Origin of the sequence: Algoriphagus sp. oki45 (genome assembly GCF_036245605.1) — a bacterium.
Lineage (GTDB): Bacteria > Bacteroidota > Bacteroidia > Cytophagales > Cyclobacteriaceae > Algoriphagus.
Genome location: NZ_BTPC01000001.1, coordinates 691,328 through 748,998 on the forward strand (window position 1 = coordinate 691,328; position 57,671 = coordinate 748,998).

52 protein-coding genes and 2 pseudogenes (2 of these 54 running past the window's edge) are annotated in these 57,671 nt (G+C 42.3%); 22 read left to right on the forward strand and 32 right to left on the reverse strand.

What is annotated here, in order from left to right:
• Positions 1 to 240 carry the 3' portion of a 4-hydroxyphenylpyruvate dioxygenase gene (gene hppD, locus AAA942_RS03055; RefSeq protein ID WP_338218762.1) on the forward strand. It extends 855 nt beyond the left edge of the window, so only the last 240 of its 1,095 coding nucleotides appear in the window; its start codon lies off the left edge, out of view; it ends in the stop codon at positions 238 to 240.
• An 84-nt stretch (positions 241 to 324) separates the two neighbouring features.
• On the opposite strand, the gene AAA942_RS03060 is transcribed toward hppD, so the two are convergent.
• Together AAA942_RS03060 and AAA942_RS03065 are read right to left on the reverse strand one after the other, a co-directional pair.
• Positions 325 to 2,139 carry a glycoside hydrolase family 2 protein gene (locus AAA942_RS03060; protein WP_338218763.1) on the reverse strand — a complete coding sequence of 605 codons (1,815 nt, stop codon included), beginning with the start codon at positions 2,137 to 2,139 and terminating at the stop codon, positions 325 to 327.
• 282 nt (positions 2,140 to 2,421) lie between these two features.
• Entirely contained in the window at positions 2,422 to 3,135 is a 714-nt protein-coding gene (locus AAA942_RS03065; RefSeq protein ID WP_338218764.1) for a hypothetical protein, read from the reverse strand.
• 256 nt (positions 3,136 to 3,391) lie between these two features.
• Here AAA942_RS03065 and AAA942_RS03070 point away from each other — a divergent pair, with 256 nt between their 5' ends.
• Positions 3,392 to 5,122 (forward strand): phospho-sugar mutase, encoded by a 1,731-nt coding sequence (locus AAA942_RS03070; RefSeq protein WP_338218765.1) that lies wholly within the window; start codon positions 3,392 to 3,394, stop codon positions 5,120 to 5,122.
• 54 nt (positions 5,123 to 5,176) lie between these two features.
• Here AAA942_RS03070 and AAA942_RS03075 read toward each other — a convergent pair whose 3' ends face one another.
• Positions 5,177 to 6,121: a succinylglutamate desuccinylase/aspartoacylase family protein gene (locus AAA942_RS03075; protein WP_338218766.1), complete on the reverse strand. Its 945-nt coding sequence runs from the start codon at positions 6,119 to 6,121 to the stop codon at positions 5,177 to 5,179.
• 44 nt (positions 6,122 to 6,165) lie between these two features.
• Between AAA942_RS03075 and murB the strand changes: the two genes are divergently transcribed.
• The gene (gene murB, locus AAA942_RS03080) at positions 6,166 to 7,212 is read left to right on the forward strand and encodes a UDP-N-acetylmuramate dehydrogenase (protein ID WP_338220021.1); all 1,047 of its coding nucleotides are present in this window, start codon (positions 6,166 to 6,168) and stop codon (positions 7,210 to 7,212) included.
• Here murB and AAA942_RS03085 read toward each other — a convergent pair.
• Positions 7,209 to 7,691, reverse strand: a complete 483-nt coding sequence (locus tag AAA942_RS03085; protein WP_338218767.1) for a deoxycytidylate deaminase — start codon at positions 7,689 to 7,691, stop codon at positions 7,209 to 7,211. The genes murB and AAA942_RS03085 overlap by 4 nt on opposite strands.
• Before the next feature lie 128 nt (positions 7,692 to 7,819).
• On the opposite strand from AAA942_RS03085, the gene AAA942_RS03090 reads away from it, so the two are divergent.
• The 7 genes from AAA942_RS03090 to AAA942_RS03120 all read left to right on the forward strand — a co-directional run bounded on the left by AAA942_RS03090 (position 7,820) and on the right by AAA942_RS03120 (position 10,726).
• The gene (locus tag AAA942_RS03090; RefSeq protein WP_338218768.1) at positions 7,820 to 8,401 is read left to right on the forward strand and encodes a DUF4136 domain-containing protein; all 582 of its coding nucleotides are present in this window, start codon (positions 7,820 to 7,822) and stop codon (positions 8,399 to 8,401) included.
• Positions 8,402 to 8,403: 2 nt separating this feature from the next.
• Positions 8,404 to 8,730 (forward strand): DUF962 domain-containing protein, encoded by a 327-nt coding sequence (locus AAA942_RS03095; protein WP_338218769.1) that lies wholly within the window; start codon positions 8,404 to 8,406, stop codon positions 8,728 to 8,730.
• 100 nt (positions 8,731 to 8,830) lie between these two features.
• The gene (locus AAA942_RS03100) at positions 8,831 to 9,187 is read left to right on the forward strand and encodes a response regulator (RefSeq protein ID WP_338218770.1); all 357 of its coding nucleotides are present in this window, start codon (positions 8,831 to 8,833) and stop codon (positions 9,185 to 9,187) included.
• Positions 9,188 to 9,268: 81 nt separating this feature from the next.
• Complete coding sequence (locus tag AAA942_RS03105) at positions 9,269 to 9,754, forward strand: hypothetical protein (protein WP_338218771.1); 486 nt, start codon at positions 9,269 to 9,271, stop codon at positions 9,752 to 9,754.
• A 57-nt stretch (positions 9,755 to 9,811) separates the two neighbouring features.
• Entirely contained in the window at positions 9,812 to 10,006 is a 195-nt protein-coding gene (locus tag AAA942_RS03110; RefSeq protein WP_338218772.1) for a hypothetical protein, read from the forward strand.
• 86 nt (positions 10,007 to 10,092) lie between these two features.
• Positions 10,093 to 10,242, forward strand: a complete 150-nt coding sequence (locus tag AAA942_RS03115; protein ID WP_338220040.1) for a hypothetical protein — start codon at positions 10,093 to 10,095, stop codon at positions 10,240 to 10,242.
• Positions 10,243 to 10,288: 46 nt separating this feature from the next.
• Entirely contained in the window at positions 10,289 to 10,726 is a 438-nt protein-coding gene (locus AAA942_RS03120; protein WP_338218773.1) for a DUF6526 family protein, read from the forward strand.
• On the opposite strand, the gene AAA942_RS03125 is transcribed toward AAA942_RS03120, so the two are convergent.
• The 3 genes from AAA942_RS03125 to AAA942_RS03135 all read right to left on the reverse strand — a co-directional run bounded on the left by AAA942_RS03125 (position 10,727) and on the right by AAA942_RS03135 (position 14,906).
• A complete protein-coding gene (locus AAA942_RS03125) occupies positions 10,727 to 11,836 on the reverse strand; it encodes a glycerate kinase (protein WP_338218774.1) in 1,110 nt (369 codons plus the stop codon).
• Positions 11,833 to 13,185, reverse strand: a complete 1,353-nt coding sequence (locus AAA942_RS03130) for an alanine/glycine:cation symporter family protein (protein ID WP_338218775.1) — start codon at positions 13,183 to 13,185, stop codon at positions 11,833 to 11,835. Before AAA942_RS03130 ends, AAA942_RS03125 begins: the two co-directional genes overlap by 4 nt.
• A 119-nt stretch (positions 13,186 to 13,304) precedes the next feature.
• On the reverse strand, positions 13,305 to 14,906 hold the full coding sequence (locus AAA942_RS03135) for a beta-N-acetylhexosaminidase (RefSeq protein WP_338218776.1): 1,602 nt from the start codon (positions 14,904 to 14,906) through the stop codon (positions 13,305 to 13,307).
• A gap of 219 nt (positions 14,907 to 15,125) precedes the next feature.
• Here AAA942_RS03135 and AAA942_RS03140 point away from each other — a divergent pair, with 219 nt between their 5' ends.
• Positions 15,126 to 16,586, forward strand: a complete 1,461-nt coding sequence (locus AAA942_RS03140) for a Gfo/Idh/MocA family protein (RefSeq protein ID WP_338218777.1) — start codon at positions 15,126 to 15,128, stop codon at positions 16,584 to 16,586.
• Between the two features lie 37 nt (positions 16,587 to 16,623).
• On the opposite strand, the gene AAA942_RS03145 is transcribed toward AAA942_RS03140, so the two are convergent.
• From AAA942_RS03145 to AAA942_RS03165, 5 genes are all read right to left on the reverse strand, one after another.
• The gene (locus AAA942_RS03145) at positions 16,624 to 18,261 is read right to left on the reverse strand and encodes an OmpA family protein (protein ID WP_338218778.1); all 1,638 of its coding nucleotides are present in this window, start codon (positions 18,259 to 18,261) and stop codon (positions 16,624 to 16,626) included.
• 2 nt (positions 18,262 to 18,263) lie between these two features.
• On the reverse strand, positions 18,264 to 19,235 hold the full coding sequence (locus tag AAA942_RS03150; RefSeq protein WP_338218779.1) for a deoxyhypusine synthase family protein: 972 nt from the start codon (positions 19,233 to 19,235) through the stop codon (positions 18,264 to 18,266).
• Positions 19,236 to 19,419: 184 nt separating this feature from the next.
• A complete protein-coding gene (locus tag AAA942_RS03155; RefSeq protein ID WP_338218780.1) occupies positions 19,420 to 20,046 on the reverse strand; it encodes an OmpH family outer membrane protein in 627 nt (208 codons plus the stop codon).
• Between the two features lie 95 nt (positions 20,047 to 20,141).
• Complete coding sequence (locus tag AAA942_RS03160) at positions 20,142 to 21,044, reverse strand: histone deacetylase family protein (protein ID WP_338218781.1); 903 nt, start codon at positions 21,042 to 21,044, stop codon at positions 20,142 to 20,144.
• 58 nt (positions 21,045 to 21,102) lie between these two features.
• A complete protein-coding gene (locus tag AAA942_RS03165) occupies positions 21,103 to 21,660 on the reverse strand; it encodes a hypothetical protein (protein WP_338218782.1) in 558 nt (185 codons plus the stop codon).
• A gap of 88 nt (positions 21,661 to 21,748) precedes the next feature.
• On the opposite strand from AAA942_RS03165, the gene AAA942_RS03170 reads away from it, so the two are divergent.
• Positions 21,749 to 22,189, forward strand: coding sequence for an AlbA family DNA-binding domain-containing protein (locus tag AAA942_RS03170; protein ID WP_338218783.1), 441 nt, complete (start codon positions 21,749 to 21,751; stop codon positions 22,187 to 22,189).
• Here the strand turns inward: AAA942_RS03170 and AAA942_RS03175 are convergent.
• Entirely contained in the window at positions 22,179 to 22,538 is a 360-nt protein-coding gene (locus AAA942_RS03175) for a phage holin family protein (RefSeq protein ID WP_338218784.1), read from the reverse strand. The two genes, AAA942_RS03170 and AAA942_RS03175, sit on opposite strands and share 11 nt — an antisense overlap.
• Before the next feature lie 139 nt (positions 22,539 to 22,677).
• Here AAA942_RS03175 and AAA942_RS03180 point away from each other — a divergent pair, with 139 nt between their 5' ends.
• Positions 22,678 to 23,427, forward strand: coding sequence for an acyl-CoA desaturase (locus tag AAA942_RS03180; RefSeq protein WP_338218785.1), 750 nt, complete (start codon positions 22,678 to 22,680; stop codon positions 23,425 to 23,427).
• A 171-nt stretch (positions 23,428 to 23,598) separates the two neighbouring features.
• Positions 23,599 to 23,928, forward strand: a complete 330-nt coding sequence (locus AAA942_RS03185) for a BlaI/MecI/CopY family transcriptional regulator (protein ID WP_338218786.1) — start codon at positions 23,599 to 23,601, stop codon at positions 23,926 to 23,928.
• Positions 23,929 to 23,996: 68 nt separating this feature from the next.
• Here the strand turns inward: AAA942_RS03185 and AAA942_RS03190 are convergent.
• Together AAA942_RS03190 and AAA942_RS03195 are read right to left on the reverse strand one after the other, a co-directional pair.
• Positions 23,997 to 25,360, reverse strand: a pseudogene (locus tag AAA942_RS03190) (IS3 family transposase).
• A gap of 66 nt (positions 25,361 to 25,426) precedes the next feature.
• Positions 25,427 to 28,657: pseudogene (locus AAA942_RS03195) on the reverse strand (S41 family peptidase).
• A 175-nt stretch (positions 28,658 to 28,832) separates the two neighbouring features.
• On the opposite strand from AAA942_RS03195, the gene tyrS reads away from it, so the two are divergent.
• Complete coding sequence (gene tyrS / locus AAA942_RS03200) at positions 28,833 to 30,125, forward strand: tyrosine--tRNA ligase (protein WP_338218787.1); 1,293 nt, start codon at positions 28,833 to 28,835, stop codon at positions 30,123 to 30,125.
• Positions 30,126 to 30,262: 137 nt separating this feature from the next.
• Positions 30,263 to 30,958 carry a TetR/AcrR family transcriptional regulator gene (locus tag AAA942_RS03205; RefSeq protein WP_338218788.1) on the forward strand — a complete coding sequence of 232 codons (696 nt, stop codon included), beginning with the start codon at positions 30,263 to 30,265 and terminating at the stop codon, positions 30,956 to 30,958.
• Between the two features lie 56 nt (positions 30,959 to 31,014).
• Here the strand turns inward: AAA942_RS03205 and AAA942_RS03210 are convergent, their stop codons facing one another.
• Positions 31,015 to 31,437, reverse strand: a complete 423-nt coding sequence (locus tag AAA942_RS03210; RefSeq protein ID WP_338218789.1) for a hypothetical protein — start codon at positions 31,435 to 31,437, stop codon at positions 31,015 to 31,017.
• 81 nt (positions 31,438 to 31,518) lie between these two features.
• Positions 31,519 to 32,490 carry a zinc-dependent alcohol dehydrogenase family protein gene (locus tag AAA942_RS03215; protein WP_338218790.1) on the reverse strand — a complete coding sequence of 324 codons (972 nt, stop codon included), beginning with the start codon at positions 32,488 to 32,490 and terminating at the stop codon, positions 31,519 to 31,521.
• 107 nt (positions 32,491 to 32,597) lie between these two features.
• On the opposite strand from AAA942_RS03215, the gene AAA942_RS03220 reads away from it, so the two are divergent.
• Genes AAA942_RS03220 through AAA942_RS03235 form a run of 4 tightly spaced genes read left to right on the forward strand, consistent with a single transcriptional unit; the run spans position 32,598 to position 36,500 of the window.
• The gene (locus AAA942_RS03220) at positions 32,598 to 33,365 is read left to right on the forward strand and encodes an SDR family NAD(P)-dependent oxidoreductase (RefSeq protein ID WP_338218791.1); all 768 of its coding nucleotides are present in this window, start codon (positions 32,598 to 32,600) and stop codon (positions 33,363 to 33,365) included.
• 3 nt (positions 33,366 to 33,368) lie between these two features.
• Positions 33,369 to 34,592 carry an acyl-CoA dehydrogenase family protein gene (locus AAA942_RS03225; protein WP_338218792.1) on the forward strand — a complete coding sequence of 408 codons (1,224 nt, stop codon included), beginning with the start codon at positions 33,369 to 33,371 and terminating at the stop codon, positions 34,590 to 34,592.
• Positions 34,585 to 35,613: a phosphotransferase family protein gene (locus tag AAA942_RS03230; RefSeq protein ID WP_338218793.1), complete on the forward strand. Its 1,029-nt coding sequence runs from the start codon at positions 34,585 to 34,587 to the stop codon at positions 35,611 to 35,613. Before AAA942_RS03225 ends, AAA942_RS03230 begins: the two co-directional genes overlap by 8 nt.
• 5 nt (positions 35,614 to 35,618) lie before the next feature.
• A complete protein-coding gene (locus AAA942_RS03235) occupies positions 35,619 to 36,500 on the forward strand; it encodes a 3-hydroxyacyl-CoA dehydrogenase (protein ID WP_338218794.1) in 882 nt (293 codons plus the stop codon).
• Here AAA942_RS03235 and trmB read toward each other — a convergent pair.
• The 9 genes from trmB to holA form a co-directional block, all read right to left on the reverse strand.
• Positions 36,490 to 37,152, reverse strand: coding sequence for a tRNA (guanosine(46)-N7)-methyltransferase TrmB (gene trmB / locus AAA942_RS03240; RefSeq protein ID WP_338218795.1), 663 nt, complete (start codon positions 37,150 to 37,152; stop codon positions 36,490 to 36,492). The two genes, AAA942_RS03235 and trmB, sit on opposite strands and share 11 nt — an antisense overlap.
• Positions 37,153 to 38,442: a bifunctional folylpolyglutamate synthase/dihydrofolate synthase gene (locus AAA942_RS03245; RefSeq protein ID WP_338218796.1), complete on the reverse strand. Its 1,290-nt coding sequence runs from the start codon at positions 38,440 to 38,442 to the stop codon at positions 37,153 to 37,155.
• 3 nt (positions 38,443 to 38,445) lie between these two features.
• Positions 38,446 to 39,405, reverse strand: a complete 960-nt coding sequence (locus AAA942_RS03250) for an energy transducer TonB (protein ID WP_338218797.1) — start codon at positions 39,403 to 39,405, stop codon at positions 38,446 to 38,448.
• Position 39,406: 1 nt separating this feature from the next.
• Positions 39,407 to 39,799 (reverse strand): ExbD/TolR family protein, encoded by a 393-nt coding sequence (locus AAA942_RS03255; RefSeq protein WP_338218798.1) that lies wholly within the window; start codon positions 39,797 to 39,799, stop codon positions 39,407 to 39,409.
• A gap of 1 nt (position 39,800) precedes the next feature.
• On the reverse strand, positions 39,801 to 40,490 hold the full coding sequence (locus AAA942_RS03260; RefSeq protein WP_338218799.1) for a MotA/TolQ/ExbB proton channel family protein: 690 nt from the start codon (positions 40,488 to 40,490) through the stop codon (positions 39,801 to 39,803).
• A gap of 1 nt (position 40,491) precedes the next feature.
• Positions 40,492 to 41,316 (reverse strand): SPOR domain-containing protein, encoded by an 825-nt coding sequence (locus AAA942_RS03265; RefSeq protein WP_338218800.1) that lies wholly within the window; start codon positions 41,314 to 41,316, stop codon positions 40,492 to 40,494.
• Between the two features lie 67 nt (positions 41,317 to 41,383).
• Positions 41,384 to 43,093: a TonB-dependent receptor gene (locus AAA942_RS03270; RefSeq protein WP_338218801.1), complete on the reverse strand. Its 1,710-nt coding sequence runs from the start codon at positions 43,091 to 43,093 to the stop codon at positions 41,384 to 41,386.
• Positions 43,090 to 46,086, reverse strand: coding sequence for a tetratricopeptide repeat protein (locus tag AAA942_RS03275; RefSeq protein WP_338218803.1), 2,997 nt, complete (start codon positions 46,084 to 46,086; stop codon positions 43,090 to 43,092). Before AAA942_RS03275 ends, AAA942_RS03270 begins: the two co-directional genes overlap by 4 nt.
• A gap of 140 nt (positions 46,087 to 46,226) precedes the next feature.
• Positions 46,227 to 47,249, reverse strand: coding sequence for a DNA polymerase III subunit delta (holA, locus tag AAA942_RS03280; RefSeq protein WP_338218804.1), 1,023 nt, complete (start codon positions 47,247 to 47,249; stop codon positions 46,227 to 46,229).
• A gap of 121 nt (positions 47,250 to 47,370) precedes the next feature.
• Between holA and AAA942_RS03285 the strand changes: the two genes are divergently transcribed.
• On the forward strand, positions 47,371 to 48,093 hold the full coding sequence (locus AAA942_RS03285; protein ID WP_338218805.1) for a tetratricopeptide repeat protein: 723 nt from the start codon (positions 47,371 to 47,373) through the stop codon (positions 48,091 to 48,093).
• Here AAA942_RS03285 and AAA942_RS03290 read toward each other — a convergent pair.
• Together AAA942_RS03290 and AAA942_RS03295 are read right to left on the reverse strand one after the other, a co-directional pair.
• Positions 48,080 to 48,922, reverse strand: coding sequence for a universal stress protein (locus AAA942_RS03290; protein ID WP_338218806.1), 843 nt, complete (start codon positions 48,920 to 48,922; stop codon positions 48,080 to 48,082). The two genes, AAA942_RS03285 and AAA942_RS03290, sit on opposite strands and share 14 nt — an antisense overlap.
• A gap of 7 nt (positions 48,923 to 48,929) precedes the next feature.
• Positions 48,930 to 49,850 carry a 2-hydroxyacid dehydrogenase gene (locus tag AAA942_RS03295; protein WP_338218807.1) on the reverse strand — a complete coding sequence of 307 codons (921 nt, stop codon included), beginning with the start codon at positions 49,848 to 49,850 and terminating at the stop codon, positions 48,930 to 48,932.
• A 173-nt stretch (positions 49,851 to 50,023) separates the two neighbouring features.
• Here AAA942_RS03295 and AAA942_RS03300 point away from each other — a divergent pair, with 173 nt between their 5' ends.
• The gene (locus AAA942_RS03300) at positions 50,024 to 50,872 is read left to right on the forward strand and encodes a DUF2911 domain-containing protein (RefSeq protein WP_338218808.1); all 849 of its coding nucleotides are present in this window, start codon (positions 50,024 to 50,026) and stop codon (positions 50,870 to 50,872) included.
• Positions 50,873 to 50,930: 58 nt separating this feature from the next.
• Here AAA942_RS03300 and AAA942_RS03305 read toward each other — a convergent pair whose 3' ends face one another.
• The 4 genes from AAA942_RS03305 to AAA942_RS03320 all read right to left on the reverse strand — a co-directional run.
• The gene (locus AAA942_RS03305) at positions 50,931 to 52,634 is read right to left on the reverse strand and encodes a sodium:solute symporter (RefSeq protein WP_338218809.1); all 1,704 of its coding nucleotides are present in this window, start codon (positions 52,632 to 52,634) and stop codon (positions 50,931 to 50,933) included.
• Positions 52,635 to 52,736: 102 nt separating this feature from the next.
• The gene (locus AAA942_RS03310) at positions 52,737 to 55,193 is read right to left on the reverse strand and encodes a PIG-L family deacetylase (protein ID WP_338218810.1); all 2,457 of its coding nucleotides are present in this window, start codon (positions 55,191 to 55,193) and stop codon (positions 52,737 to 52,739) included.
• A gap of 92 nt (positions 55,194 to 55,285) precedes the next feature.
• Positions 55,286 to 56,392 carry an acyloxyacyl hydrolase gene (locus AAA942_RS03315; protein WP_338218811.1) on the reverse strand — a complete coding sequence of 369 codons (1,107 nt, stop codon included), beginning with the start codon at positions 56,390 to 56,392 and terminating at the stop codon, positions 55,286 to 55,288.
• Positions 56,393 to 56,559: 167 nt separating this feature from the next.
• Positions 56,560 to 57,671, reverse strand: the 3' portion of a protein-coding gene (locus AAA942_RS03320; protein ID WP_338218812.1) for a tetratricopeptide repeat protein. Its footprint extends 97 nt past the window's final position; 1,112 of the gene's 1,209 nt are visible here — the last part of the coding sequence; its start codon lies off the right edge, out of view; its stop codon occupies positions 56,560 to 56,562.

A 57,671-nucleotide genomic window follows, 5' to 3' on the forward strand; every position in this document is an offset into this window, starting at 1 on the left:
CTTTTGGATCGGGTGGGAAAAATCGATGAAGACCTTCAGCCACTCAAAGACCTAAATATTCTGGTAGACCGTGATGAAGAAGGCTATTTGCTTCAGATTTTCACCAAACCGGTACAGGACCGCCCTACCCTTTTCTTTGAGATCATTCAGAGAAAAGGAGCTACTTCCTTTGGAAAAGGAAATTTCAAAGCTCTGTTTGAAGCGATTGAAAGAGAACAGGAATTGAGAGGGAATTTGTAGTGTAAGAGTTAGACCCTAGATGTAAGGCCATAGACATAAGATGCGAAAAGTTGTTTCTTGCATCTTATGTCTTGTGTCTAATATCTATTTATACAGCTTCTCATGCATCTTTTTCAGCTCTTCGACGGCAATTTTGATAATTTGCCGATTATAAGTCATCAGCCCATTCGTCTCGATTTCCACATCAGTGGTTTGGGTATAGATTGCTGCTGCCAAGCCACGGGGAATATATTCTGCCAAATCTTCAATCAGACCGGAGTACCTTGCTTTTAACTCATCCGCCGAGGAAAAACTCTGATATCCCCAGTTGTCTTTTTCCTGCCAAGTATGGCCCTCCAGCGGAAGTCCAAGTCCTCCAAACTCTCCCAATACCATAATGGAATTTTCTCCGAATATCTCAGGATTGGGCATCACAGGATCGGGATAATTATGAAGATCCAAAATATCACCCACTATAGTGGATCCTTCCATTTCAAAATTTCCTCCGGATGCCGAGTTGATCAGGCGGCTTGGATCTAATTCCCGGGTCATTTGGGCGATTTCTGTGGTTTTGAACTGACCCCAGGCCTCATTAAAAGGCACCCAAACCACGATGGACGGAAAAAACTTGAATTCGTTGATGATTTCTTTCCACTCGGTTTTGAAAATGGCTTCAGATTCGGGAGTCCTCACCTTCTCCACACTTTCCCGAATCACTCCCGGACGAACTTCCCAGCGATTTCCCATGTCTCCACTCGGCATATCCTGCCAAACCAGCATCCCCAATCTATCCGCATGATAATACCATCGGGCAGGCTCTAATTTGACATGTTTTCGGATCATATTGAAGCCCATCTCCTTGGTCTTTTCTATGTCAAAAAGCAAGGCTTCATCTGTTGGAGCCGTATAAAGACCATCGGGCCACCAACCTTGATCCAAAGGACCATATTGAAATAGTGGCTTACCATTCATAAACAGACGTTGGAATCCATCCGAAGTCTTTGCCATGCGAATATCTCTGTAAGCGGCGTAGGATTTGACCTCTTCAATCAGCTTTTTACCTTCATATAATTTTACAGACACCTTATAAAGAAAAGGAGAATCAGGGGACCAAGCTTTAGGTGAATTCAGCTTTACAGGAATCGGAGAACCAGCTTTCCCTTTAAAAGTACCTATCACGGAATCACCTTCCTTTACCAAGACTTCCACTTCTAGATCTGATTTAGAGGTATTTACCTCAGGGTAAAATACCTGAATTCCAATCTCCCAGTCCGTATTGGAATAAACTCCCGAAATGTAGCTTTCGGGGACTGTTTCAAGCCAAACGGTCTGCCAAATGCCTGTCACCGGAGTGTACCAGATTCCTTTTGGCTCTTTGACTTGCTTGCCTCTTGGCTGGGGGCCCGAATCGCTTGGGTCCCACACCCTCACTCGAATTACTTGAGTTTTTCCGGCATTCAAATGAGGGGTAATGTCAAAAGAAAAGGAATCATATCCTCCTTGATGTTTTCCGGCACCTTTCCCATTTACCCAAACCTCTGTTTCCCAATCAGAGGCTCCAAAATGGAGCAAAATACGTTTTCCTTTGGTAGGAAGTGCCAAATCAAACGACTTTTCATACCAAAGCTCATTTTCCGGGCCGACTTCCTTTTGCACGCCTGACAGATAGGATTCAACAGGAAATGGAACGGTGATTTTTCCTGCAAAACCAGTCTCAGGCAGGCTTCCTTTGGGTAAAATGGCATAGTCCCAAGGTCCGTTTAGGTTTTGCCATTCGGCTCGAACCAACTGTGGCCTCGGATACTCCTGCAATGGTGCCTCAGGATCCACTTTATCAGTCCAAGGAGTCTTGAGTCGGGCTGATTGCGAATAAGCAGAAAAGGAAAAAAGAATAAAAAAACTCACAAACAAGTTTCTCATATCAGACAAGTTAAGGTGAAGAACAATTTGATTTTTTTAGCCAAAAATGGCAAGAATTCTTAGAAACAAATAAATTGACTCAAACAGCGATAGGAATAGATATAGGGTAAATAATTTCATTTTACCGCTGTAATTGAGATCCAAAAATATACTTCCAAAAAAGAAAATATCCATACTTTAGATATAGAATGGATGTGTAAACCTACTCCAAAGATTCAAATCACAAATAAAATTCAGGTCTTTTTCCCAAGTATGTATATCCCAATAAGTGAAATATAAAAATCATTGAAAATCAAACCATAAGGAAATGCTTTTTGAAGTATTGGTTTTACTATGATTTAGATCTTGTGCGGTTTGTGAATTCGGTGTATCGGATGATTTTAAGACGGTAGAAAATTCTCCCTCCTGCGGATTCAAAATAAATCGGATATCTGCTCTTTGATTGATTTCAGCAACAGATTTCCACAGCATCCCTACACCTCTTCCATCAGATCTTACCTTTACTCCCACTTGGTCAAATACCAAATCCACATAATCTAAAGAAGCAAAAAATGAGGGCGGAGTTTGATTTGGAGACTCCAGGCTCCACTCTCCCGATGATCCCGAATGATCTTTCCAAAAGACTTTCTTCAATTCCATTTCTGGAAAATCAAAATCCAATCCCAGATGCTGATCAGCCGAATTAGTGTTTAAGATCTCCCCAGTTGCTTCCATTTTCAGTTTGCCATCAGGAAAGATGGACCAAACTAAACCTGTTGGCCAGGAATCAAATGAAGAAATAATCTGGACAGTGCCGTTTTTTAGTCTTTTCCAACCAATCTGTCTTAGTTTTATATCAGGATTACTCTCCTGAAGTAGTTGAGAAAAGGGCAATAAATCCATCCCAACTTTTACCATATCGAGAGTACCGCTTTTCTTACCAAATACGAAAAGCTTTTCTCCTATGGACACCTGAAGATCTACTATCGATTCCCTGATTTTGATATTTTCATTCAAGCAAATTAAGCTATCCTTTTCCCTTGGCATAAATGAGCTTGGGAGAATGAGGAACCAAACAAAAAGGAAAATAGAGGAAAAAAACAGGTGATTTTTCATAGAAGGACTTGGCACAAAAGCCGATCCAAAATAAAGAATCTCTTTTCGGGATTGAGAATCAGGCAGAAAAATATTCTTACCAAAAGACATTTATTGGGAATGGTGGCAAAATTTGACTTTTTATATAACTTAGAAACGTACAGAAATTTTTAAACCCATGAGTTCAATAGATCCTGCTATAGCTAGCAAAGTTCAAAAGTGGTTAGATGGCAATATAGATGCCGAAACCAAAGAAGCCATCAAGAAATTAATGGTAGTAAACCCTATAGAGTTGGCAGATTCCTTTTATCAAGACCTTGAGTTTGGAACAGGGGGATTACGGGGATTAATGGGGGTTGGCACCAACAGAATGAATGTCTACACCGTCGGCATGGCTACCCAAGGATTGGCTAATTACCTGCTTCAATGCTTCCCAAAAGAGGAAATCAAAGTCGCTATCACCCATGACAGTCGAATAAACCATACGCTATTTGCCCGTACCACGGCAGATGTACTGACGGCAAACGGGATCAGTGTTCTGTATTTCAGAGAGATGCGTCCTACTCCCATGCTTTCCTTTGCCGTTCGGCACTTTGGCTGCAAGTCAGGGGTAATGATCACTGCCTCACACAATCCTAAAGAATACAATGGGTACAAGGCCTATTGGGACGATGGAGCTCAGGTAGTCGCTCCACATGACACGAACATCATCAATGAGGTAAAAAAAATCACCTCATTTGACCAAGTCAACTGGAAAAAGAATGACGAGCTCCTACATTACATAGAAGAGGGTTTCGATCAAATTTATCTTGACCGGGTGAAAGGATTGAGTCTTTCACCCAAAGCGATCCAAGCTTATCAATCTATGCCAATTGTCTTCTCTCCTATCCATGGAGCTTCTGGCAAAATGGTTCCTGATGCACTTCGAGCTTTTGGATTTAACAATATCCATGTAGTGCAGGAGCAAATCAAGCCGGACGGAACGTTCCCTACTGTAATTTATCCCAATCCCGAGGAGGCTGAAGCATTGACACTTTCAGTTGAATTGGGTAAAAAGGTCAATGCAGACCTAGTTTTAGCCTGTGATCCGGATGGGGACCGATATGCCGCCGTTGTCCCCAATGAATTTGGTGAATACGAATTGCTCAATGGAAATCAAACAGGGACTCTTTTGACCTATTACCTGCTTTCCAAGTGGAAAGAGGCCGGAAAACTTGACGGAAACCAATTCATGGTCAATACCATTGTGACTACCGAACTGATCAACAAGCTCGCAGAGGGATTTGGAGTGAAATGCTTCAATGTGTTGACTGGTTTTAAAAATATCGCAGCAATTATCCGGGAATTGGAGGGAAAAGAGACCTTTATCGGTGGCGGAGAAGAGTCTTATGGCTATTTGGTTGGAGATTTTGTCAGAGACAAGGACGGTGTCAGTGCTTGTGCCATGGTCGCAGAGGCTATCGCTTACTACAAAACCAAAGGCAAAAATGTCTTCCAAGTGCTTGCTGAGGTTTATCAAAAGTTCGGTTTCTACAAAGAATCTCTCATTTCAGTAACTAAAAAAGGTAAAGACGGAGCAGAACAGATTCAAAAACTCATGGCTGACTTCCGTACAAATCCGCCCTCTGAAATGAACGGAAGTCCTGTGGAGCGAATAGTGGACGTAAAGAACTCTACGGTCACTGAGGTGAAATCAGGAAAGGTAGAAAAGCTGGATATGGACAAATCCAATGTGATGCAGTTTTATCTAGAAGATGGAAGTAAGATTTCTGCCAGACCATCGGGGACTGAGCCAAAAATCAAATACTACTTCTCAGTAAATACTCCATTATCCAATGAAGGTGATTACCGAAAAGTGGAGAAAGAGCTAACCGAAAAGTTGGAAGGCTTACGTGCCTATTTCAGTTAATTTGGAATTCCTCTTGGTCAAGAATAGGCTGGCTCTGAAAGGGGTCAGCCTTTTTTATGTATCACCAACATGGATTAGGGCATCACCTACATTGATTACGGGGTTGTTATTGACTCCAATAACATAGCCGTTGGATGGGGATTTGACAGGGACTACCACCTGACCATAGGGATCAGATATTCTTGCTAGAATTTGTCCTTTTTTTACACTTTCTCCCAAGTTTACCGAGGAGTAAAAAATTCCGGAAGCCTTAGCCCTGACCCAGTCACTGTTTTTTAAAACCAGGGTTTCCAGCGGTTCAGGGGCATCTTCGATCATACCCAGATGTCTGAGCATTCTTTTTGTTCCGGAAATTCCTTCATCAATGGACAGCGGATCCAATCTCATAGATTCTCCACCTTCAAAAACCAAAATATGCTTATCCGCTTTGAAGGCAGTTTTTCTAAAGGACTTTTCGATGTGTTTGGAATTTACCATAAATCGAGTCCCAAAAGCATTGGCAAGTTCTACTCCCATTTTATCAGAAAAATCCACTCTTATCTGAGGATAATTGGAAAGCATCCTTCCTCCTGTATGGAAATCAATTCCAAAATCAATCTGGGGAATGATCTCTTCACTGATGATAAAGGCAATTCGGGAGGCTAGAGAGCCTTTTTTGCTGCCCGGAAAGCTACGGTTAAGATCCCTTCCATCCGGAAAGGTTCTACTATTGGACAAAAATCCATAAATATTCACCAATGGAATAATGACCAAAGCTCCTTTTTTCAAATCCAATCCTTGGTCCACTTCCTCAAGAAACTTTTTTGCGGTGACCACACCATTGATCTCGTCTCCATGAATTCCTCCGCTGATCAATACGACAGGTCCTTCCTTAGTAGATGTGCGAATAAAAATAGGCAAATCAATTAAAGTATGTGTGGGAAGTTTGGCAATGGGAATTTCTAAATTTACTTGTTGTCCCCACCTCACGCGGGTTCCATTGATTTGTATTTCTCGCATAAACTGTCTTCAGTTACCTGCCTACTTTCTAGATTTGAGGCAAAATTCTTGCTTATTTCGCAGAACAAGCCCAAACCATGAAGATAATAGAAAACCACTCCCTCAAAGCTTTCAACACTTTTGGAATAGATAAAAAAAGCAGATTTTTTACCCAAGTTGGAGATTTGGATTCTCTTAAAGACACCTTGCTTTGGGCAAAAGAAAAGGAGTTGCCGGTCTTTATTTTGGGAGGAGGAAGCAATGTACTATTGACACAGGATTTCCCTGGATTGGTGATCAAAATCGAGCTCAAAGGAATCGAAGTGGTCAAAGAAACTCAAGATGAAATATGGGTGGAAGTAGGAGCAGGAGAAAACTGGCACGAATGGGTCCTATTTGCCATAAAGCAAAATTGGGCTGGGATAGAAAATTTATCCCTGATTCCCGGTACGGTCGGAGCTTCGCCCATGCAGAATATTGGGGCCTATGGAGTGGAAATCAAAGAAGTATTCGAAAGCTTAAATGCTTTGGACAGAGACACGCTAGACTTAGTCACATTTGATGCTGCATCCTGCCAGTTTGGGTACAGAGAGAGTATATTCAAGCATGAGGTGAAGGATCAATACGTGATTACCTCTGTGGTTTTCAGGTTGCAAAAAAAGCCCAAATTCAATATTGAGTATGGAGCCATACAGGAAACCTTAGAAAATAAAGGAATCAAAGAGCTGAGTATTCAGGCGATTAGTGATGCAGTGATTGAAATCCGTCAATCCAAACTCCCTGATCCAAAAGAAATTGGGAATGCAGGATCATTTTTCAAAAACCCCACTATTTCCACTAAGGAATTTGACAATTTAAAAACTCAATTTCCGTCAATTCCGGGCTATCCTGTTGAAAATGGAGTTAAAATCCCTGCCGGATGGCTAATTGAGCAGGCTGGATGGAAAGGAAAGAGGATTGGAGAAGTGGGAGTGCATGCCAGACAAGCTCTTGTTTTAGTCAATTATGGCAATGGGGATGGAAAGGCAATAGAGAAATTAGCCCAAGAAATCCAGGATTCCGTAAATGAAAAATTTGGAATCCAGCTTAGCCCAGAAGTGAATTTCCTTTAAATCAAAGGATCATGCACTTCCAGTTGCTTGGCGTATCGGTCTACTTCCACACCAAACTTTCTTAAAAAATCCACTCCCTCGTCACTTCCTATTCCTTTATACTCTGCATAGGAAAAGAGGTAGATGACCTTGGATATTCCCATAGAGAAGATAATTCTTGCGCAGGCTAGACAAGGTGCTAGGGTAACATAGAGTGTGGATCCTTCTACAGAGGTATTGTTTTTCACTGCATATAGGATGGCATTTTGCTCAGCATGAAGAGCCAAGGAGCAACTTCCCTTACTATCTCTTGCACAGCCATGCTCAGGGAATTCAATATCACAGTTGTGCGTCCCGGCAGGCGGACCATTGTACCCGATAGAAATAATCCGGGTATCCTTGGTCAGGACAGCTCCCACATGCTTTTTGATACAATGTGATCTTTTGGCCAAATTAATAGCCAATTCCATGAAAATATCATCAAAATCAGGTCTACTCATAAAATTTCTTTGCCAAAAGTAATAATCCTTATCGCTTTGAAAGGAATGAAATGAATAAACAGTTTGTTTTTTCCGTTATCAAAGAAAATTTAACTTTCCTGAGAAGTCACTTCATTACGATATTACCCATGCTTTCTCCCAAGTCAATCCTTCTTATAGCTTTCCTTTCTCTTCTTTATCTCAGTTCATGTAGCTCTATTGAAGTATTCAAGGAAAACACCGAAATACCACTTTCCAAACCTTATCAAAGTTTTGTGATTGTAAATAAAGAGCTCAACATCAAAGGATTCGAGGAGAATTTCATAGATGAAATGGTAAGAATTGAACTACAAAATCAACTTGAAGCGGCAGGAATGGTCTATGATGCAAAAAGACCCGATGTGGTCATACGATACAATTCAAACGAAGACCCCCGAAAAAAAGAGACGGTAAACTATGCAAATCCTTACCCATTTTGGGGATATCGAGTTTATGACCCTTGGTTTTTTAATCCTTATTCAATGCAAAACATGAATAGAATAAGTGTTTCCAACTATGAGCTGCTACAGGTAATAGTAGATTTCATTGACCCTATTCAGGATAAATACCTAATGACCCTAACAGCCGTTACCGAAGTGAGCAATCCCAAATCAAAACAGAAAAAAGTCATAAAATCGTTAAATTCAGCAACTCAAGTTTTCTTGAATTCAAACCCAATCAACCCAAAATAACCATGGAAAAACAGTATAAAACTTTAGAGGAATTTTATCCTTACTATCTTCAGGAACACCAAAATGCAACATGCAGGATTCTTCATTTCGTAGGGACTGCCTTATTGTTTGTCATTTTGATTGCCTCTTTCATTTCAGGAAATTATATCTGGCTCGTTTCCATTCCATTTGTTGGATATGGCTTTGCTTGGGTGGGACATTTTTTCTTCGAAAAAAATAAGCCGGCTACATTCAAATATCCTTTTTTTAGCTTGGCTTCAGATTTTAAACTTTTCTTTGATTTGCTAATTGGAAAGGAAAAATTTCGCGCAAAAGCCAAAATTAATTGAATTCACACATTCTTTTTTGGCAAAGTATTTGTAAATATATATTAATTCACCAATTTTGTATTGATTTTATTGTATTTCAAACCCCAATAACTGCATTTTGATGCTGACAATAGTTCTCATAGACGATGATCCTATCAGCACATTTGTTACTGAAAAATTGATTTCCAGGAACGTTAAAGAACCTTGTCAATTTTACAAGTACCAAAGTGCGAGAAGAGCTTTGGAAGAAATCGACTCGATTAATCCCAATTATCTCTTTTTGGATCTCAATATGCCTGAGATGACGGGGTGGGATTTTTTGGACAACTTTCACCCAAGGGATACAGATGCACAAATCTATATCCTGAGTAGTTCTGTAGACGAAAGAGACATCAGTAAAGCCAGTCAATATCAGATAGTGAGAGACTACCTTTCGAAACCACTTATCAAGAAATACATCAAAAACATCTTTAACTGATCCTAGGGTCAGTTTTTTTTTGATCTTTTTTATCTTTAGAAAACCTCAAAAGCAAATACGAGTTATCAAAGAAAAAAGGATATGGCAAAAGCGAACCCGGAATTAATTGCAGCTATAGAAAAGACAATTACCAAGCTTTCCAATGGTGCTACCTATCAGTGGGGGCATATGGGAGCTTGCAATTGTGGTAATTTAGCTCAAGAACTCACCCAATTTACCAAGGCAGAAATTCACCAATTTGCAATGCAGCGTTATGGAGATTGGAATGAACAAATCCTGGATTATTGTCCTACGAGCGGATATCCTATGGACCTAATGATTGCAAAAATGCTGGACTTTGGACTGACGCTGGATGATCTTTCCCATTTGGAACGCCTGTCCGATCCGGAGATTTTGAGAACTATACCCAAGGACAAAAGAGATCAAATGAACAAGAATTCTAGGGAAGATGTAGTCCTATACATGAAAGCTTGGGCAGCACTACTTCGAGAAAATTGGTTGTCTCAGCAAAGATTAGAGATGAATTTAGCTCCTGAAAAAAAATTAAAGTCAGCAGTATTGGTCTAATTGATTTTTTCTCTTATTTCGTACCGTTGAATCATAAAACCCTTTAAAAAATTGACTATGGAGGATTTTGAAGAAGATTTCGATGAGTTTGATGACTTCGAAGAAGAAGACGAGTTTGATGACGAGTTTGAAGATGAGTATGATCTGGAAGAAGAAAACGAATTTGTAGATGACAATTTCGTTGACTTCGATGAAGAAGAAGACGACTTTGAAGACGAGGACTTTGAAGAAGATTTTGACGATCTGGATTAAAAATCACAGGACCACAATCAGTACTTTGGTATTTTGGCAGCTCGGCTTTATCTTCGCCCTGTCTTTAGCAACTCAAAAATAAAATCATGATTCTACTGGATATTTTCAGCTCTCCGCTCATGTCTGGAGCACAACTGTTTCTTTTCATAGTGTGTATTCTTATCGGCTTGGGTGCCGGGCTGTCTGCAATGGATGCAAGAAGCACCTTCGGGAAGAAAAAGAAAGCTGATCATTAAAAGATATGTTAAAGGGGGTTTTTGCCTCCTTTTTTTATTCCCCGCCATGAAAACCCAAAACTTCGAAAATCACACCCGCTATTTTCCATTCCACCATTTTGTAGTCACTCCGCTCTCGTTGATTTTCTTTTTTTGGACTGTCTTTAGGATGGATTTCTCTTCTACAGATCAAATTCTTTCAAGTCTTTATTATTTGATTGGGGCTTTTTTGCTTGTTCTTCTGCCTCTCTTAGCAAGGGTTTATGCGCTCAAACTTCAAAACAGGCTAATTCTTAATGAGATGAGGATAAGATATTTCCATCTCACAGGAGAGTCTTTTTACTCCAAAGAAATAGAACTCCGACTTGGGCAAATTATTGCACTACGATTTGCCGGAGACGACGAATTGCTTCCTTTGATGGAAAAGGCTATTCAACAAGGCCTTAGTCCAAAGGATATTAAAAAAAGCATAAGTCATTGGCAAGGTGATTACAGAAGGGTATAACTAGAAAAATTTATCCGATTTTAGCGCTTCCTTCATTAGACTTGATAGATTAAATTGGGCCTCCTTTTCCAAATTGAAGGAATTAAAATCCAAAACCGGAAGATTCAATACCAAATCAAAACCTGCATGGTCTCCTTCTCTTCCAGAGGTTATTAAGGCTATCCTTTTTCTATTCTTTTTGGCTAATTGAAGCAACTCAAATGAACCCTTTCCCTGAGAACTTTGGCTATCATACCTTCCTTCGCCTGTGATCACCCAATCAGCAGATTTAATTTTTTCCTCCATTCTTACTTGATCGAAGAAATAAGTTGCTCCGTATTCAATAGCCACTTCGAAAAAAGTAGAAAGCCCCATAGCTATACCTCCGGCAGCCCCAAATCCCGGAACATCTCTTTTTTCCTTATTAGCCTTGGCCAATAAAAGTTGATGAAGATCTGAGACCATGTTTTCGAAATCCTTGATCTCTTCAGGCTTTAGCCCTTTTTGAGGACCATACACAGGTATGGCTCCTTCTTGTCCATAAAACATATTTTGAACATCACAGAGGCAGGTAAATTTCAGTTTTGGTCTAGGGATTGGAAGCTGAACGTATTTAACTTTAGTCATCCATTGGCTGGAATACACAGGAATAAGCCTTCCTTTATCATCCAAGAATTCAAATCCCAATCCGGCTAAAATACCCGTTCCTAAATCAATGGTAGCACTACCACCAAGGCCCATTACAATCTCCTTAGCTCCCATTTTTTGGGCAAAGTTGATCATTAAGCCTGTTCCGTAAGTAGAGGCAAGCCAAGGATTTTTTTGATCTTCAGTAAGTAATCCCAATCCAGAACAGGTAGACACATCCAGATAGGCCTTTTCTCCGATTTCATCCCAACCAAAAAATCCGGTGCAAGGTTGACCTATTGCATTGAGAGAAGGGAATGAAACTCTCTTCAAGTTTAAAGATTCCAATAAGAGCTCACATGTACCATCTCCACCGTCTGCAATGGGTTGTGCAATACAAGAAGAATTGGGAAGAATTTCATAAATGGCCTCTTGAATCAAGTCAGAAGCCTTTTGAGCAGATATAGTTCCTTTAAATGCATTGGGAGCAATCAGAAAATTCATGATTTTGCATTCATCCTCTGAAAATAATCCTTCATGGCTGTTTTTACCTTTGGAGCGAGATAAATGGCAGCGATCATATTTGGAAAGGCCATCACTGCATACATCCCATCCACCAAACTCACAACTACTTCTAAGGAAGCCACAGCTCCCACAACAATGGTAATCAAGTAGAAATAATTGTAATAATCAGCCTTGTCCGCACCGAAAAGATAATTCATGCATTTGTGCCCATAGTAGGAATAGGTAAACATGGTGGATAAGGCGAATACCAAAACGGAAAGCATTAAGAGGTATTTTCCAATGACTGGAATTCCGATTTCAAAAGCAGCCAATGTCAGTTTGACCCCATCATTTTCCGTGGATTGCCAGACACCGGTAAGCAAAATTGCCAAAGCAGTCAGCGTACAGACTACCACCGTATCGATAAACGGACCTAGCATGGCAATAAGCCCTTCCCGAATAGGTTCATCATTTTGAGATTGCCCATGGACCATAGGGGCTGTTCCGATTCCAGCCTCATTAGAGAAAGCTGCTCTTCTGGCACCAACAATTATTACGGATCCAACAGCCCCTCCCATAGCTGCTTCACCAGTAAATGCATCCACAAAAATCAATTTGAAAATCGATGGAATATCTCCAAAATATTGCACGACAATTATCAATACAGTAGCGAAATAAACCGCAACCATGAATGGAACCATTTTGGAGGCTACCGCAGCAATCCGCTTCAATCCTCCCAAAATGACCATTGCAGTAAGAAGCATCATGATAATTCCGATTATCCAACGGTTTCTGACTGTTTCTTCCATCGTATCAGGCTCCAAAAGAACAGCCTGAGTGACAGCAGTCAACTGATTAGCTTGGAAAATGGCTAAAAGTCCAATAACACCTGCAATACTGAAGATATAGGAAAGAAACCTCCATTTTTTTCCCATCCCCTCCTCTATTACATACATAGGACCACCTTGGATATTTCCAAGAGAATCCTTTCCTCGATACATGATAGCTAGGCTACAGGTATAAAACTTAGTAGCCATTCCGACAAATGCGGCAATCCACATCCAAAAAATAGCTCCAGGTCCTCCCATATTCAGGGCTATAGCGACACCGGAAATATTTCCCAAGCCGACAGTAGAAGCAATCGCAGCAGAAAGTGCCTGTCTTGAAGTGATTTGCCCAGGGGCAAGTTCATTGTCATATTTTCCTTTGAGAAGTCCAATCGCGTAGCCCATTTTTCTAAATGGAACAAATCCTGAGTGGATAAAAAAGTAGGTACCACCTCCCAAAAGCAAAATCAAAATCGGTGTTCCCCAAATCCAATTGCTGAATTCGACAATTATATTTCCCATGTAGTGATAGTTACTTTCAAATTGAAAATGATTTCGATAATAGGTTCATTTTGTTCAAAAACAAAGCTTTTGGAGGCTTTGAATTAAAAAAGCCCGATGAAAATCACCGGGCATCAATTTTATTTCCCTCCCCAATTCACCTGAGGAGATGAATAGTATTGGATACCAAGAATATCCCATCGGGAACCATGTTTTTGAATTCTATTTTTAAATCCTTCCCAAGATCGCTTATCGGCTGAGGTCCAAGCCACTTCAGCCAAGGCCGGGAGGCGTGGAAAGCAAAGGTACTCAAGGTCTTCCCTATTAGTTACTGTTTCAGTCCATAGAGGAGCTTCCACTCCTAAAATATTTTCGGCTGCTATCCCCTCCGCAAAGGTTGACGGTTCCCAGCTGTAAGCATCCTGCAACTCAATATAGGCTGCCCAATGAAGTCCAATTCTAGAGGTACTGTCATATTGCATATCCAAGTAGGCTCTAGTTGCTGGAGACATCAGGATTTGATTGCCTTGGCTGATCGCAAGCTTGGCGTTTTCTTCCTTTGCCCAAAACTGCGCTATATTTCCTGGAAGGAGTTTCGCTGTAGCTATCTCATCCCATCCAATACTGGTCTTACCATACTTGGAAACAATATCTTGCACGCGCTCTACAAAATAGACGTAATCGTCTTTCTCCGTCACGTGCGATTCATCACCACCAATATGGAAGTAAGGTCCCGGAGTCAGTTCAGAAATTTCTCTCACCACACTGTCCACAAAAGCATATGTGATTTCAAGTTTGGGTGCAAAGGTGCTCCATCCTACTTCAATGCCTGTATATAATTCAGAGGCCTGGGGATTTCTAAGCGGCATTTGATAGTCCAAGGGCTGCTTATTCACCGAATCGAGTTTACCGTTTGGCAGATTTACTCCAGGATTCAATTCTGCATAGGAAGCCAAGGCGGAGTTTGTATGCCCCGGCATGTCTACCTCCGGAACTATTGTAATGAAACGGTCTGCAGCATAAGCGACCAGGTCTTTGTATTCTTCCTGGGTGTAAAAACCTCCTTCACCCCCACCTACTTCAGTGCTTCCACCGATCTCGGTGAGTTTTGGCCAGGATTTGATCTCAATTCTCCAACCCTGATCATCTGTTAGATGTAAATGGAGATAATTTAGCTTGTAAGCAGCCATCTGATCGATATAATGCTTTACATCTTCAACAGATATGAAATGCCTGGCTACATCGAGCATAGCCCCCCTGTAGCTAAAAACTGGCTGATCGGATATTGTCCCGGCCGGAATGACCCAAGATTGATTTTGTATATTCTGATGTGCTATTTCTGCTGGAAATAATTGAAGCAAAGACTGGATTCCATAAAATAACCCTGCTTCTCCCGAAGAGCTGATGCTAATTAGATTTTCATCAACTGAAATGGAGTACGCCTCCGCATTTCCATCACCAGCCAATTCAAGCCGGATATTTCCTCCATCATAGGAAACCGGTATGTCGAAACCTGTAGCAGGAATAAGATGATCAGCTAGATACTCTCCTACCCAAGTCAGATGCTCTGCGCTACCTATCAAATGAATCCCTGACTCACTGGTCAATTCAAATACTCCTTTTCCGTCTTGGATCTCTTGAGGAATTGGAATTAAAGAGGATTCAGTCAGCTTTGGAGCGGGCTTGCACGCAAAGGAAAGAAGCAAAGCCCCCATAGAGCAATAGGTGAAGATTTTTTTCATGGGATGATAATTTTCCGAAACTTAGTCTATTTTTTTATAAATCTCCTTTCACCTCATGGAATTATTGAAGGAATTGAGATTGAGAAGTTTCAACTGATAATCTCTATTTAGCTCATCAGAGACTTACAAAAATCCCTGACATGCGGAAGATATTCTTGAGTTTTTCTAAGAAAAATTCCTTTTCTTGAAATCGAAATCCAAAAAATTAACCTATTGACCATGAAAGATAAAAATTCTTCTCCTGAACAGAATTCAAGAAGAAACTTCATTAAAAGTTCCTCCTTAGCATTAGCCGGATTTTACATTGTACCCCGACATGTTTTGGGTGGTCCGGGTTATGTGGCTCCAAGTGATCGATTGAAAGTAGCCGGGATCGGAATCGGCGGAATGGGATTCAATGACGTAAGTGGAGTTTTTAGAAGTGGCAAAGTCGACATGGTCGCCCTTTGTGACGTAGATGACACTCGTGCAGCTCGATCTCGAGAAGCTCATCCAAATGCTCCTTACTACAAAGATTATAGAATCATGCTCGAAAAGGAGGAGAAAAACATTGACGCAGTGACGATCAGTACTCCCGATCACATGCATGCCGTGCAAGCCATGATGGCAATGAAAATGGGGAAACACGTCTATGTCCAAAAACCAATGACCCATGACATTTACGAAGCACGAATGCTTACCGAAGCTGCTGAAAAATACAAAGTCGTCACTCAGATGGGAAACCAGGGTTCTTCTGGCGATGGAGTAAGGCAAATGGTGGAATGGTATAATGCAGGATTGATCGGAGAAGCCACGAAAGTCTGGTCTTGGACCAATAGGCCCGTATGGCCTCAAGGTATCCAATGGCCTGATACCCCTGTAAGTCCACCGGAAGATCTGGATTGGGACCTTTGGCTAGGGACAGCTCCTTACAAGGATTACGTTGGAAATCTTGTCCCATTCAACTGGAGAGGCTGGTGGGATTATGGAACAGGTGCATTAGGAGACATGGCCTGCCATATTATGGAACCACCATTCAGAGTATTGGGATTGGGTTATCCCACATCTGCAGAATGTTCTGTAGGTTCTGTTTATGTAGGCGAATTCCAAAGAGGATATTTCCCTGAAAGTTGCCCACCTTCTTCACATATCACTTTGAGGTTTGATAGACCGGGTCAGTCGGAACTGGAGTTTCATTGGATGGATGGAGGTATTCAGCCAACCCGGCCTGAGGAATTAGAACCCAACGAAATCATGGGCGATGGAGGAAACGGAGTAATTATCGAGGGTACCGAAGGAAAAATGATGTGCTCTACTTACGGTGCAAACCCCAAACTTCTCCCTACGAGCAGAACTGAGGAGGTCAATGTTCCACAAACAGAATTTAGAGTTCCTGGCGGTGATCGCGGTCATTACAACAATTGGGTAGATGCTTGTATCGGTGGATATGGATCAGAAGAATACAAAAAACTGAGCTCTCCATTTTCAGTGGCAGGTCCATTGACTGAATCAGTATTGATGGGTAACCTGGCCATCAGAAGTTACGATTACAGAATTCCAAGGGATGGATCTTCGAACCAATTTGACTATCCTGGAAGAGGAATCAAATTGGTCTGGGATGGTCCAAATATGAAGATCACCAACTTTGAACCCGCTAATCAATTTGTCAAAAGAACCTATCGCGAGGGTTATTCCCTCTGATCAAAAAGGGCTTTCAGAATGTCTGAAAGCCCTTTTTTTATTTTTCGACTACCAATTCTACCCGGCGGTTTTTTGCCCGACTCGCTTCAGTCACATTCGATGCAATAGGCCGAGTCCCTCCCCAACCTGATATTCTCAGGTTTTCAAATTCCACACCTTTAGAAACCAAAAAATCACGGACACTTCCTGCTCTTTCTAAGGAAAGCTGTTTGTTTAGTCCAGGATCTCCCACATTATCAGTATGTCCATTAATCCTGAGGATGATTTCTGGATTTTCCACCAAAAATCCCGCAAGGTCGGCTAGGAAAACTTCTGTTTCCCCTTCTTCCAACTCAGAAGTACCTCTTTTGAAATTTACTTTATCCAAAAGTACCACACTACCCGGTTCTGCTTTTATAAGTGCCACCAAGACCCGTCGGTCTTCAGGGATATCTTCAATTCCTATAATCTTTGGAAAATAGCCAATAGAACTGATTTTAAATCCAGTAAACTCTTTTTCAATTAGTTGGGAAAGAACAAGATTTTCTTCGACTTCTTCTACCCCTTCCTGTTTTTGCCCATCAATTTGAAATGGGATTGGCTGCTTGGTCTTGAAGTCAATGACTGTCCATTCCAATGGGGTCTCTGGCTTCACTTCTTCCTGAATATCCAGCTGCTTAGACTCGCCTATTTTTACTTCGGCCTGAGATGAGTTGATAATTTTCTGAGAAGAATCTTCTTCTCGCATTGCAATTTGATTTCTAGACCTTGAATTAATTGCTTCCATTTGAGTAGATGCCACAAATTCCTCTGGAATTACTAAAGGAACGGGAACAGCAAATGTGAGCAAATCAGCATACCCATCACTACTCAATGTACTCGACCAGACTACTTCATCCCCTTCCAAAAAAGTTACAGAGGCATCCGAACCTTTGGAGCTGATTTGCTCCCACTTCACCGGAACCGACCAGCTATCCCATGTATCCCCAAGTTTCTTACTGATAAGAATATCCTTGCCAGTCGCTCCTGCATGAGAGTTGGAAGAATAATACAACTTTTTGCTTTCGGGGTCAAAAAAAGGACTTACTTCCTGCCCCTTTCCATTTACCTGAGGGCCCAGATTATTTAACTCAGACCATTGGACAGGCCCCTTCTTTTCGCTGACAAAAAGATCTTCATTTCCAAATCCAGAAGAGCTTTTACCAGAAAGGAAAATTAATCCTCCTCCAGAAGCAACCCTTCCTGTGATAGTACCACTCAATTCAGCTAAAGAAGGAAAATTCACTTCACGAAGGTAATTCCATTCTTTTCCAAACTTAGAATACTGATGAATGGATGTCCTACCGGATTCGGTTCTTAAAACCAATAAGGTCAAGATATCTTCCAGTCCTAAAGCCAAATCATAGCCAACTGTACTCAAATCCGGTCTATGTACTGCTTCCTCCCATTCACCAGATGCATTTTTGACCGTCATCCAAATGTCTCCTGAATCTTGGATTCCACCAAGGTTCTGTGGATGAAATGCCCGGGTAAATAACAGGGTATTCTCACCAATCCAAACAGGATTGGAATCATCGTTAGGTGAATTAGCTCCAGAAAGGGATTTAATTTCCTGGGCCAGGGTCGGGAAATAAAAGGAAAAAGCAAGACAGAGAAGGCTGCTTGCTTTTAAGAAATTGAAATTTGATTTTTTCATGACTATTGATCAAGCACAATGGCAAATACCAATGGAGCTACGATCGTTGCATCAGATTCGATAATGTATTTTGGAGTATTGATTCCCAGTTTTCCCCAAGTAATCTTCTCGTTAGGTACTGCACCGGAGTAAGATCCATAAGAAGTAGTCGAGTCGGAGATTTGACAGAAGTAGCCCCAAAGTGGCACATTGTTCCTCTGCAAATCCTGATGCAACATCGGCACTACACAGATAGGAAAGTCTCCTGCAATTCCCCCGCCAATTTGGAAAAATCCGACAGTACTTTCTTCAGTTGCATTGACAGTGTACCACTCCGCCAAGAAAGTCATGTACTCAATTCCACTTCTCACTGTGTGGACATTCTTCACATCTCCAGAAATCACATGTCCTGCATACATATTTCCCAAGGTGGAATCTTCCCAACCTGGGACGATGATTGGCAGGTTCTTTTTTGCAGCTTCCAAAAGCCATGAATTTTTCGGATCAATCTGGAAAGATGCATCCAACTTCCCTGAAAGAAGGATTTTATAGAAAAACTCATGTGGAAAATATCTTTCACCTGCTTGATCTGCCTTCATCCATTCTTCCAAAATCACATCTTCAATCCTTCTCATGGCTTCCATCTCGGGAATACAGGTATCAGTCACCCGGTTCATGTGCCGCCCCAAAAGCTCCTGCTCCTGATCTGGGGTTAGTTCCCTGTAATTGGGAACACGCTCGTAGTAATCATGAGCCACTAGGTTAAACACATCTTCCTCCAGATTAGCACCTGTACAAGAGATTATCTGCACTTTATCCTGACGGATCATTTCCGCCAAAGAGATTCCCAACTCAGCAGTAGACATGGCACCAGCAAGGGTAACCATCATCTTTCCCCCATTGTCCAGATGAGTTTTATAGCCTTCTGCAGCATCGATCAGAGCTGCAGCGTTAAAGTGTCGGTAATTGTGCTTTAAAAATTCGGTGATTTTCATGATTTAACTTTTTGTTTATGGGAAATGGCAGAATTGATGACCTTTTTCCAAACAATTCCATCCTGAATTATTACTGATTAAGAATTTGGAAAGTGATCTATCAAACGGATTGCAAAATTATCCAATTTTTGCCCATAAAAAAACCCAGAAAACTTCTGGGTTCTTGATATCGATATCCTAGAAATTACTTAGTGGCAGTGGAATCGCTTTTTGCTGCCGGTGCCGGAGTAGAGCCTTGATTATATTTTTTATTCAAGCCTTCCACCACAGCTGTAGTGATATCCATGGCTTCAGAAGCATACCACATAGCACCGCCTCTTGTGTAGGACAGAATGACATCATAGCCTTGCTCTTTCGCGTACTCATTTAAATAAGTCTGAACTTGATCATAGACTTCGTTGTAAAGTGTAGCTTCATCAGCAGAAAGCTCCTGCATGAGGTTGTTTCTGTAAGTCATGAGGTTTTGCTCTTTTTGCATCAATTCCTCCTGCTTTGCTCTTTGCTGATTAGGAGTCATATTTCCGCCCGTCTGCTGAAAAGTAGCTACCTCTTGCTCAAAACCTCTCGCTCGGGACTGAAGGTCACCTTCAAATTTTCTCCCTTTTTCAGTAATCTCCTCTGATTTCTTTTTGAACAAATCGTACTTATTGATGACTGAATCAGTGTAAACGAAGGCCACTTTGAGGTCGCCTGAGGCAACACCAGTCTCCGTGGTTGCGGAAGCACTTTCAGTAGATGGATTTTGATTGCAGGAGTAAAAGAAAACCGAGGTTAAACTCAGTAGTCCGACGATAAATAACGCTCTTTTCACTTGATTAAGGGTATGGTTAACAGGCGGCAAATATAGAGAAAGTATTGATTTATCAAGAAGTCAGAGAAAATAGGCGGGTTAAAATGAGTTAAGACCTAAAAAAACAAGTCTTGAGCCAGTCTAAAGACCTGAGCATGGGCATCAATGATATCTTTGATTTTGACCGAATATCCCCCACCCATACAGCACATTACAGGGACTTGCATGGATTTGGCACGGGTAAGGACAATCTTATCTCTTTGATGAACTCCGGCATGAGTTAGGCCCAATCTGCCAAGTTTATCAGTTTCTAACACATCCACTCCCGATTGATAAAGAATGAAGTCCGGCTCAAAGTCATTCAGGATTCGATCAAGATTTCTGATCAAAATATCCAAATACTCTTGATCTTGGATCCCATCTGGCAACCCAATGTCCAAATCAGAATTTTCCTTCCGGTGCGGATAGTTTTTCTCTCCGTGCATACTGAAGGTAAAGACCTCAGGTCTGCCTTGAAAAATCTCCGCAGTTCCATTTCCCTGATGCACATCCAGGTCAACAATCAGAATTTTATTGGCCAATTGATTTTCCAAAAGGTAATTGGCTGTTATCGCCAAGTCATTAAGCAGACAAAACCCTTCCCCTCTATCAGAAAATGCATGATGTGTTCCTCCTGCTATATTCATTCCTACCCCAAACTCCAAGGCAAATAAGGCTGCTTGAACTGAGCCTCCCACTATCTGGATTTCTCTTTCAACGAGCTGAGGGCTAAGCGGAAAGCCGGTCGCCCTTATTTCCGACTTGCTCAAATTTTGATTCTTCAATTTTAGAAAGTAGCCCTCATCATGTGTATTGAGAATCCATTGGTCTTCCAACAATTCCGGCACAAAAAAATTCTCCTCTCTGACTGTCCCTTCGTAGAGCAATTGCTGGGGAAGCAGGGAATATTTTTCCATCGGAAAGCGATGGCCCTCCGGAAGAGGGTGAGAATAAAGAGATGACCAGGCTATTTTGAGCATGAAAAAAACGCTGATGAGTAAACCAGCGTCTCGCAGGGTTGTTCAAAACCACTTTATATTAGATCTCGTCTTCCTCCGTCTGGAAAGAGTATAGCGTATCATCTAAGACCAGAGTGTCTTCATTGAATTCAACAACGAATTTGGAAATTACTTTATCGTTGATCTCATCAACATTCAATGCTGCGTCAAGACCAATCCCATAATCATGATTCGTATCCAAATCAATGAATTCCTGAACCTTGACTGCTTCTTCCTCCTCCAGCTCCATGATAATTTCTGTAATGAACCATCCTATTTCCTCCTCCTCACTGGACAAAGGCTTAAGATTTCCTTCTTCATCTTCTTCATAATTGATTCCTTTGAAGTTGGGGAATTTTTTAGCAGCCTCATGCTCTGCCAGTTCATAGACTTCGCTGGAATGATGAAGCCTTAGGGTGTAAAGTGCGGCGTCATAGATGACTTTTTTGCCTTCATACATACCGATAAACCAAAAATTAACAAACTCCTCTGAGTTACCTTCATCAGGAATAATCTTATAATTTTTACCTGATCGCGAAAGTTCTAATTCTAACTTTTCGATGTTTTTGGGGTCAAACCCAGGATTTTCTGAATGCATAAAGTAAAAATTTTAGTTTTTCTTTGGGTGAGTTTCGATCTTATCGAGGATATGTACAATCTATTCTAAAAGAAAATAAAGGAATAAAATGAATCCAACAAAATTTGATCAAGATTTTGTTAAAAAATTAATCAAACAAAAAGAGGGTAAGTCCTTGGATTTCAAAAACAAAATTACTTCCAGAGAAAAAATCGCAAAAACTCTGGCAGCCTTTGCCAATACTTCTGGCGGCTCCTTGCTCATAGGAGTTTCCGACCGAGGACAAGTGCGAGGAATAGATCCAGAAGAGGAAAAATTCATGATAGAGACTGCAAATCGAGAATATTGCAATCCTGAGGTGAATCTATCTTTCCATGAAATAAAGCTTACTGATACTGAGTTTCTTGAAAATTCGAATGAAGAGGAAATCACCCTCCTTCTTGTGTACATTTCTCCAAGTCTTCCTCTTTCTATTGATTTCATTAGCTCTAAGGGTGACAAAATCAAATATATAAGGCAAGGAGATCGAACTATCGCTATCAGGAATTAAAACTAATTCCAAATATTCCATTGATAATACTCAGAACAATAGCAAAGCCCAATGCCCACCAAAAACCATCTACCGTGAACCCCGGAATAAAATAAGCTGCGATCAATACTACAGCAGCATTGATGACTAAAAGAAACAGTCCGAAGGTCAACAAAGTCACAGGAAGGGTCAAAATGATAAGAATGGGCTTGATGGTGAAGTTGATCAAAATGATTACCCCCGCAAGAATAAATCCTGTCACCCAGGAATCAACCTGAGTACCACTAAGCAATAGATCGGCGATCAAAACCGATATTCCCCCCACAATGATTTTTGTGAGAATAGAGGTTGATTTAATTGATTGTTCCATAAGCTTAAAGTTACGTTTAGATTTATTTTGAAAAAACTGACTTAAATCAGATCATATCATCAAGCCACAAGTTAAACTTGTTCGGGATAAATAAAATCCTGCCTGTTATATTTGTACCATAAATCTAAAAGTAACCCGAGTGATCATTATTATCTTCTTTCTTCTCCACTGGTATTTCTCTTTGTTTTGCCAGAGTTTCTTTCTCCATCGCTATGCTGCTCACCAAATGTTTGTGATGAATAAGTATTGGGAAAAATTCTTCTACTTCTTCACCTGGATTTGGCAAGGCAGTTCCTATCTGTCTCCGAGAGCTTACGCTATCCTTCACAGGATGCATCATGCGTATTCAGATACTCCAAAGGATCCCCATAGCCCCCATCATACTGAGAACCTGTTCACGATGATGTGGAAAACCAAAAATATCTACAACGATTACTTCAGCTTCAGGTTGAAGCCTGAAGAGCGATTCTCAAAGGATATTCCAGATTGGAATAAATTTGATCGATTTGCAGATAATATGGCTGTACGTGTAGGTTGGGGATTGCTATATGTGCTGATCTATGTACTCTGCATCTCTGTATTTGAATTGCCGGGAACCCATTGGTGGATGTACTTCTTGTTACCGATTCATTTCTTGATGGGGCCAGTTCACGGGGCGATCGTAAATTGGAGCGGACATAAATATGGATATGCCAACTTTGACAATAACGACAAATCCAAAAACAGCCTGCTATTGGATGTTCTAATGTTAGGTGAATTGTTTCAAAATAATCACCACAAGCTTCCAAACAGACCCAATTTTGCGGTAAAATGGTATGAATTTGATCCGACTTACCCTATCGTAAAATTGCTTCACAGTACTGGGATTATTAAGCTGAAAACAGCTTAATATTCTAAAGAAGGATAGCCTTAAAAAAAAAGGCTATTTTTTTTATTTTTTATTTCCTTGATATTCAGCTCTTTAAAAATTTTTCAACTAAATAGTAATACTATTAATGATTTTTTTTTGCTTTTGAGAAACTAAAGCTCTAATTTTCTATCGCATTAAAACTTAATACATATGAAACCATTAACCAGAGCAGAAGAGGAAATCATGCAGATCCTCTGGGATATTGAGCGAGGCTTCGTAAAAGATATCCTATCACCTATGACTGAGCCAAAGCCGGCTTACAACACAGTTTCTACTATTGTGAGAATTTTGGAAAGAAAAGGCTTTGTAAGTCACAAATCCTATGGCAAAAGCCATGAGTATTTTCCTATTGTGTCAAAAGATGAATACCGAACATTCATCATCAAAAGAATGCTTGAAGGCTACTTCGATAGCTCTTTTGGAAAATTGACTCAGTTTTTCAAGAATGACGAATCACTGAACTCCAAACAATATCAGTAAATACTTCTTGTGGATAAGCATTAAAAAAACCCGATCAGAATTTGGACTAGCCCCCAAAAGTTGGACGGTTAAGAATGATTTAAATTTAGAGAAAGAGCTCGGTATTGTACCGGGCTTTTTCCATTTAGGTTGGATTTAATCCGATGATGGTTGTAATAATGGATGTATTGATTGATTTCTTTTTTGAGTTGGTGAATAGACTGGTACTTTTTCATGTAGAACAGCTCTGATTTGAGAGTTCCAAAGAAGTTTTCAATGACTGCGTTGTCGAGACAGTTCCCTTTTCTGGACATACTGATTTGGATGTTTCTGTCTTTGAGTAGCTGCTGGTATCGCTTCATTTGATAGTGCCATCCCTGATCAGAGTGCAGGATAGTTGTAGAGTTTTCGTTCCCTTGTTTTTTCACTTTTTTGACCATATCCAGGACATGCTTGAGTTGAGGCCTGTCAGCCAAAGTATAGGATATGATTTCCCCGTTGTACAGATCCAGGATCGGCGACAGATAGAGTTTCTTGTCTTTAACCTTGAACTCGGTGATATCAGTGACCCACTTTTGTTCGGGCTGATCTGCTTTGAAGTTTCGTTGGAGGATATTAGGCGCTATTTTACCCTGTTCTCCCCGGTAGGAAACGTACTTTTTGGCTCTTATCAGACTTTTAAGTCCAAGTTCCCGCATCAGGCTGAAAACGGTTTTGTGATTGATCGCATAGCCTCTGTTCTTGAGTTCCAGATGGATTCTTCGGTAGCCATATCGGCCTTTGTGAAGCTGATAGATCTGCTTGATTTCCTTTCTGACCGTCTGGTGTTTATCCGGTTTGCGGAGTTGGTTGAGATGATAGTAGAAGGTGCTTCGTGCCATCCCAGCATGCTTGAGAAGCTTGACCAATGCATGCTGCTGCCTTAATTCTTGGATGATTTGCGTTTTTCTTCTTTCCCGCTTTCGGATTGAATCAAGGCATGAAGCTTTTTTAGGTAGGCGTTTTCAGCTCTCAGATCTGCCAGCTCTTCCAGGAGCTGTTCTTCTCGGGTCAGGGGTCTTTTGGGCTTTCTGGGCATAGCAGGGTTTCTTGTTTTTGGCCTGCCTCGTCGCTCAACTTTCAACGCTTCTGGGCCAAAGGAATCATAAAGAAGCAGCCATTTTTTCAGTGTGGAATCGCTGGCAATCCGGAACTGGCGACTGGCTTCTTTTAAAGATAAAGAATCTTTCCTTACTGTAAGAACTACCCGAAGTTTGAATTCAGGGCTGTAGTGCCTATTGCTAGGCAACAGCCCATCAATCCCATGAAGACGGTAAAAGTGAACCCACCGATTTATCAGAGAATCCGTGATGTGGAATTTGATACTCAGGGAATCTACCGACTCCTTCCCCTTGATGATTTGATGAACAACTTGAAGTTTGAAGTCGACATCATACTTGATTTTTCTGCTCATAGAAATGCCCCCAATAAGTGTCCAACTTTTTGGGGGCAGATCAATTCTGACCGGGTTTTTTTCTTATCAATTGACTTCTTTTAACAGCTCTTCCACTGCTTTTTCCAACTGCTGATCAATTCCCTGATCGATTTTGCCGGGCATATTTTTCACTTCAAACTCAGGACGGGTTTCCTTATTTTCCAACCAGTCTCCGGACTTGTCCTTGGCAGAAATCGGAACAGCCCCCCAGCGTACTCCATTGGGTAACATTTCCCAACCCGCAAAACTGCACGTTCCGGGTGTAGGCATACCTACCGTTTTCCCGATTTTTAGATCGGTATATCCACAGGCAAAGCAATGTCCATCGGAATAGTTGGCTTCATTAAACATAGCCAAGGTGGGTTTGGTCCATCTCGAGGTAGGCTCACCCCCTACTACTTTGTCTTCAGTGGCATAAGTGAGGAAGCTTTCTCCGGTAAAGAACATAGCCAAATCAGCAACCAAATCTCCCCCTCCATTAAATCTTGTATCCACGATGACGCCCTCTTTTTCAAAATACTTGCCCATCATCTCATCAAATACATTTCGATAGGGTCCATCACTCATGCCCGGAATATGTACGTAACCTAATTTTCCACCGCTTAACTTCTCTACTTCCTCCTGATTTTTTCTGACCCATCTTTTGTACAGTAGCTGTCCTTCTGCACCTAGTGAAATCGGCTTCACCGTATACTGAGTCCTTGAACCATCTGAAGGATTGAGCACCTCAATCAAAGTGAATTTGTCCGACTTACGATTGAGCAACTTTGCATAGTCAAGATCAGCACTGATAAGCTCACCGTCTATTTTTTCGATGATCATGCCCGGAGTGACAGAAATTTCAGCCTTGTCTAAAGGACCTCCTTTAATGACCTCAGTAATTTTCAAACCATTTCCTTCAAATCCATAATCGAAGAATATCCCCAAAGAAGCAGTAGCATCGGACATGGGTACTGACCTGGAATACCTCGCTCCGGCGTGGGAAACGTTAAGCTCGCCAAGCATTTCGGATAGCATTTCAGCCATTTCATATCCGTTTCCAATGTGGGGAAGATATTTTCTGTATTCAGGTTGGATGGCATCCCAATCTACACCATGCATATCCGGAGTGTAAAACATCCCTTTTGTTCTCAGCCAAACATGCTCAAACAAATGAGCTATTTCTGCATTTTTATCAAAAGTCATTTCACCTGAGATCTTAATGGATTCTCTTTTCATCCCTTCCGGATTAATTTTTGAGATTGATCCGCCTGCCATCAAAAACAGGTTTTTTTGGTCTTTATCCCATTCCAGCCTACCGGAATTGGCATCGAGTTTTATCTCCAATTTGGTCTCTTTGGTCCTCAGATTGGTGGACCAGAGATCCATGCCTTTTTCAAATCGAGCTAGGTAAAAAAGCTTTTCTCCATCCTTAGAAAGCACTGCATCCCCCATAGAGGAGGAATGAATAGTCAAACGGGCCTTTCGATCCTCAAATCCATCCCAATTGAAAGAAATAGGTTCTGCTTCTTTTGCCTTTGACTTATCCTCTTTTTTCTCTTCTCCATTTTCAGATTTCTTTGATTTTTCCATTTCCTTGAGCAAGTCAAATTCTTCTTTGCTCAATCGGAATTTGTCCCAAGCTGCCTGATCAAAGAAAAGAGTATATACATCTTCTTCCATTCTACCGCTCGTAGCATAACTCCTCAGGCCATCTTTATTGGAAAACCAAATCACCTGCTTTCCGTCCCCTATCCATTTGGCATTGTCATCCGAATAGCCACTCAACGTCAAATTTCGCATCTTTTCTTTTCCGGAAGCATCGAGAAGAACTACTTCAGAATTGGTCATGGTAGGACGATAGCTCGCCAAAAGCCATCGACTATCCGGACTCCAGGTAAAATATTGGTCTCCATCTCGCATGTGGAAAAGCAAATCTGGTCCCATCAAAGTCACAGTGGATTTGGTGGTCAAATCCATCACTTTCAAGCTTCTTCTTCCTTCAACATAAGCCAATTTCTTTCCATCTGGAGAGAATTTTGGCAAATAGGCATCAGTATCCAAACTAATCAAAGGCTCTTCCTTGATCAGGGTTGAAGCAAAAAAGAAAGGTTCTTCGGCCCGCACTTTGGAGCTCTTAAAAATTTGCCACTTCCCATCTCTTTCCGATGCATAGACCAAAGACTTCCCATCTGGTGCAAACTCCAGAAACCGCTCCTGCTCTGGAGTTTGTGTGATTCTTTTGGTCATGGATCCATCCACGGCGGTCACAAACACTTCGCCACGAGCAATGAAGGCAATTTCCTTTCCATCGGGCGAGACAGCCATTTCCTGGACTCCACCGTTGATGGAAATGTATTGATCCAAATTCGAAATCGCCTGAGTAGCCAAGGAAATTTCAAGTTTCTTAGGCTGTTCACCTTTTCTTAGGGTGTAAAGCTCTCCATCAAAGCTGAAGCTCATCAATCCATCCTGAGCAATCGAAAGAAATCGAACTGGAAACTTGGAAAAACTGGTCAGGGCGGTGTTTTGACTAGGATTCTCTACCGGCATGCTGAATACATTGAAACTGCCATTGGCTTCGCTGAGGTAATAAATCTCTTTTTCGTCTGGAGAAAATACCGGATTGCGATCTTCCCCATAGAAAGTAGTCAGCATTTGATGGGTATTGCTAGCTCCATCATACATCCATATATCTCTAGCGATTCCGGACTGGTGATGCTTTCTCCATTCGTTTTCCCCACCCTTCTTATCATGGTAGATCATCTTGGACCCATCTTTGGAGGCCTGAACATATTCCGCAGGAAGTGTCCAAACTTGATCCACTCTACCTCCTTTTTTATTGACTTGATACAGCTCCGGCTGAGAACCTGTAGGATACTGTCTATGTGATGCGATGTCCAATCTGGATGCGCCAAAAATTACCTTTTCATTATCCGCACTGAAGTCAAAAGGCTGCTCATCATTAGAATGATAAGTCAAACGTAGAGCCTCCCCGCCTTCAGCAGACATCACAAAAACATCAAAATTCCCATACCGATCCGATGCAAAGGCAATCTGCTTTCCATCTCGTGACCAAACGGGCTTGAAATCATGGGCTTCGTGAAAGGTAAGCTGAGTGGCTTTGCCACCACCACTCGAAACCTAATAAAGGTCTCCTTTGTAAGTAAAGGCAATTTTCTCTCCGTCGGGTGAAATCGCCGGATATCGCAGCCATTGGGGTGAAGTCTGAGCAAGGACTACTTCCGATGAAATCAAAAGAAACCCAAAGGCAAGTAATTTGAAGAGTTTTCTCATAGTTAAATCAATTCGAACATTTCAAAATAAGCACATTTATCTTGGATAAAGATCAAGTATTATTCAATACTGTTGCATTTACTGATGCAGTATTTGACTTGTGATTTTAGCGGTAGGTTTCCATACTCCCCATGGACATCCTATATTTGCGCCATTGTAAAAAAGACCCCAAAAAATGAATTCATTTATTGAAGAGCTGAAATGGAGAGGAATGTTGCAGGATATGACTCCTGAGATTGTAGAGCATTTGGATAAAGGCATGGCTTCTGCCTATCTAGGTTTTGACCCTACAGCCGATTCACTTCATATAGGTCATTTGGTTGGGGTGATGACTCTACTGCATTTCCAAAGGGCAGGTCATAAGCCATTTGCCCTAGTAGGTGGTGCTACTGGGATGATTGGCGACCCTTCATTTAAGTCTGCCGAAAGAAACCTTCTAGACAAAGCCACCTTGGACCACAACGTAGCCTGCATCCAAAATCAACTTTCCAAGTTCTTGGACTTTTCAGGCGACTCAGGCAATAAGGCCGAACTGGTCAATAATTACGACTGGATGTCCCAATTTTCCTTTTTGGAATTTATCCGGGATGTTGGAAAACACATCACAGTCAACTACATGATGTCCAAAGACAGCGTCAAAAGACGTCTAGAAGACGGAAATGGCCTTTCTTTTACCGAGTTTTCTTATCAGCTAATCCAAGGCTATGACTTCTACCATCTCTGGAAAAACAAAAACTGCACCGTACAGCTTGGAGGTTCGGACCAGTGGGGAAATATTGTGACGGGCACTGAACTTATCCGCAGAATGGGCGGTGGAAGTGCTTACGCCTTGACCGTACCGCTGATCACCAAGGCCGATGGATCCAAGTTTGGAAAAACTGAAAGTGGGTCCGTTTGGCTGGATCCTGAAAAGACTTCACCCTATGCCTTCTATCAGTTTTGGCTGAATGTATCGGACGAGGATGCTTCCAAATACATCCGGATTTTCACCGTGTTGTCCCAGGAAGAAATTGAGGCTCTCGAAGCACAGCATGGAGAAGCGCCTCATTTGAGAATGCTTCAAAAGGAAATTGCCAAACAAGTAACCACCATGGTTCACAGTTCCGAAGACTACGAAATGGCTGTGAAAGCTTCAGAAATCCTCTTTGGCAAATCCTCGACTGAAGACCTAGCATCCCTGGATGAGCGCACTTTCCTGGCCGTATTCGAAGGAGTCCCTCAGGTTCAGCTTTCCAGTTCAGAATATTCGGAAATCGACCAGGTTTTAGAGCTTTTCGGTGAAAAAACTCAAGGTCAGATTTTCTCATCCAAAGGAGAAGCCAGAAAAATGATTCAGGGGGGCGGCTTGAGCATCAATAAGGAAAAAGTAAATGATCCCAATGCGCCGTTGAACTTTGATTTGCTACAGGGCAAATATTTATTAATCCAAAAAGGAAAAAAGAATTACTTTATCCTAGAGGTAAAGTAAACTCTTGTCTTTCAAGAAAAAAGGCCTAAATGAATGCTTTTAGGCCTTTTTTTATATCTTCCAAAGACAAATTCCCTACAATATTTGACCCGAATTTAATATCTTTGAGTTCCTTTTTGACTCAATATTTTTAATCCATGGCCGGAGAAAAAAACAAAGAAAAACTCATACTTGACTCTGCAGTAGCTCTGTTCACCACCAAAGGATACACCGCCACCCGAATGGAGGATGTAGCCAAAAAAGCAGGAATCTCAAAAGGACTGACCTACTTCTACTACAAAAACAAAGAAGACCTGTTCATGGCCTTGACCAAAAAAGCTTTTGATCAATTCAGGGAAGAGTTCAGAGAAGTCTTGAGAACCAAGGGGAAAAATGGAATGGAGATGATCACTGATTTGGCAGAAAAAGTGATTCTTTTTTCCAAAAACTATCCCGTATACTATGAGGCTATTCTAAACTTTTTGGATGTACTGAAAAAATACAACCATTCCAGCCTGAGAAAAGAAATCGATCCTCTGATTTTGGATTCCATTCATTTCCATAAGCTTTTGGAAGTCCATCATGAACCTGTTCGAATGGGAGTTCAAATGATTTCTCAGGGAATAAAGGATGGTAGCATACGTCCGGAATTGCAGCCGGAGATCACTTTCTACATGATCTGGGGAATGCTAATCGGTTATGAAAAAATGGTAGGACCAGTCGAATACGAAGGAAAAGAAACCAAGGTAAGTCCAGATGCCTGGAAGCCCGGTTGTATCCGATTGATGCAGGATATGCTCCGAGGAACTATTCAGGCTACCAAGCCTCAGGTAGTCCAAGCCAGTTTATTTTAATCCGAAAACCAACAGAAAAAAAGCTGTTTCAGGAATCTGAAACAGCCTTTTTCAATTTATCTGCTTTTCCAAAGCTCTTTGAGCTGATGTCCATTGACCAAAAGCACAAAACGCGCTGGATTAGGGACTAAGACGATTCTCATATCCACTTTACCCAACTGATCGGATTCGATCGGAACACCTTCTGACCCTCTTACTTCGTAAGTGACCACTCCAGATGCATCAGGAAGCATTTCTTTATAATGATTAGCCAAATAGGCAGTCGGCAACAGGATATCTGTATCCGATTTCAATTTGGCATAAATCTTCTCCAGCTGAGGTTCAAATACACTCTCATAGGCTTCATTGAAATCATCTTCCAAATCATGGAGCTCTTCTTCCAAATCATCATAGCTTTCGTCGCTGTAATCCATCTGGTGAAGAAGGTTTCTCTTTTTTACAAGTTCGGTAAGTTGCTGGTCCAGCTTTTCCCAATTCATGAAGCTTATTTTTTAGATTCTTGATTTTTATTGAGGGACAAAGATCGGAAATCTTGGATTTCTACCCGAAGGAATCGGAGATTATTCGCTTACCAAAAGAATTTTACCATTTCTACCCGGAGTTTCATAGGCTTTGATGGCTTCTCGAAAGTCGCTCAGGTCATATTTTCCAGCCACATCCACTTGAGATGTATCCTTCATTAGGAAGCCGAAGACTTTTCCGAAGGCCTTCATCCTTTGCTCTGCGCTCATATTCTCTATCCAAGTCGATAGCCAAAAACCTGTGATCGTGAGATTCTTGAAAATAAGCAAGCCACTATTGACCGGCATATTTTCCAAGGCTAAAGCTCCAAAAACCATCATTTTTCCATTGGACCTCAGACAGGCTAGGGCTTTAGCTCCGAGCATCCCTCCCACTGCATCAAAAATGACATGGACTCCACCCTCGGTTTTCTCAGGGACTACTTTTTGAATTTTTTCCGTTTCAGAATTGATCACCAGATCAGCTCCCAGCTGCTCCAGCACTGCCTTCTGGGCTTCATTCCGAACTGTCGCCGCTACTTTGATGTTTTTTTGCTTGGCCATTTGGATGGCAAATTTACCAAAGGCCGATGCGCCAGCCGTAATCAACAACCATTGCCCCTCCTGAAGTCCGGATTCCTCGAGCATACCAAAAGCCGTCATTGGATTGACAAAGGCCTGACAGGCCACTTCATCAGGCATTCCATCAGGCATAGGGATCACTAGTGAAGCCGGAATACATACAAACTCTCTCCATGTCCCGATCGCAGTAAACATCACACGGGTACCTTTTTTAATTCTTCCTGCCTGATCGCCTGTCTCCACTACTCCGGATGCCTCAAAGCCGGCACTGCTTGGAAGTCTTGGGGTAATTCCATACATCCCACGGATAAACATGATATCGGAAGGATTAATATTTCGGGCAGTGACCCGTATCAAAACCTCCTCAGGTTTGGGGTTGGGCATTGGGCTTTCTTTGATTTGGAGCACATCGAGAGGCATACCGGGCTGATCGAAAATAATTTCTTTCATGATTTGAATTGAAAATTGATTTGGGTTAAGTTGACTTTGAAAACCTTAGTCTTAGTTTTTAAACTTTTATTTTTTTTATCTTGACAAGGTAATATAACCCAAAACGCATGGATTTATCATCAGTTTTTTCTCTCAATGGAAAAGTAGCTCTAATTACCGGAGCCAGTAAAGGCATAGGATTAGGAATAGCAGAAATATTCGCCGCCGCCGGTGCAAGAGTGGTCATCAGCAGTAGAAAACAGGAAGCCCTCGACGAGGTAGCCAATCAACTCAAAGCCAAGGGGTACGAAGCTACAGGGATTGCCTGCAATGTCGGAAATATGAACGAACTACCTGGATTAGTGGAAAAAACGGTGGAGATTTACGGAGGATTGGACATCTTGGTCAATAATGCCGCTTCTAATCCAGTCTTTGGACCGGTGCATGAGACGAGTCTAGAGGCTTTTGACAAAATCATGGATGTGAATGTAAAAGCTGCCTTTGAACTTTGCAGACTTTGCTTTCCGCACCTTCGAAAATCCTCCAATGCATCGGTGATCAACATTTCTTCTATCGGAGGAATTTCCCCTGAGCAAGGTTTAGGCATCTATTCTGTCTCCAAGGCTGCCTTGATCTCCTTGACCAAGGTATTCGCCAAGGAATGGGGAGATGCCAAAATCCGGGTCAATGCCATTTGTCCTGGGCTGATTCAAACCAAATTCTCCGAAGCTCTCTGGTCTAATGAGAAGATTATGCAAATGATTATCAAGCAATTGGCTATCAAACGGGCAGGCACCTCCGAAGAAATCGGAGCCATGGCTTTGTTTTTGGCCTCTTCTGCCTCTTCCTACACCACGGGAGGCGTATTTACTGCGGATGGAGGATTTACTATTTAAATAATGAGTAGACACACAGCCTCCCTTTTCACCCAATCCGAGCTTTCCGAACTTTTGGAAAAATATCGCGGATTTGTAGAAGACAAACTATTTCCAATCGATCTCCAGGTCGTCCAAGGGCCATTCAAGTCTTTTCTTCCCCAGCTTAAAGCTCTACGAAATGAAGCCAAGGCATTGGGCTTATTTGCTCCACACCTTTCTCAAGAGGAAGGAGGAGTAGGTTTGAACTTGGTTCAGTTTGCCAGGGTATCTGAAATCTTGGGGCAAAGTCCCATCGGGCATTATGTCTTCAATTGTGCAGCACCAGACATCGGCAATATGGAATTGCTTCATATGTTTGGTTCAGCTGAACAAAAAATGACCTGGTTAGTCCCTCTTCAAAAAGGGGAGATCAGAAGTTGTTTTGCCATGACAGAGCCTCAATTGGCAGGAAGTAATCCTGTGCATTTGGCTACTACAGCTGTAAGAGATGGAGATAATTATTTGATCAATGGACACAAATGGTTTACCACAGCAGCAGATGGAGCCAGATTCACCATTGTGATGGCAGTCACCAATCCTGAGGCCCCTTCCCCCTATCAGCGGGCAAGTATGATTATCGTTCCTCTTGACAATCCCGGATTCAAGCTGATTAGAAATATCCCCATCATGGGTGAGGCAGGCGAGGATTACCTTTCTCATGCTGAGGTCAAGTTTGAAAATTGCCGGGTTCCAGCTTCCAATTTGATCGGCGAGGAAGGTCAGGGATTTGCCTTGGCTCAGGAAAGATTAGGCCCTGGAAGGATCCACCACTGCATGCGATGGATAGGTATAGCTGAGCGGGTTTTTGATATGATGTGCAAAAGGGCAATGACCCGCGAATTGGACTTGGGAAAACCATTAGCCGAAAAACAAACTATACAAAACTGGATAGCTGAAAGCAGGGCAGAGATCAAAGCCAGTCGGCTGATGGTACTAGACACGGCCGAGAAAATGCAGGAATTGGGTGCCAAAGCAGTGAGAGAGGATATTTCTACAATTAAGTTTTTTGTGGCTGATGTCCTGATGAAGGTAATCGACCGTGCCATACAGGTTCATGGAGCTTTGGGAATCACCGATGATACTCTATTATCATTTTGGTATCGTCATGAACGAGGGGCAAGGATCTACGATGGTCCGGACGAGGTACATAAATCCTCTTTGGCAAAAAGCATTTTGAAGTCTTATCAGAAGAAAGCCGATGGATGACCCAAGAGATTTTTCCAAGCTGAAAAAGCATCTTCACGAACGGCTGTATTGGAAACCTGAAGAAATTGAAATCACCCAAATCGCAGGAGGATTTTCCAATCTGACCTTTTTGATCGAAACTCCTTTGGGAAAATTTGCCATGAGAAGACCTCCCTTCGGAGAAAAAATCAGCAAAGCTCATGACATGGCCAGGGAGTGCAATATTTTGGTAGCATTAGAAAAAGCAAGCTACACCAAAGCGCCCAAACCTATTCTTCTGTTCGAAGATGAGGATATCATCGGTGCCCCTTTTTTCATCATGGAGTTTGTTGACGGATTAGTCTTGAGAAATAGAAATCCCACTGGCCTCCTACCCACAGCTGATGAATTCGAGCAATTATCAAAAAATAGCATTGACTGTCTTTTGGAGCTTCATCAATTGGAGCTTAATAATTCAGGACTCATCCATCTCGGGAAACCTGAAGGCTATATCCAAAGGCAAGTAGAGGGCTGGATTGATCGATATTTTCGGGCAAAAACAGATGCACTACCTGAAATGGAAAAAGTAGCGGATTGGCTTAAATCCAACAGACCCACAAAGGAGAATGTGGGTTTTATCCATAATGACTTCAAGTACGACAACGTGGTAGTCAATAGGGACAAACTGACAGAAATCAAGGCTGTGTTGGATTGGGAGATGGCCACGGTGGGAGATCCTTTGATGGATTTGGGCACTTCTTTAGCCTATTGGGCACAGGAAGACGATCCGGAAATCCTGAAAATGTTTAACCTCACCCATCTTTCGGGTAACATGACCCGAGCCGAGGTCATCCGTTATTATGATCTGAAAAGTCCTCTGGTCCTGAGCAATATGCTTTTCTTTTACGTCTTTGGCTTGTTCAAGGTGGGTGTAATTGCCCAGCAAATTTACAAGCGACACAAGCAGGGATTTGCCAATGACCCCAAGTTTGCGGCCCTTATCCAAGTAGTCAATGAGGCAGGTAAAAAGGCCGAACTATCCATTCTCACTGAAAAAATTTAATCCCAATGAACCTAAAAACAATTTGTATTCTCGGAGCAGGAACCTTGGGCTCTCGAGTAGCTTTGCAATCAGCCCTTTCCGGCTTTGAGGTGAAGGTCTATGATCTCACCCAAAAGGCTCTGGATTTTTCCCTTCATACCATGAAAAATATCCTCCATCAACTAGTCAAAGCGGGACAGTTGGAGGAAAAAGCAATTCCTGAAGTTCTGGGGAAAATTGAATTTACCCTAGATCCCAAAAAAGCTGTAGAAAATGCGGATTTCATCAATGAAAGCGTCACCGAGGAAATAGAAGTAAAAAAGAAAGTATGGAAACAATTTGGAGAGTTGGCGCCAGAAAAAACCTGGTTCACGACCAATACTTCCTATCTGCTCCCGTCCATGTTTGCTGAGGAATCCGGCCGTCCTTCCAGATTTTGCGCCTTTCACTTTCATGATGTGTTCTATTCCAGAGTGGTGGACATTATGCCCCATCCCGGTACTGATCCTCAAATGATCCCTATGCTTGAGGAGCTGGGTCGAAAACTAAATCAGGTTCCTGTTTTGGTGAAAAAAGAGAATCCGGGATACATTTTCAACACCATGCTCATGGCCCTTATTGGTGCTGCAGGGAAACTCCTGACCAAGGAAGTGGCCTCCATCGAAGACGTGGACCGATCCTGGATGGTCAATTTTCACATGCCCATGGGACCTTTTGGCATATTGGACTCCATTGGTCTCGATACAGCCTGGCATGTGACTCACAAGCTTCCTGATGCATCCTCTCAGGCATTTGCGAAGCTCTTGAAATTGAAATATCTTGACCACGGCAAACTGGGAGAAAAATCCGGAGAAGGTTTTTACCAATACCCTCATCCAGCCTACAAGTCGAAAGACTTTATACTTTAAATCGAAATTTGAGGTACTTGATCTTCTCACCCTTATCTGAAAAAATCTTCTCGTAGCGCGTTTTGATTCCATGGTGGTCGTCTTTCATCTCGCTTTGATAAAAGTCATGGGTAAAGGCGATCACCTCAATATCTTCTCTGCCCTGAACCAGCTCCAAGGTATAGTCAAAAAGTCCGGTGTTGTCAGTCTTGAAATGAACCAAGCCTTCTTTTTTGATCATGGGCTTATACATTTCCAGAAACTTGGGTGAAGTAAGTCTGCGCTTTTCATCACCATCCCTTGGAAATGGATCGGGAAAAGTAATCCAAAGTTCAGCTATCTCTCCTTCAGCAAAAAACTGATCCAGATTTTGGATTTGGGTTCTCAGAAAAGCCACATTGTTTAGTCCCTCCGCAGTAGCCGTGGAACTTCCTTTCCAAATTCGGCTTCCTTTGATATCCACTCCGATAAAGTTCTGATGGGGATACTCTCTTCCCAATCCCACGGTAAACTCTCCTCTTCCACAGGCCAATTCCACCACAAGGGGATTTTGATTTTGAAATTGGACTTCGTGCCAGTTGCCCTTAATAGTTTCAAAAAGCGGTTTTCCGGCTTGGATTACATTAGGGTTTTTCTCGTTTTCAGCAAAACGAACCAGTTTTTTTCTGCTCATCTAGAGGTTTTCGATTTCTGCGACCACAAAAGTACTCCCTCCCACAAATATCAGGTCATGACTTCGGGCATTTTTTTGGGCAAAAACCAAAGCTTCATTGACAGAAGGAATCACTGATCCTTTCAATCCTGCTTCTTGTGCCTTCTGAGCTAAGATATCGGCTGGCATAGCACGGGGAATCGTCGCCTGGCAAAACACATATTGAGCGTCTTTGGGGAGAATTTCGAGGATTTTTCGCACATCCTTATCCTGAACCATCCCGATTACCATCCACAACTGATGGAAAGAATAAGTCTTAAGCTGAGCCAAAATTTCACGAATTCCAGGTTCGTTATGCCCGGTATCCGCAATGATGGTAGGATTTTCCCCAAGTATCTGCCAACGTCCTTTTAACCCGGTCATGGAAGTCACTTCCCTCAAACCTTTCCTAAAGGCCTCATCCGAAATTTCCCATCCCATGAGCTTCAACTGATTCACAGCTTCCACTATTCCCGGTAGGTTGTATTTCTGGTAATTTCCCAGAAGGCCAAATTCGAGGTGAAATTGTCTTCCATTTTCCGAAATCAAGTATTTCGCCATTCCCTTAACTTCAGAAGTTACCCTTTCTACATTGATCATCTGATCGGCGAAAATAATGTTAGCCTCCATGTCTTTAGCCTTTTGTAGAAAAACAGGAGTGGTCTCATCCTGAGTTTGACTAATGACCACAGGCACACCTGATTTGATGATTCCTGCCTTTTCCCCGGCTATCAATGGAAGAGTCTCCCCTAAGTACTGCTGATGGTCAAAGCCAATGTTTGTAATTAGGGACAATTCAGGCAAAATCACATTGGTGCTATCCAACCTACCCCCCATCCCTACTTCAATGATGGCGATGTCCACCTCATTTTTAGCAAAATACCAAAAGGCCATTCCCACCGTCATTTCAAAAAAACTAGGCCTTAGATTCTCCAAAAACTGTCGATTTTCCGCTACAAAATCAACGACGGCACTTTCTTCAATTTCCTGTCCGTTGATTTTGATCCGCTCGGTAAAGGACTTAAGATGAGGGGAAGTGTAAAGGCCTGTTTTATATCCAGCAGCCTGCAAAATTGCCGCTAAGGTATGAGATGTGCTCCCCTTTCCATTGGTTCCTGCGACATGAATGGATTTGAATTTCTGTTCCGGATTCCCGAGGTGAGAACAAAGAGCGAGCGTATTCCCGAGATCTTTTTTGAAAGCGGAATCTCCTACGCGCTGAAACATGGGCAGGGATTGGTAAAGGTAATCCAGCGTTTCTTGGTAGTTCATGAATTAATCTACCTTAATCAAAAAGGTTATTTTTCCTGTAGAAAAATCAGCTGCAGCTGTTCCTCCAGACTTCTTGAACGAAATCTGATTGACCACCTGACGGTAATAGGCTAGCACTTCGTTGGAGACATTGTATTCCAATGGAACCGCCTGTACTACTCGCCCAGCATCATCCACGGTGATTTTAAATACAATCCGTCCGTTTCGGGTAGAAACTTGGTCATTGATATTCGGTCTGGAAGCAAAATCCCAACCCGCCAAATCCAAACTATAGCCCGAACCCGAATTGGTTCCTTTGCCACCGCCCTCGCCCATAATGGCTCTACCGTCCACTGTTCCTGTAGGTCTTCCTTCGTCCCCTTTGGCATTACTGCTACCCTGAGCCCCACCCGAGGCTGGAGTTGAGCTTTTGCCTGAAGTACCTCCCGCTCCAAAGATCGCTCTTTGATCGATTTTGGGTTGTTCAGGTGCTTTTTGGGTAGTGGTTTCAGCGTCTGATTTGGCCGGAGTGGTTACCGTTTTTGCAGGTTCGGTTTTGGTCGGTTCTGGTTTTTTGGTCCGCTCAGCGGCTTTTTCCTCTCCTTTGATAGGGGAAGGCTTGGTAGTCACTGCCTGATTTGCAGCAGGTTTGGAGCTAGTCTTTGGTTTTGCAGTTTGGGTCTGAGGACTGGGTGCATGAGTAGCGGGTTGAGTCACCGCCTGGGCTATTTCTCCGGCTGCCGCCTGTTCTGTACTTTGAGAGGGAGTCTCGGAAGGAGGATTGGGACTGTTTCGATTACCGGATCCTGTATCAGAAAAACCCAAATTCAACTCCAAACCATAGGTGGGCAAAGGGGGAATGGGCTGTTTCCAAACCACGATAAAATAGAAAGCCAAAAGCAAAAGAACATTGATCACGATGGTGATTATCGTGGATTTTCTTTTGCTGTCTTTTTCTATCTGATCGGTGTCCCAGGCTTGCATTTTACTTATAGGGTTGAGTGGCTATAGACACATTCGCTTCCAATCCAGCAGCGATTCCGCCTATTTCCACTAAGTGTTCTACGGGAACTTCTTTGTCGATGTGCAAAACCACCTGTCCTTTTTTCCCTTCCAGTAAGGTAGTCAACTCCGACTTCAACTGATCTCTCGATACGACCCGGTCATTCACCGCATAGCGGAGATCCTTGGTCACTGATACGGTAACTTCCTGCATCACGATGTCTGAAGTCTCACTGGATGGCAGATTGACCGGTAGTCCTGATGGAGTAATGAAGGAAGAGGTCAACATAAAGAAGATCAATAACAGAAAGATAATGTCCGTCATGGAGGACATACTAAATGCTGCTTCTACTTTGTTTTTCTGCTGAAGTCCCATCTTATTTATCCTGCAAAAGGTCTATGAATTCAATAGAAGTATACTCCATGTTGTGAACCAATTTGGAAACCTGGGTAACCAGATAATTGTAACCCAAATATGCGATAATACCCACCACAAGACCTGTAGCCGTCGTGATCATAGCTTCATAAATACCCATGGAAAGTAATTTGGGAGAGACCATCCCCTCCTCCTGCGCGATGGAAATGAATGCCTGAATCATCCCCGTCACCGTACCAAGGAAGCCGATCATCGGCGCAGCACCGGCAACTGTGGCCAGAAGACCTAGATTCTTTTCGAGTTTATAGATTTCAATTTTCCCCACGTTTTCGATAGAGACTTCGATATTTTTCAATGGAGAGCCTATTCGCTCAATTCCTTTGGAAATCATGTTGGCCACAGGGGTATTTTCTCCCATGCACAGTGCCTTGGCTTTTTCAATCTGCCCACTTTGTACCAGTACTTTTACCTGGTCCAACAAGTGAGCGGGAGTTTTGGCTGCCTTTTTCAGCGTGAGCAGTTTTTGCACAAAAATGAAAATAGCCAAGACAAACAACAGGTAAAGGGGAATCATCATGTAACCGCCCTTGATGAGCAGGTCGAGCAATCCGATGTTTTCTTTGGTAGCCTCTAGTGCCAGGCTGTCTGCTGTGGACAAGCTGTCCACGGATAGGGTTTGGAGAAGGGTCATATTAATATTTCAAAATCCACAATTCCTCGGAATATTGGGATTTGATCTCGTCGAGTTTCTCAGCGGCAGCTCGGAAGCTGGTAAACTTTCCTATGGCTACCCTGTAATTTTTACTTTCAGTGTAAGGTGATATCAGATACACCTCCGAAGACTTGGCCTGAAAGTCAGGAATCAGCTTTAATGCGTCAGCTTCTGATGGCACACTGCCCACGATAATAAAGTACTGCGGCCTTTCTGCCTGAGATTCTATACGGATCAAATTTCCACTGATATTCTGGGCAATTGTTGTACCAGATTGAGCGGCTGGTGGATTATTCTCTGAAACTTGAACCTCTTCCACTTTAGCTACTTCATTATCAGCAGGTTGAATAGATTCATTAGAAGTGATTTCAGGTTCCGTCTGTTCTGTAGATGGAGTATCCTTGACCTCCTGGACTGAGGATGAATTCGTGGTGACTGGTGAATCAGTCCGTCTTGTCTGCAATAATATTTGCCAAACCAAAACTGCGAAGATGGCTGCAAAGAGGACAAACACCAGCCAAGCCCAAGCAGGAGTTCCCTTTTTCTTCTCCTGAACAGGAGTTTTTGATGAAGATTTTAAGGTGGAGTCAGTTGCTTTTTTACTTTCCTTTTTCTCAGCAACAGCAGGACTTGTAAGCTTTTCCTCTACCTTAGTAACAGATGATAATACTTCCTGAGTCTTTGTAGATTCACTAGGGTTATCAACGGGTTTTAGCTTGGTTTTCAAAGGTTTAATCTCCACCCATGGCAATCCAAAATCTTTGGGATCAGTCCACTGCTTTTTATCGGATCCTTTTGTATTCATCTTCAGTCTGGAAAAGCTACGAAACTAACCCAAAGGAATGGAAAGCCCAACCCTTTCTTTAGGATAATCAGAATTTAAGGCTGGCACCACCGATCAGCTGTACACCTCGCACAGGATAATTAAGCCATCGCATATTCTTTCCATTGGTCAGGTTGTTTCCTTCTGCAAATACAGAAATTCGGTCGGTGATTTTGAAATCAGCCTTGAGTTGCAGATCAGCTATCGTTTTCAGATTAATTGTCTCGTATACCAGTTCAATTTCCGGAGGAGAAATAGCCCGTATACTTGCATCTCCTCTCGCCTTGATTCCTCCCATAAAGTTCAGGTTGGCCTGAATAAGTAATTTTTCAACAGGCTTGATTTGATTGTTGACCGAAAAAGTCCAAATCGGTCGATGCCAAGCCTCTTGCTGAACAGACAAGTCGTATTGATACAGGTCGAGACGAGTACCCAACGTATACGTATCTGAAAACTTGAAACCTAATTCTGCATTTAGATTGGCCATTGTGGACCGATTATCATAGACCAATTCAAATCTTGCCGTATCCGATTCGGTATTGGCAAAAAGGTGGAGCTGATTGTATCTGCTCACATCTATCCCGGCTCGATAGTGAAATACTCCCTGAAATTGCCCCTCAATACCGGCAGCTATTTTATAATTATTGACAGTATTCAGCAATTGATCGCTTGGGCCCAAAAAAGGATTTTCCTGAACAAAGGAAAAGTAAGTGTTTCGCTGAACGTCCCCTGAAAACTCTCCATAAAAGCCAAACTCTTCCGCGAATTGGTAACTGGCTTTCAAAACAGGGAAAATCCGAAAATCACTGGATTTATCAGGAATGGAGTCATTTTCTGAAACCACATTCAATCCTGCTGAAAACCTGAAATCTCCATAGGTATAATTGACCCGAGGTCGAATCGCAAAATAATTTCTGGTCACTTGATAGGTTGAATCTTCAGGATTGGTGGAGAAGTACTCCAAGCCTAAACTGCCAGACCAATCGGCTGCAGGGTTGAATTTGACCAGGCCGGAAATGCCTGTTTCATTTTCCCTGGCTAAATAACTGTCTTTGAAATTTCTGAAGCTAACCTGTGCCTCGTAGCCCAATGGACCCACTTTTTGGATATCCCGTATTCCTGCAGCTATCTGAAAGTGATTTTGAACGTTGCCCTGGATGATTTCTATCGGTTCCTCTGAAACGAAGTTGGGATCAACTCCATAGAAGGAATATTTATCCTGGGCCCATTTCATGCTTCCAAAAACTTCTGCACTTTCCAGAAAATAGCTGATATCTCCACCAAGGGTTGAATGAGATTCTGGGCTTTCTTCCTCCCGTATCTTTACTGGGCCTTTTCCAAAGCTCTGATGCTTAAAACCAACCGCAAAATTGATTGGATCGGCTGAGGTAGCCATGTATCTTGCCTCAAGCAGAGGAGATGCAAAATTCCCATATCCCGCTCTGACAAAGCCCGGATATAGATCCAAATCCGGTTTTCTATAATTCTTTTGCACTGCAGTAGGCTGTACCTGTAGTGCAGGAATGGTCAGAAAATAAGGAGTCATGTTGTACACAAAATCCTGCATGCCTTGGGACTGAGGCAGGACTGGCAAGCGTTCAAAAGATCTAGGCTGTGTAGGCACGGTCAAAACCCGGTCTTTTCGGATCACAAATTCCTGATCCTGCACCTCTCCTCTTTGCTGGGTTTGAGCCTGAAGTGAGGATATACCCAAGAGGGTCATTCCTGTCAAAAGGAAAATCAAGGACCTCATTTTCATAGTTGGTTCAGAGTTTTAAGTTTGGACTCAGCTTCTGCTTTGATTTCTGGGTCGTTGGAATTCTCCACGATGGATTCCAGAGTAGCCTTGGCTTGGAATTGCTCTCCGGTTTTGAGGAAGTTGTCAGCCAGCAGTAGGAACATCTTTCCATACCAATACCCATAGTCAACAAAGGGTCCTGAGTTTTCAAAGATTGCATCATTCGATTGTTGATAATCCTGCTTTTCCTGATAGGAAAGTGCCAAAAGATATAATCCTTCTGCACCTTGCACCGTCTTAAAATCAGCAATCAAGGATTTCAACGTGGCCTCGGAAGCAGGTATTTGTCTAAGCTGTTTTTGGGCTTTTGCCTTGGTCAAAAGGGCCGTTGGGGTAGTTTCTGGCAAAATTCCTTCAAGAGTCACCAATTGATCAGCATAAGTAATAGAAGCCGGATATTTCCCAACGGCAAAATTCGCAATCATCAAACCTTGGACCGCTTCAGCTTCTTCGACTTTGTTTCTGGCATTTTGTACAGCGGTTTCCAGATAGGGAATTGCAGCTGCATAGTCCCCTTTTTCCAAGGCCAAAACTCCCATTTTTTGCATAGCTCTTACCCGTTGAGGAGAGGCAGGTTCCCGTTCAAGCTGCTTAAAGTAACCTAAAGCTCGTTCCGTATCTCCTGCCTGAAGGAAAGCATCCCCTGCAAAATAGAGTGCATCGGCCTTTTGTGCAGATTGGGGATAAGATCGAAGGTAACTTTCAAAAGCTCGGGCTGCCTGAGCATAGTTTTTATCCAAATACAAGCTTTTGGCTGCTTCGTACTCCAAAGACTGGACATTCTCAGCACCGGGATTGGAATTCTTATAGCGAGTCAGGTAATCCCCAAATTCGGCAGAACTACCCTGCAAAGCCAAGGTTTCCTGAAGTCCTTTTAGTGCTGTCTCTGAGTTTTGGGAATTGGGGTGCTGATCGATGATGGATTTGTAGTCGGCTATGGTCTGCTCGTAATTTCTCAGGGAGAAATTGGCCACTGCCCTACCCTCCAAAGCGAAAGGAACAAATGGCGAATTAGGTCGACTGCTGATCAAATCTGTAAAAGCCATGGAAGCTTCCTGATACCTAAGCTCCTCGAGGTAAATCTGTCCTTTTTGGAACATGGCATCCTCCCGATACAAACTGGAGGGAAACCCGGAAATCAAGCGGTCCAAATTAGACAGTGCCTCCGAGTTTTTGGTTTGGAAGTTTTGCACTACCGCCAGTCGGAAATAGGCATAATCGATGCCTGAAATTTGCTCACTGATTGCCCTGTAAAAGGTCGCTTCCGATTCGGAAAACTTCTTTTGCACGTACTGACAATCCCCAAGCCTGAGCAGAGCATCGTCGTAATATTGCTTTTCCGAAGCTGATTGTAGTTTTTGAGTGTAAGCTCTAAACTGTTCCTCAGCTTTGGGATACTGTTTGGAGTTGAAATAAGCATAGCCTAAACCATAGTGGGTTTTGATCAAAAAGGGGTGATTGCTTGCCGGATTGAGAGCGCGCACCGCCTCATAGGCGCGTATGGCCTGAGGCAGGTTACCATCTGCAGTCAATATCTCTCCTTTCCAAAAATGCGTTTCCAAAAACAAATCCCGATCCACCGGAAAAGCCTGTGATTTATCCAAATAAGCTAAGGCAGGCTTATATTTTTGATCTCTATAATAAACCATTGCCTGATAAAAAGCCACTTTCTGATAGGCACTTTGAATCCTTGTGGATTTGGAGCGGATTTTATCCATCTGCTCAATCGCACGCAGATAATCATTGGTATTGATCAGTGCCTCAGAAAGTAAAGTCTCTGCTTCTCCCCTGAATTTTCCGGTTGGATAGGTATCCAAATATTCGTCAAGGGTTGAAATAGCCGCTTGGAAACTCCCTCTCTGAAGATTGGTTTTGGCATAATTGAACAGGGATTCTTCCTGGATTTCCCGATTGAAAGTTGCCTTGGATGCAGCTTGAAAACTTGTTGACGCAAAAGGATAATTATCCAATTTCAAATAGGCATGACCTAGGTAAAAACTGGATGCCTGACCGATTTCATCTGTGGCCGAGGCGGATACTTTGAGGTAGTCTGTGGCTCTTTGGTAATTTCCGGTTTCGAAGAAAGAAATCCCTGCCTTGTACACTTCTTCGCGGGAAAGCGTCCCTTTTTTTGCATTGATAAAAGCGTCGTAGTTTTTGGAAGCGTTGGCAAAATCCTTCTTTGAATAGTAGGACTCAGCTAGAAAAAGGTGGATGGTTTCTCTCCTATCCAAATTTTGACCGGAAGCCAATAGGGGTTCTGCATAACTGATGGCCTGATCGTATGATCCCTGCTGATAGTATAGCGAAGTTAGGAGATAAGGAACTTTGGTGGCGTATTCTGAAGATTTGGATGCGGCCTGAAGGTCAGCTGTGGCTTTGGTGTTGTTTCCTTGCTCTAGGGCGATAAACCCACTGTAGTAATAAGCATCCGCACTGATGGGTTGATTAAGACCTTTTGCCTGATCAAAGAATGGAGCCGCTTTATTGTAGTCCATCAGCTGAAAATAGGAATAGCCCTGTTTGAACCAAACATCTGCCCGCTCTGATGAACTAAGACTTTCGGGCTGAATCAATGCAAATGCTTCAATTGACTCCTTGTAGTTTCTTTTATAGAAAAAATGATCTCCCAGATACAAGCCTGCCATGGCCACTGAAGGGTGCTTTCCATGTTCGAGGATGTAGGCTTTCATTAATCCGGGTCCTGCTGGGCTTTCCAGCTCCAAGGCACTCATGGCTCTGTGGAGTTCTGCTGACTTTTGCTGCTCGCCTGATAGGGTGGCGTGCCGGAGAAGTCTGGAGTTTTCGAAGGAAGAAGCGGAAAAAAGCTGTTTGTCAAAAAATTCCAGATTCTGATCCAAAAGGACTTGGCTACCGGACTGGTACAAGGTCGATTGGGCAGAGACATTAAGGCTCATACCTAGGCCCAACAAGGCGAAAAGGCAGTTTTTCATGCGTTTACAGTTGGTTTAATAAAGTCACACAAATTCGACTGGGCGCTGCAATGATTTCGAGTTCATTTCAAAATCACCTAAGCAAAACAGGGAATAGGGAGTGGAATTTGGCTTGATTGCCAGGATGACAATTGGCTGGATCAATGCAAAATCTTGTACACCAGTTCTCGGAGGATTTCCCCTTCAGTCATGCTGCCGGAGTCTACTCCCTTGAAGCGAACATCCGCTTCCCTGATATACCCGAATACATCAATTACCTTGCCCAAATTGTAGTTTCTGGCGGCCACCCAGTATTCTTTAGAGGCGACCGGGTGAACCCCGATAGCACTCGCCACTTGAGATTCGGAAGTGAGGCCCGATTTGTGAATCAGGGCTACTTTGGAAAAATAGGTATAGAACAAGGAGAAGATGGGAATAACCGGATGAGCTTTTGGGTTTTGGATAAAGTAGTGGATGATCTGATTGGCTTTGGCTATGTCTTTAAATCCAATCGCCTTAGTCAGTTCAAAATTGTTGTAGTCCTTGTTGATCCCAATATATCTGGAGATATGATCCGCGTTGAAAGTGGTGGGTTCAGTAAAATTGATAAGCATTTTACCCACCTCATTGGTCATCACTTCCAAGTTATTTCCGATTGAATTGGCAAGCAATTGTGCTGCTTTGGCGTCAATCTGATGGCCCAAACTTCTGAAATAGCCCTCAACCCACTCAATCAGCTTCCAGTCTTTGACTTTCTCGGATTCGACAAAAACTGCTTTTTTATCCAATTCCTTTTTTAGGGCTGACCTTCCGTCCAGCTTTTTGTGCTTATGCGCAAAAACCAAAATGGTACTGGGCAATGGATTAGCCAAATAACCCATCAGCAACTTTTGGGCATCTTCTTTTCCCCAATCGGGAATACTTTGCGCCTCCTTGACCAAGACCAATTGGCGCTCGGCCATCATGGGAAATTTCCGGGCATTGCTCAGCACTACATTCATCGGAGAGTCTTTGCCATACAGCACAAGTTGATTGAATCCCCGCTCAAATTCAGGAATTGCATTCTTCTCAATATAATCCGAAATCAAATCGATGAAATAGGGTTCTTCCCCCTGCAAAAAATAAATCGGGGCAAACTTATTCGCTTTCAGGTCTTTGAGAACAGCTTCTGGGGTATGGGCCATATTCTTGAAAATCTCCGGGTCTTAAAGATACTAACCCGCTTCATTTTGGGGCAAAATCAGGGGAAATAAACTTTGAATTCCTTTTGAGGGTTTACCTTTGTGTGACCCAAAAGTTGATAACATGAATTTTGAGAAAGGCTTTAATCTGTACAAAGAGGGAAAATTTGAGGAAGCTTTGGAATGTTTTAATCAGTTGATCAAAAATGAAAGCGGAAAAACTGAGCTTCATCTCTACAGAGGGAGGATTCTTTCCCGACTGGGAAAAGGTGAAGCAGCTTTGGAAGACTTTGACTTCTTGGTCCAAATGGAGCCTTACAATACAGATTACATCAGCGACCGAGGTGTGGTACTGCATCTTTTGGGTAGAGATCAGGAAGCTTTGACTGAATTTGACCGGGCTGCCAATCTGGATCCCAACAATCCCTATCGATACAGTAGCAGGGCCTTTTTCAAGGATAGAATCGGAGATTTGGCCGGTGCAATTGAAGATTATGAAAAAGCAATAGAACTGGACCCCGAAGATGCTGTTGCCTTTAACAACAAGGGCTTGGTTGAGGAAAAAATGGGTTACCGGGAAAAAGCTAAAAAAAGTTTTACCAAAGCAGATGATTTGGTGGGCTACAAGCCGGAAGCCAAGAGCTCTGATTTGCCTCCTATTGGATCGACGACTTCAAAAAAACCAGAAACACCAGTCCAACTCACTCAATCTTCAGAAAATCAAAAATTGGATGCGGGTCATTTTTGGAGGACATTTAAGTCTGTATTCACAGACAGCCAATCTCAGAAGGAATTCCTCGGTTTTGTAAAGGGCCTGTTTTCAGGAAAAAAATCTAAAAACTCTTGATAACCCAAAGTGGTTTGTTGAGGAAATAGGACATTTTCTTGGAAAGGTTTTTGGTAAACACCTTTTGAAAAAAACTCTTCTTTTTACTCAAGGTGACAAGCATATCTCCTTTGGCTACCTGCAGATAATTTTCCAGCGCCAAAGCCAAATCGTCCCTGTAGGATTTCAGCACATAGTTCACTTTATCGTATCGAACGAAGGGTTTGAGCTCATCTATCATAGCCTCATGCAAGGTTTTATCCATGATTTTCAAAGAAGGAGATACATGAACAAAATCCACCTCAGCTCCATAAAATCTAGCCATCTCCACAATCTTCTGGATAGCCAGTTTGTCCTCTTCAAGATAGTCTGAGGCAAAAACCAGCTTTCTTGGTGTTTTGAAAAAAACCCTTCTAGGCACGATCAAAATATCCCGATCAGAATTCTCCACCAATCTTGATGCCCGGCTGCCGATGATATTTTCTCTCAATTCATTGACTCCTTCGGTACCGGCCACAATCAAATCCGCCTGAATCGATTGGGCAAATTCCAATACTCCTTGTACGATTTCCCCTTCCCTAATAGCTATTTCACAACTGTGAAGTCCTTTGGCCTGACTTTCTTTCCAGACTGCATCCTGAAGATTATTGAGTTTTTCCTGAACAAATTCTACCTGATAGCGACCATGAGTGTCTTCAGGAGACATTTTCTGATAATCGTCCCGATTGAGCACATGAAAAAGAATCAAGCGTCCTTGGTACTTTTCACCCAACCGAGTAGCATATTCAATTGCATTTAAAGAACATTCAGAAAAATCAGTGGGACATAAAATAGTGAAGTGTTTTTCCATACGAAAATCAATAACCTTTCTCGCGGTCAACGATATTCAGTAGACTGAGGTTGGATTTCAATCTCCTGAAATTTTCAATTATTTGAGGTGTTGCTGCCTCCGGATTAGTCACACTGGCTATATGAGGAGTACAAAGGATCCTATTTTCCTCCCAAAACGGATGATCCTCCGGCAAGGGCTCCTTCCGATAGACATCCAGCATCGCGCCGGAAAGATATCCTTTGTCCAAGGCGGAAATCAAATCCTCTTCGATCAAATGCTTACCTCTGGCAACATTGATAAGATAGGTTCCGGGATTGCATTTTTTGAATAGATCCAAATTTAAGATCCCTTCTGTCTCCGGAGTCAAGGGCAGAAGGCAAATAAGCACATTGATTTCTGAAAGGAAATCATCCATTTGATCACGGGAAAAATAGGGATAAGGAAAATCCTTTTTTTCCGCAAATCCCAAACCAAAAACGGGGAACCCCATGTAATGAAGCTTATCCAAAACATCCCCGCCTAATGCGCCAACTCCCATTACACCTATTTTGACAGGAATTTCAGGGTTGGACATTTCCCATACTTTTCGCTTTTGATCTGCCTGATAGCGGGCGATTTGTCGGTGAAAATTCAATACACCCGTGACCACATAGTTGGTCATGGACCAAGTCAACTTCTCGTCGACGATTCTCACTATCGGCATGGCTTTCGATACTGCAGGATCGCTTAGAATATGGTCCACCCCAGCACCTAGAGAACTGATGAGTTTCAGATTGGGAAAGTTGGAAAGATATCCGGGAGGATGCTGCCAAAGGAGGGCCATTTCCACCTCATTTGGCCGATTAATATCCGGATAAACTTGAATATCCAGGTTAGGTTGATGCTTTTTCAAAGCATCTATCCAAACTTTTGGATCTCTACCTGGACTGATAATGGCAATACTCATCTCAAAAATGGTTTGTTAGTAAAATTAACTGAATCATTTCCCCTAAAAAAGAACCGTCAAAATTTAAGCCACAAGGCTAAGTATAAAAAGAAAGAATTGCCCCAAATTGCAATGTTTTGGAACCTCCAAACCTGAATCTGAATTAGTGAATAAACTTAACCCAATTAAAGATCATGCAAACTAAATTTAGTATTTCTTTAGTCGCCTTTTTTCTGCTTGCCACAGTAGGCTTTACTCAGCAAATCCCCATGCCGCAGGCTAGCCCGAGTGCCAGAATTTCTCAGAAAGTAGGTCTTACAGATGTGACTGTGGACTACAGCAGACCGAGTACCAAGGGTAGAAAAATCTTCGGAGAGCTAGTGCCTTTCGGTGAAGTCTGGAGAACAGGCGCCAATGGTGCTACTGTGTTGACTTTTTCTACAGAAGTGACCATAGCAGGAACCAAAGTGCCTGCAGGTTCTTATGCCCTTTATTCTATCCCCGACAAAACGGAATGGAAATTAATCTTGAGCAAAAACACCAACCTTTGGGGCTCGATCGGATACAGTGCAGACGATGATTTGTTAAGATTTTCTGCCACTCCGGGCAAAACAAGCAAGAAGTACGAAACTTTTGAAATCACCTTTAACAACCTGACGGATAACAGTGCTGACTTGTCTTTGAAATGGGAGCAAACCCGAGTGGATTTCAAAATCACCACTGAAGTAGATCCTATCGTAATGGCGGCAATCCAAAAAGAGGTGATCGATGCAAAGACCACAGATCCTTCACTACTATACCAAGCTGCGAATTACTATTTCACCAATAAAAAGGACATGGATCAGGCTTATTCCTGGATCAAGCAGTCCACCGATCAGGATCCAAAATATTGGACCATGCACCTTAGAGCAAAAATCGAATTGGCACTGGGCTTAAAATCGGAAGCCGTAGAATCTGCCACCAAATCCAAGAATATGGCTGTTGAGGCAAAAAATCCAGATTATGTAGGCTTGAATGAGCGCTTGATCAAAAGCATTAAGTAATCTGCAGATTACTCAATCTCTATTTAAAATGCCTTTGGAAATCATCCAAAGGCATTTTTTATTTTCTCAGAATCAGTTGAAATATCGATCCCACTGCCATCACTGCAATGCACCCGATGGCATTGTACCACAAAAATCCAATATCCCATTGGAACCCAAAGAGCCCTACCCCATTCCAAAAATGAATAACCAGAATCAAAGCCTGAGAGAAAAGGGCCGCTAAGAATACTGCCTTTCCTTTGATCCATTTCATGAAAAACCCAACCATGAAAATCCCTAAGATCGTCCCATAGAAAAGCGAACCCAAGAGATTTACAGCCTGAATCAGATTTTCAAATAACGAGGCATAAGTGGCAAATAGGATAGCTCCCAAACCCCAAAATGCGGTAAATACCTTGGATGACTTTAGGTAATGCTCATCGGTGGCTTCTTTTTTCACAGAACGCTTATACAAATCGATGGTGCTGGTAGATCCCAGCGCATTAAGTTCGGAAGCTGATGAAGACATAGCAGCGGAAAAAATCACCGCAAACAATAGCCCAACCAAACCCTGAGGCAAATAATCCATGACAAAGCGCATGAACACATAATCTGTATCTCTGGTTTCAGCTGCCGGATCATTTTGTACGATAAGAGATTTGACCTCTTCTCGAATGCCGTTCTGTTCGGCTTTAATCTCCTGGATTTGTTGTCTAAACTCAGCCACACGAGTTTCGTCCTCCGCTTCTACTGCCTCCAGCATACCGAGATAGGCTTTTTTGCCCTCTTGAAAGCTTCTGGAGTAGTCTTCTTCCAATTTTCCGAATTCTGGTGCAAAGGGACTTTCCTGAAGTTTTTCAGTCTGCACTTTATTGAATACCACCGGAGGCTGTGTGAATTGATAAAAAACGAAAACCATTACCCCAATGAACAGGATCAAAAACTGCATTGGTATTTTCAAGAACCCGTTCATGATCAATCCCATCCGGCTTTGGGTGAGTGTTTGTCCCGAGAGATAGCGTTGCACCTGGCTTTGATCTGTGCCAAAATAGCTTAGGAATAGGAAAACGGCCGCTGTCATTCCCGACCAGATATTATATCGGTCTGAAAGGTCAAATTCAAAACTCACCACATTGAGTTTATCCATTTTTCCTGCCACATGAAGTGCCTCTTTAAATGATATCGGAAGAAGTTGGATCACAATAAATCCAGCTAGAATCATCCCTCCCATCATTACGGCCATCTGTTGTTTTTGAGTGATCGAGACTGCTTCTGTCCCACCTGAAACCGTATAAACTATCACCAAAACGCCAATTAGCACATTGGTAAACGTAAGATTCCACCCCAGAAGGGTAGAGAGAATGATCGCTGGTGCATAGATGGTGATTCCAGCACCAAGACCACGCTGAACAATAAAAAGTAAGGAAGTGAGTGTTCTGGTCTTCAGGTCAAACCGGCTTTCCAGATATTCATAAGCCGTGTAAACTTTCAGCTTGTAATAAATGGGAATGAAACTGACCGAAATGATAATCATGGCCAAGGGAAGACCAAAATAAAATTGGATAAAGCGCATCCCATCCTCATAGGCCTGTCCGGGAGTACTCAGAAAAGTAATTGCCGAAGCTTGAGTAGCCATGATCGAAAGCCCTATGGTCCACCAGTTCATGGAGTTTTTTCCCCGGAGGTAAGCATCCAGATTTTTTTTGCCTCTGGTCTTATAGACACCAAAGGCAACAATGGAAATCAAAGTCCAAAATAGTACTACCCAATCCAGAGTGCTCATTGGTAGGCTACGGTTAACCAATAAAACAGCGCAATCATTAACCCAAGACTTGCCATAAGAAGAAGGTATACTTTACGCCAACGGATTTGACTTTCGCCCACTTTATTGTTCGATTAGATTGATAAATAACTTGGTAGCTCCCGGAACACCTGCCGGTAGCTGTCGGAAGAAAGATATCCCCGTGTATACGAAGGTTCCATTCCCAAACTTCGTGTAGATCAATGCGCCTTGAGAAGCTTTTTCTTCAGGATCCTGCATGGTCAAAGGACTGCTGTAATTCTCATCCGGATTGGAGGCAAAATAGAGGCCTCTTTCTTGTACCCAGCCTGTGAAATCTGAATCATTGATCGGATTGGGTCCAGCCAAAATCGGATGGCTCCAATCTGCAATTACCGGAGATTCCTGAACGGTGACCCGATCTCTTCCAATGGTAAACGGATAAGGGCCCAACTGATTGGTAAGCAGCGGAGAGCTGGTATTATACTGTACAATCAAATTCCCTCCGGATCTTACATACCCCATGAGAGCCTGCTGATTAGCCGCCAGCTCTGTATTGGTATTGTATGCCCGAATGCCCACTATCACTGCCTTAAATTGGCTCAAATAATCCACTGAATAATCTCCGGGGCCAATCACGGTCACTTGGTATCCCAAAGCAGAGAGCACCCCCGGCACATCATCTCCAGCACCGGGAATATACCCGATTTTCGCTGAAGAGACTTTCCAATCGGCTTGAATCAAATTAATGGAAGCCGGCACAAAGTAGGTCAGATTAGGAATGTGCTTGTATGAGATTGTTTTGGTAATCTGATTGTAGGTCTTTCCCCTAGCTGTAGTAAATCGTGCTGTGACTACCTTTTTTCCGATTCCATTGGGCAAAAAAGCTACTTGATAGATTCGCTTTTTTTGAAAAGCAACATCCTCAATACTCAAAATCCGAAATTGGGATGGGTCTATTCCTTCAAAATCCAGGTTCCCTTCCAAGAATTGATCTCTGAAATTAACCGTAACTGTAACGGTTGGCTCAGCACCAGATATCAAGAAAACATTGTCTTTAGATACGGTCAAATCAACTTCAGGGACTATAATAAACGGCTGCTTGATTTCTCCATCCACCTGATCATTGTATTTATAAAAAAGTTGAACAGGTAACTTAAACTTTTGATCATTAATCCTAAATGAAAGGTCGCCTCCGATAATTTGGGTGGAAAAGGGAACTCCGATATTTTTTTGATTGGAAACTGAAAATATGGCTCCATCTAATGGCTCCTTCAACCAGTACGGCTGAGAATAAGAAATTTCCTCAGGAAGTTTTAATTCAATAGCAAGCTGGACTGTTTCATTTTCTTTGGTGTTTTTGCCAACATAATAGGTTTCAGAAACTTGAAAGTTAACATCCTCAATTTCCAAAAAAGAAGGGTTGTTCAAAATCAGCTCGGTAGATATACTTTCTCCAGGGAAACCAATTTCCTTTCGGGTAATGTACTCATATTCAAATCCCAATGCTTTAAAGATGGTTTGATCCAATTTTTCAATCTTCTCTTTTAGCCAGATTTCCTCTGAGTTCAACTCTAGCATGGATTCTCTCAAGTCCAGCATGGCAGGTACATTTTGATCCGGCTGGATAAAATTGAAATTTTCAATCAATTCTTCAATTTTGTTTTTCAACTCTTTACCACCAGATATACTTACCCATCTATCCAATACACCTTCAAAAGGTGAATCAACATAGGTCTCCCCTCCTACTTGCTCGATAAAATCTCTGGCTCTTCCGCTACCTGCTGTGGATCCAAAACCCTGGGATTTATGCATCGTTCTGCTGTCTGCGGCAATTTGATGATAGGTTTTTCCAAGAAGCGGATCAAAACCTCCTACTTCGAAAGCATGGTACTTTTTCCCTTCTTCCGGCTCAAATTCCCCGCGGAAATTATAGGCATTGAAGAATATCCGCTTGGGAGACCATACAGAAACATACTTTAATTGTTCTGGAAAAGCATCTTCTTTACCAGCAAGCTCAAAGGCCTCTCCTGCCAAAATCGCTGAAGTCGTATGATGCCCGTGAGTAACACCCGGAATGGTATTAAATCTTGTGATAATAATATCGGGCTGAAACTTTCGAATTGCCCAGACTACATCTGCCAAGACTTTTTCCTTATCCCAATTCTGGAGCGTTTCAGTAGGATTTTTGCTAAACCCAAAATCCATAGCGCGGGTGAAATATTGCCTTCCTCCATCTGTAGCCCGGGCTTTTAGAAGTTCCTGGGTGCGGATTTGACCCAATTCCACTCCAAGCTCCTTTCCTATCAGGTTCTGTCCTCCATCTCCCCGGGTCAGACTCAAATAGGCCACCTCTGCATGTTCTCCGTTAGCCAAATAGGCAATGAGGCGGGTATTTTCATCATCTGGGTGGGCTGCCACATACAGAACACGCTTGGTTTCATTGAGCTGAAGTAGCTGATGATAGATTTGTGAGGACGGAAGTGATTGAGCAAAACCGTTACAAATCCATGCAAACAGAATCACAACCGTGGATAGTAGGCAATTTTTGGGTTTGAGCATAGTTGGCTGAATATACTCCGAAAGCTATCCCAACTATCCGCGAAAAGAAATCTTTTTTTTATTAATGGAAAAGATTGGATGCAGACATCCGATTACTTTCTTGGGATTGTATAGCCAAGAGTGAATTCAAAAAAGTCTGCTTTTGCTTTGTGAGCTTTGATGGACATACCTGCTGAAAAATCACTGCCAAACCGATATCGTACTCCGATTCGCTCATAAAACCAGGTGAATTCCTGATTGAGTTCATTTCTATATAAATATACTCCCAAACCGATCGGAACGAACAATCTGGAAGTCAGCTGCCATTCCCAAGATCCGACTACGGCAAGGGAAGTTTGGTCCCTAAACGAAAAACTTTCACCTGGAAATCTCAATTCCATTCCTTGGGCCCAAAACAAATCCAAGCCCAGACCCAATCGATATTTGTAAGACGGCTCAATCAGGTAATTGATTCCCAATCCTCCTCTAAAATAGGATGGATCTCCGATCTCATAATTTCTCATCCCGGTGTAAAGTGCCAAATTCACATAAGATCGGGGTTCTTTTTCCGAAAAATCCGGCTTGGAATAATTCAGAGGACTCAGTTCTCCTAGCTGTACATTGACTGCCAAATTCAAAGGAAAAAGGTTGATTCCAGCATTGGGCTTTTTTGTGGCTCCGTTGGAATAGTGCTTCAATCCAAATCCTGCCCTTAATCCTACCCGCTCACTGATTTGATATTTGGAATAGAACCCAAGATTGACATAAGCATTGATATTAGAGCCAATGTATTGATTCTCCGGGTTGAGATCAGGGTCAAAGGGGGTCAGATTGAATCCAATTCCCATTTGAGAATAGTAGCCGAAGCTCAATTTTTTATCTACTTGGGGAAAGGAAAATGGAATATCCACCCATCCATAAAATGCCATTGGTCTGCCTATTTCACGGGTGTAGGTCAAGGCACTATTGAACCCGACACCAAAAACAGGAAAACGGTAGAGGTAATCATATTTAGAATTCGACAAACTTCTCCAACCCAGCTGAAGGTCAAGCGCTTTGTAATTCACTAGATCCTTAATATTGTCTCCCCATTCTGTTCCATTACTCAGCATAGGACCAGACTCATAGGAAATATTGAAGAACTTTTGATTTTTGACTTGAGCTATTGAATTGGCAAAAGACAGAAGGACTAAAGAAACAAAAAGGCATGCTTTTCTCATTTTCAAAAGATCAATTCCAATTCAAATAAACTAATTACCAAGAAAATACTGACAATCAACTCAAAGCAAATTTAATTATTCAAAGTTTGGCAAGAATGAAAAAATAGAAAAGAGGCTGTCTCAAAAATAGAAACAGCCCCTCTTTACTTATCTCGGTGAGAGAATTATTATTTTTCCATCCAGTTTGGACCTAATCTTTCAGTCAATTTCTGATTGATTTTTTCTGCTTCAGCGGTGTTTTTCAATCGGGTATAAACCTGATAGAGAATGATCAATACGTCATTGTTATCCGGTTGGATTTGAGAAGCTTTCTCGAAGTATTTGGCAGCTTCCTTGTAGTTTTCATCAGCTTTTGCTCCTACGATTGGAGATTGCTTTTCCCATTCTGCATCAGAGAGATTGTTCAACTCATTGAGCATTTTGGTAGACATCTCAAGAAGCAATGCACCGGTGTAATAATTTCCTTGATAAAATTCAGGATCAACTTCCGTAGCTTTCTTGTAGTCAGCTAAGCCACCATCCAAATCGCCTGCCTGCTCTTTTAAGTAGCCGGATCTCAACCAAAGACCTGCATTGTTTGGATCATTTTCCAAAGCATCTTTGATTTGAGACATAGCCTGATCCATTTTGTTCAATTGCAATAGCAACTGGATTTCATATTCTGCCAATACCTTGTCATCAGGATATTCCTGTCTGGCTTTTTCAACCAATGCATATGCACCTTCAGGATCCTTGTCCTCAGAGCTCAGGATCTGAACCATGAAGTAATAGGCGTTGATTTTGTTATACTCAGGCAACTCTAAAAGATAACCAAAGTGTCTCTTAGCATCTTCAAAACGCCCTAGGTCATTAGCGATGAAACCTGCATTGTAATGGATTGTGGAGTCCTGAAGGTCTACTTTTCCAGCCAAGTTGAAGAATTCATAAGCCATTTCAATGTCTTCATTCTCATAACGCTCCAAGGCCTTATCAAATGAAACATTCTTTAGGGTAATGACAGAGTATGGACGAAGATTATCAGGGACTCCGGCTAGGTCTTCTTCATAGATTTCCTTACCAACAGTTGAGCTCTTGTCGCTACCAGCTTTCTCAAATGCCTCCATGTACGTGTCAAATGCAGCATTTCCAATTTCCAGAGTATTCATGGTGTTAGAAGAATCCGAACCAAACATTTTGGTTTGAATTTGAGCTTTAACCAAATAGGTTGCTGGGTCACCACTTGTTTCAGGATTTGCGATTGCCGCATCAATGGCTGTTAGGGCTTCAGTGAAGTTTCCTG

Bases quoted from the DNA above. Each gene is read 5' to 3' on its own strand.
- AAA942_RS03060 (WP_338218763.1), bottom strand. From the start codon at position 2,139: ATGAGAAACTTGTTTGTGAGTTTTTTTATTCTTTTTTCCTTTTCTGCT.
- AAA942_RS03260 (WP_338218799.1), bottom strand. From the start codon at position 40,490: ATGACCCTTCTCCAAACCCTATCCGTGGACAGCTTGTCCACAGCAGAC.
- AAA942_RS03145 (WP_338218778.1), bottom strand. From the start codon at position 18,261: ATGAAAAAATCAAATTTCAATTTCTTAAAAGCAAGCAGCCTTCTCTGT.
- AAA942_RS03255 (WP_338218798.1), bottom strand. From the start codon at position 39,799: ATGGGACTTCAGCAGAAAAACAAAGTAGAAGCAGCATTTAGTATGTCC.
- AAA942_RS03285 (WP_338218805.1), top strand. From the start codon at position 47,371: ATGAATTTTGAGAAAGGCTTTAATCTGTACAAAGAGGGAAAATTTGAG.
- trmB (WP_338218795.1), bottom strand. From the start codon at position 37,152: ATGAGCAGAAAAAAACTGGTTCGTTTTGCTGAAAACGAGAAAAACCCT.
- AAA942_RS03290 (WP_338218806.1), bottom strand. From the start codon at position 48,922: ATGGAAAAACACTTCACTATTTTATGTCCCACTGATTTTTCTGAATGT.
- AAA942_RS03085 (WP_338218767.1), bottom strand. From the start codon at position 7,691: ATGAGTAGACCTGATTTTGATGATATTTTCATGGAATTGGCTATTAAT.
- AAA942_RS03300 (WP_338218808.1), top strand. From the start codon at position 50,024: ATGCAAACTAAATTTAGTATTTCTTTAGTCGCCTTTTTTCTGCTTGCC.
- AAA942_RS03160 (WP_338218781.1), bottom strand. From the start codon at position 21,044: ATGCTCAAAATAGCCTGGTCATCTCTTTATTCTCACCCTCTTCCGGAG.
- AAA942_RS03315 (WP_338218811.1), bottom strand. From the start codon at position 56,392: ATGAGAAAAGCATGCCTTTTTGTTTCTTTAGTCCTTCTGTCTTTTGCC.
- AAA942_RS03275 (WP_338218803.1), bottom strand. From the start codon at position 46,086: ATGAAAAACTGCCTTTTCGCCTTGTTGGGCCTAGGTATGAGCCTTAAT.
- AAA942_RS03110 (WP_338218772.1), top strand. From the start codon at position 9,812: ATGGAGGATTTTGAAGAAGATTTCGATGAGTTTGATGACTTCGAAGAA.
- AAA942_RS03215 (WP_338218790.1), bottom strand. From the start codon at position 32,490: ATGAAAGAAATTATTTTCGATCAGCCCGGTATGCCTCTCGATGTGCTC.
- AAA942_RS03295 (WP_338218807.1), bottom strand. From the start codon at position 49,850: ATGAGTATTGCCATTATCAGTCCAGGTAGAGATCCAAAAGTTTGGATA.
- AAA942_RS03205 (WP_338218788.1), top strand. From the start codon at position 30,263: ATGGCCGGAGAAAAAAACAAAGAAAAACTCATACTTGACTCTGCAGTA.
- AAA942_RS03220 (WP_338218791.1), top strand. From the start codon at position 32,598: ATGGATTTATCATCAGTTTTTTCTCTCAATGGAAAAGTAGCTCTAATT.
- AAA942_RS03075 (WP_338218766.1), bottom strand. From the start codon at position 6,121: ATGCGAGAAATACAAATCAATGGAACCCGCGTGAGGTGGGGACAACAA.
- AAA942_RS03140 (WP_338218777.1), top strand. From the start codon at position 15,126: ATGAAAGATAAAAATTCTTCTCCTGAACAGAATTCAAGAAGAAACTTC.
- AAA942_RS03115 (WP_338220040.1), top strand. From the start codon at position 10,093: ATGATTCTACTGGATATTTTCAGCTCTCCGCTCATGTCTGGAGCACAA.
- AAA942_RS03310 (WP_338218810.1), bottom strand. From the start codon at position 55,193: ATGCTCAAACCCAAAAATTGCCTACTATCCACGGTTGTGATTCTGTTT.
- AAA942_RS03270 (WP_338218801.1), bottom strand. From the start codon at position 43,093: ATGAAAATGAGGTCCTTGATTTTCCTTTTGACAGGAATGACCCTCTTG.
- AAA942_RS03250 (WP_338218797.1), bottom strand. From the start codon at position 39,405: ATGCAAGCCTGGGACACCGATCAGATAGAAAAAGACAGCAAAAGAAAA.
- AAA942_RS03100 (WP_338218770.1), top strand. From the start codon at position 8,831: ATGCTGACAATAGTTCTCATAGACGATGATCCTATCAGCACATTTGTT.
- AAA942_RS03125 (WP_338218774.1), bottom strand. From the start codon at position 11,836: ATGAATTTTCTGATTGCTCCCAATGCATTTAAAGGAACTATATCTGCT.
- AAA942_RS03175 (WP_338218784.1), bottom strand. From the start codon at position 22,538: ATGGAACAATCAATTAAATCAACCTCTATTCTCACAAAAATCATTGTG.
- AAA942_RS03245 (WP_338218796.1), bottom strand. From the start codon at position 38,442: ATGAACTACCAAGAAACGCTGGATTACCTTTACCAATCCCTGCCCATG.
- tyrS (WP_338218787.1), top strand. From the start codon at position 28,833: ATGAATTCATTTATTGAAGAGCTGAAATGGAGAGGAATGTTGCAGGAT.
- AAA942_RS03120 (WP_338218773.1), top strand. From the start codon at position 10,289: ATGAAAACCCAAAACTTCGAAAATCACACCCGCTATTTTCCATTCCAC.
- AAA942_RS03230 (WP_338218793.1), top strand. From the start codon at position 34,585: ATGGATGACCCAAGAGATTTTTCCAAGCTGAAAAAGCATCTTCACGAA.
- AAA942_RS03265 (WP_338218800.1), bottom strand. From the start codon at position 41,316: ATGAATACAAAAGGATCCGATAAAAAGCAGTGGACTGATCCCAAAGAT.
- AAA942_RS03235 (WP_338218794.1), top strand. From the start codon at position 35,619: ATGAACCTAAAAACAATTTGTATTCTCGGAGCAGGAACCTTGGGCTCT.
- AAA942_RS03225 (WP_338218792.1), top strand. From the start codon at position 33,369: ATGAGTAGACACACAGCCTCCCTTTTCACCCAATCCGAGCTTTCCGAA.
- holA (WP_338218804.1), bottom strand. From the start codon at position 47,249: ATGGCCCATACCCCAGAAGCTGTTCTCAAAGACCTGAAAGCGAATAAG.
- AAA942_RS03095 (WP_338218769.1), top strand. From the start codon at position 8,404: ATGGAAAAACAGTATAAAACTTTAGAGGAATTTTATCCTTACTATCTT.
- AAA942_RS03185 (WP_338218786.1), top strand. From the start codon at position 23,599: ATGAAACCATTAACCAGAGCAGAAGAGGAAATCATGCAGATCCTCTGG.
- AAA942_RS03090 (WP_338218768.1), top strand. From the start codon at position 7,820: ATGCTTTCTCCCAAGTCAATCCTTCTTATAGCTTTCCTTTCTCTTCTT.
- AAA942_RS03070 (WP_338218765.1), top strand. From the start codon at position 3,392: ATGAGTTCAATAGATCCTGCTATAGCTAGCAAAGTTCAAAAGTGGTTA.
- AAA942_RS03305 (WP_338218809.1), bottom strand. From the start codon at position 52,634: ATGAGCACTCTGGATTGGGTAGTACTATTTTGGACTTTGATTTCCATT.
- AAA942_RS03170 (WP_338218783.1), top strand. From the start codon at position 21,749: ATGAATCCAACAAAATTTGATCAAGATTTTGTTAAAAAATTAATCAAA.
- AAA942_RS03130 (WP_338218775.1), bottom strand. From the start codon at position 13,185: ATGGGAAATATAATTGTCGAATTCAGCAATTGGATTTGGGGAACACCG.
- AAA942_RS03165 (WP_338218782.1), bottom strand. From the start codon at position 21,660: ATGCATTCAGAAAATCCTGGGTTTGACCCCAAAAACATCGAAAAGTTA.
- AAA942_RS03210 (WP_338218789.1), bottom strand. From the start codon at position 31,437: ATGAATTGGGAAAAGCTGGACCAGCAACTTACCGAACTTGTAAAAAAG.
- AAA942_RS03105 (WP_338218771.1), top strand. From the start codon at position 9,269: ATGGCAAAAGCGAACCCGGAATTAATTGCAGCTATAGAAAAGACAATT.
- AAA942_RS03135 (WP_338218776.1), bottom strand. From the start codon at position 14,906: ATGAAAAAAATCTTCACCTATTGCTCTATGGGGGCTTTGCTTCTTTCC.
- AAA942_RS03150 (WP_338218779.1), bottom strand. From the start codon at position 19,235: ATGAAAATCACCGAATTTTTAAAGCACAATTACCGACACTTTAACGCT.